This is a genomic window from uncultured Treponema sp., assembly GCF_946187725.1.
Taxonomy (GTDB): Bacteria; Spirochaetota; Spirochaetia; order Treponematales; family Treponemataceae; genus Treponema_D.
In genome coordinates, this window is sequence record NZ_CAMHSK010000018.1 from 1 (window position 1) to 53,005 (window position 53,005).

71 protein-coding genes and 1 tRNA gene (1 of these 72 cut by a window edge) are annotated in these 53,005 nt (G+C 43.5%); 16 read left to right on the plus strand and 56 right to left on the minus strand.

Features of this window, described 5'->3' with window-relative positions; genetic code table 11:
* Positions 1–748: 748 nt before the first annotated feature.
* Positions 749–1,588, plus strand: a complete 840-nt coding sequence (locus Q0Q74_RS08120; RefSeq protein ID WP_294429867.1) for a tyrosine-type recombinase/integrase — start codon at positions 749–751, stop codon at positions 1,586–1,588.
* A 46-nt stretch (positions 1,589–1,634) separates the two neighbouring features.
* Here the strand turns inward: Q0Q74_RS08120 and Q0Q74_RS08125 are convergent, their stop codons facing one another.
* From Q0Q74_RS08125 to Q0Q74_RS08250, 27 genes are all read right to left on the minus strand, one after another.
* Positions 1,635–1,874, minus strand: coding sequence for a hypothetical protein (locus tag Q0Q74_RS08125; RefSeq protein ID WP_294429869.1), 240 nt, complete (start codon positions 1,872–1,874; stop codon positions 1,635–1,637).
* Positions 1,837–2,910, minus strand: a complete 1,074-nt coding sequence (locus Q0Q74_RS08130) for a reverse transcriptase domain-containing protein (protein ID WP_294429871.1) — start codon at positions 2,908–2,910, stop codon at positions 1,837–1,839. Before Q0Q74_RS08130 ends, Q0Q74_RS08125 begins: the two co-directional genes overlap by 38 nt.
* Positions 2,911–3,139: 229 nt before the next feature.
* Positions 3,140–3,682 carry a hypothetical protein gene (locus Q0Q74_RS08135; RefSeq protein WP_294429874.1) on the minus strand — a complete coding sequence of 181 codons (543 nt, stop codon included), beginning with the start codon at positions 3,680–3,682 and terminating at the stop codon, positions 3,140–3,142.
* Between the two features lie 2 nt (positions 3,683–3,684).
* On the minus strand, positions 3,685–3,807 hold the full coding sequence (locus Q0Q74_RS08140; protein ID WP_294429876.1) for a hypothetical protein: 123 nt from the start codon (positions 3,805–3,807) through the stop codon (positions 3,685–3,687).
* 82 nt (positions 3,808–3,889) lie between these two features.
* Positions 3,890–4,861: a hypothetical protein gene (locus Q0Q74_RS08145; RefSeq protein ID WP_294429877.1), complete on the minus strand. Its 972-nt coding sequence runs from the start codon at positions 4,859–4,861 to the stop codon at positions 3,890–3,892.
* 28 nt (positions 4,862–4,889) lie between these two features.
* Positions 4,890–6,572: a terminase TerL endonuclease subunit gene (locus Q0Q74_RS08150; RefSeq protein WP_294429878.1), complete on the minus strand. Its 1,683-nt coding sequence runs from the start codon at positions 6,570–6,572 to the stop codon at positions 4,890–4,892.
* A gap of 63 nt (positions 6,573–6,635) precedes the next feature.
* A complete protein-coding gene (locus tag Q0Q74_RS08155) occupies positions 6,636–6,842 on the minus strand; it encodes a ribbon-helix-helix protein, CopG family (protein WP_184661596.1) in 207 nt (68 codons plus the stop codon).
* A gap of 333 nt (positions 6,843–7,175) precedes the next feature.
* A complete protein-coding gene (locus Q0Q74_RS08160) occupies positions 7,176–7,394 on the minus strand; it encodes a hypothetical protein (protein ID WP_294429879.1) in 219 nt (72 codons plus the stop codon).
* Positions 7,391–7,615 carry a hypothetical protein gene (locus Q0Q74_RS08165; protein ID WP_294429880.1) on the minus strand — a complete coding sequence of 75 codons (225 nt, stop codon included), beginning with the start codon at positions 7,613–7,615 and terminating at the stop codon, positions 7,391–7,393. The genes Q0Q74_RS08160 and Q0Q74_RS08165 overlap by 4 nt, the downstream gene beginning before the upstream one ends.
* A 25-nt stretch (positions 7,616–7,640) precedes the next feature.
* Positions 7,641–7,967 (minus strand): hypothetical protein, encoded by a 327-nt coding sequence (locus tag Q0Q74_RS08170; protein ID WP_294429881.1) that lies wholly within the window; start codon positions 7,965–7,967, stop codon positions 7,641–7,643.
* A gap of 114 nt (positions 7,968–8,081) precedes the next feature.
* Positions 8,082–9,455: a DNA cytosine methyltransferase gene (locus Q0Q74_RS08175; RefSeq protein WP_294429882.1), complete on the minus strand. Its 1,374-nt coding sequence runs from the start codon at positions 9,453–9,455 to the stop codon at positions 8,082–8,084.
* A gap of 13 nt (positions 9,456–9,468) precedes the next feature.
* Entirely contained in the window at positions 9,469–9,735 is a 267-nt protein-coding gene (locus Q0Q74_RS08180) for a hypothetical protein (RefSeq protein ID WP_294429883.1), read from the minus strand.
* Entirely contained in the window at positions 9,732–10,067 is a 336-nt protein-coding gene (locus Q0Q74_RS08185) for a hypothetical protein (protein ID WP_294429884.1), read from the minus strand. Before Q0Q74_RS08185 ends, Q0Q74_RS08180 begins: the two co-directional genes overlap by 4 nt.
* Before the next feature lie 66 nt (positions 10,068–10,133).
* Positions 10,134–10,733, minus strand: coding sequence for a DUF6273 domain-containing protein (locus Q0Q74_RS08190; protein ID WP_294429885.1), 600 nt, complete (start codon positions 10,731–10,733; stop codon positions 10,134–10,136).
* Positions 10,730–11,245 (minus strand): P27 family phage terminase small subunit, encoded by a 516-nt coding sequence (locus tag Q0Q74_RS08195; RefSeq protein WP_294429886.1) that lies wholly within the window; start codon positions 11,243–11,245, stop codon positions 10,730–10,732. The genes Q0Q74_RS08190 and Q0Q74_RS08195 overlap by 4 nt, the downstream gene beginning before the upstream one ends.
* 98 nt (positions 11,246–11,343) lie before the next feature.
* Positions 11,344–11,712: an HNH endonuclease signature motif containing protein gene (locus tag Q0Q74_RS14210; protein WP_367268337.1), complete on the minus strand. Its 369-nt coding sequence runs from the start codon at positions 11,710–11,712 to the stop codon at positions 11,344–11,346.
* Between the two features lie 32 nt (positions 11,713–11,744).
* The gene (locus Q0Q74_RS08200) at positions 11,745–12,083 is read right to left on the minus strand and encodes a DUF4406 domain-containing protein (protein ID WP_294429887.1); all 339 of its coding nucleotides are present in this window, start codon (positions 12,081–12,083) and stop codon (positions 11,745–11,747) included.
* Entirely contained in the window at positions 12,049–12,504 is a 456-nt protein-coding gene (locus Q0Q74_RS08205; RefSeq protein WP_294429888.1) for a hypothetical protein, read from the minus strand. Before Q0Q74_RS08205 ends, Q0Q74_RS08200 begins: the two co-directional genes overlap by 35 nt.
* Before the next feature lie 3 nt (positions 12,505–12,507).
* Entirely contained in the window at positions 12,508–12,930 is a 423-nt protein-coding gene (locus tag Q0Q74_RS08210) for a hypothetical protein (RefSeq protein WP_294429889.1), read from the minus strand.
* 9 nt (positions 12,931–12,939) lie between these two features.
* Entirely contained in the window at positions 12,940–13,833 is an 894-nt protein-coding gene (locus tag Q0Q74_RS08215; RefSeq protein ID WP_294429890.1) for a DUF6291 domain-containing protein, read from the minus strand.
* Between the two features lie 76 nt (positions 13,834–13,909).
* Positions 13,910–14,452 (minus strand): hypothetical protein, encoded by a 543-nt coding sequence (locus tag Q0Q74_RS08220; protein WP_294429891.1) that lies wholly within the window; start codon positions 14,450–14,452, stop codon positions 13,910–13,912.
* Positions 14,453–15,067: a recombinase RecT gene (locus Q0Q74_RS08225; RefSeq protein ID WP_294429892.1), complete on the minus strand. Its 615-nt coding sequence runs from the start codon at positions 15,065–15,067 to the stop codon at positions 14,453–14,455.
* Complete coding sequence (locus tag Q0Q74_RS08230) at positions 15,064–15,411, minus strand: Cas9 inhibitor AcrIIA9 family protein (RefSeq protein WP_294429893.1); 348 nt, start codon at positions 15,409–15,411, stop codon at positions 15,064–15,066. Before Q0Q74_RS08230 ends, Q0Q74_RS08225 begins: the two co-directional genes overlap by 4 nt.
* Positions 15,408–15,776, minus strand: a complete 369-nt coding sequence (locus tag Q0Q74_RS08235) for a hypothetical protein (protein WP_294429894.1) — start codon at positions 15,774–15,776, stop codon at positions 15,408–15,410. Before Q0Q74_RS08235 ends, Q0Q74_RS08230 begins: the two co-directional genes overlap by 4 nt.
* 202 nt (positions 15,777–15,978) lie before the next feature.
* Positions 15,979–16,146 (minus strand): hypothetical protein, encoded by a 168-nt coding sequence (locus tag Q0Q74_RS08240; protein ID WP_294429895.1) that lies wholly within the window; start codon positions 16,144–16,146, stop codon positions 15,979–15,981.
* Positions 16,147–16,176: 30 nt separating this feature from the next.
* A complete protein-coding gene (locus Q0Q74_RS08245; RefSeq protein ID WP_294429896.1) occupies positions 16,177–16,359 on the minus strand; it encodes a hypothetical protein in 183 nt (60 codons plus the stop codon).
* Positions 16,356–16,562, minus strand: a complete 207-nt coding sequence (locus tag Q0Q74_RS08250) for a helix-turn-helix domain-containing protein (protein WP_294429897.1) — start codon at positions 16,560–16,562, stop codon at positions 16,356–16,358. The genes Q0Q74_RS08245 and Q0Q74_RS08250 overlap by 4 nt, the downstream gene beginning before the upstream one ends.
* Before the next feature lie 589 nt (positions 16,563–17,151).
* Here Q0Q74_RS08250 and Q0Q74_RS08255 point away from each other — a divergent pair.
* Positions 17,152–17,505, plus strand: coding sequence for a helix-turn-helix domain-containing protein (locus Q0Q74_RS08255; RefSeq protein ID WP_294429898.1), 354 nt, complete (start codon positions 17,152–17,154; stop codon positions 17,503–17,505).
* Positions 17,506–17,532: 27 nt separating this feature from the next.
* Here Q0Q74_RS08255 and Q0Q74_RS08260 read toward each other — a convergent pair whose 3' ends face one another.
* The 6 genes from Q0Q74_RS08260 to Q0Q74_RS08285 are packed head-to-tail and all read right to left on the minus strand — an operon-like array spanning position 17,533 to position 26,659.
* Complete coding sequence (locus Q0Q74_RS08260) at positions 17,533–18,612, minus strand: hypothetical protein (RefSeq protein ID WP_294429899.1); 1,080 nt, start codon at positions 18,610–18,612, stop codon at positions 17,533–17,535.
* Between the two features lies 1 nt (position 18,613).
* On the minus strand, positions 18,614–22,780 hold the full coding sequence (locus Q0Q74_RS08265; protein ID WP_294429900.1) for a hypothetical protein: 4,167 nt from the start codon (positions 22,778–22,780) through the stop codon (positions 18,614–18,616).
* A gap of 1 nt (position 22,781) precedes the next feature.
* A complete protein-coding gene (locus Q0Q74_RS08270; RefSeq protein ID WP_294429901.1) occupies positions 22,782–23,141 on the minus strand; it encodes an NlpC/P60 family protein in 360 nt (119 codons plus the stop codon).
* Between the two features lie 15 nt (positions 23,142–23,156).
* On the minus strand, positions 23,157–23,615 hold the full coding sequence (locus Q0Q74_RS08275) for a hypothetical protein (protein WP_294429902.1): 459 nt from the start codon (positions 23,613–23,615) through the stop codon (positions 23,157–23,159).
* A complete protein-coding gene (locus Q0Q74_RS08280; protein ID WP_294429903.1) occupies positions 23,616–23,957 on the minus strand; it encodes a hypothetical protein in 342 nt (113 codons plus the stop codon).
* Complete coding sequence (locus tag Q0Q74_RS08285) at positions 23,954–26,659, minus strand: hypothetical protein (protein ID WP_294429904.1); 2,706 nt, start codon at positions 26,657–26,659, stop codon at positions 23,954–23,956. Before Q0Q74_RS08285 ends, Q0Q74_RS08280 begins: the two co-directional genes overlap by 4 nt.
* Positions 26,660–26,706: 47 nt before the next feature.
* On the opposite strand from Q0Q74_RS08285, the gene Q0Q74_RS08290 reads away from it, so the two are divergent.
* Positions 26,707–26,829, plus strand: a complete 123-nt coding sequence (locus Q0Q74_RS08290) for a hypothetical protein (protein WP_294429905.1) — start codon at positions 26,707–26,709, stop codon at positions 26,827–26,829.
* Here the strand turns inward: Q0Q74_RS08290 and Q0Q74_RS08295 are convergent.
* The 13 genes from Q0Q74_RS08295 to Q0Q74_RS08355 all read right to left on the minus strand — a co-directional run bounded on the left by Q0Q74_RS08295 (position 26,826) and on the right by Q0Q74_RS08355 (position 35,257).
* Entirely contained in the window at positions 26,826–27,392 is a 567-nt protein-coding gene (locus Q0Q74_RS08295; RefSeq protein WP_294429906.1) for a Gp15 family bacteriophage protein, read from the minus strand. The two genes, Q0Q74_RS08290 and Q0Q74_RS08295, sit on opposite strands and share 4 nt — an antisense overlap.
* Before the next feature lie 2 nt (positions 27,393–27,394).
* Positions 27,395–28,051 (minus strand): hypothetical protein, encoded by a 657-nt coding sequence (locus Q0Q74_RS08300; RefSeq protein WP_294429907.1) that lies wholly within the window; start codon positions 28,049–28,051, stop codon positions 27,395–27,397.
* Between the two features lie 14 nt (positions 28,052–28,065).
* The gene (locus Q0Q74_RS08305) at positions 28,066–28,575 is read right to left on the minus strand and encodes a hypothetical protein (RefSeq protein ID WP_294429908.1); all 510 of its coding nucleotides are present in this window, start codon (positions 28,573–28,575) and stop codon (positions 28,066–28,068) included.
* A 5-nt stretch (positions 28,576–28,580) separates the two neighbouring features.
* On the minus strand, positions 28,581–29,429 hold the full coding sequence (locus Q0Q74_RS08310) for a site-specific DNA-methyltransferase (RefSeq protein WP_294429909.1): 849 nt from the start codon (positions 29,427–29,429) through the stop codon (positions 28,581–28,583).
* A gap of 58 nt (positions 29,430–29,487) precedes the next feature.
* Positions 29,488–29,910, minus strand: coding sequence for a hypothetical protein (locus Q0Q74_RS08315; RefSeq protein ID WP_294429910.1), 423 nt, complete (start codon positions 29,908–29,910; stop codon positions 29,488–29,490).
* Complete coding sequence (locus Q0Q74_RS08320) at positions 29,910–30,449, minus strand: hypothetical protein (protein WP_294429911.1); 540 nt, start codon at positions 30,447–30,449, stop codon at positions 29,910–29,912. Before Q0Q74_RS08320 ends, Q0Q74_RS08315 begins: the two co-directional genes overlap by 1 nt.
* Positions 30,449–30,643 carry a hypothetical protein gene (locus Q0Q74_RS08325; RefSeq protein WP_294429912.1) on the minus strand — a complete coding sequence of 65 codons (195 nt, stop codon included), beginning with the start codon at positions 30,641–30,643 and terminating at the stop codon, positions 30,449–30,451. Before Q0Q74_RS08325 ends, Q0Q74_RS08320 begins: the two co-directional genes overlap by 1 nt.
* Before the next feature lie 56 nt (positions 30,644–30,699).
* Complete coding sequence (locus Q0Q74_RS08330; RefSeq protein ID WP_294429913.1) at positions 30,700–31,860, minus strand: phage major capsid protein; 1,161 nt, start codon at positions 31,858–31,860, stop codon at positions 30,700–30,702.
* A gap of 11 nt (positions 31,861–31,871) precedes the next feature.
* Entirely contained in the window at positions 31,872–32,555 is a 684-nt protein-coding gene (locus tag Q0Q74_RS08335) for an HK97 family phage prohead protease (protein ID WP_294429914.1), read from the minus strand.
* A 73-nt stretch (positions 32,556–32,628) separates the two neighbouring features.
* Entirely contained in the window at positions 32,629–33,936 is a 1,308-nt protein-coding gene (locus Q0Q74_RS08340) for a phage portal protein (protein ID WP_294429915.1), read from the minus strand.
* A gap of 15 nt (positions 33,937–33,951) precedes the next feature.
* On the minus strand, positions 33,952–34,365 hold the full coding sequence (locus Q0Q74_RS08345; RefSeq protein WP_294429916.1) for a hypothetical protein: 414 nt from the start codon (positions 34,363–34,365) through the stop codon (positions 33,952–33,954).
* 12 nt (positions 34,366–34,377) lie between these two features.
* Positions 34,378–34,863, minus strand: coding sequence for a hypothetical protein (locus Q0Q74_RS08350; protein WP_294429917.1), 486 nt, complete (start codon positions 34,861–34,863; stop codon positions 34,378–34,380).
* A gap of 16 nt (positions 34,864–34,879) precedes the next feature.
* Positions 34,880–35,257 (minus strand): RusA family crossover junction endodeoxyribonuclease, encoded by a 378-nt coding sequence (locus Q0Q74_RS08355; protein ID WP_294429918.1) that lies wholly within the window; start codon positions 35,255–35,257, stop codon positions 34,880–34,882.
* A 36-nt stretch (positions 35,258–35,293) separates the two neighbouring features.
* Between Q0Q74_RS08355 and Q0Q74_RS08360 the strand changes: the two genes are divergently transcribed.
* Positions 35,294–35,503, plus strand: a complete 210-nt coding sequence (locus Q0Q74_RS08360) for a hypothetical protein (RefSeq protein WP_184661692.1) — start codon at positions 35,294–35,296, stop codon at positions 35,501–35,503.
* Positions 35,496–35,750, plus strand: a complete 255-nt coding sequence (locus tag Q0Q74_RS08365) for a hypothetical protein (RefSeq protein ID WP_184661694.1) — start codon at positions 35,496–35,498, stop codon at positions 35,748–35,750. The genes Q0Q74_RS08360 and Q0Q74_RS08365 overlap by 8 nt, the downstream gene beginning before the upstream one ends.
* A 423-nt stretch (positions 35,751–36,173) precedes the next feature.
* Here the strand turns inward: Q0Q74_RS08365 and ppdK are convergent, their stop codons facing one another.
* Positions 36,174–38,861, minus strand: coding sequence for a pyruvate, phosphate dikinase (ppdK, locus tag Q0Q74_RS08370; protein ID WP_294429919.1), 2,688 nt, complete (start codon positions 38,859–38,861; stop codon positions 36,174–36,176).
* Positions 38,862–39,099: 238 nt separating this feature from the next.
* On the opposite strand from ppdK, the gene Q0Q74_RS08375 reads away from it, so the two are divergent.
* From Q0Q74_RS08375 to Q0Q74_RS08385, 3 genes are all read left to right on the plus strand, one after another.
* Positions 39,100–41,715: a homocysteine S-methyltransferase family protein gene (locus Q0Q74_RS08375; RefSeq protein ID WP_294429920.1), complete on the plus strand. Its 2,616-nt coding sequence runs from the start codon at positions 39,100–39,102 to the stop codon at positions 41,713–41,715.
* 73 nt (positions 41,716–41,788) lie between these two features.
* Positions 41,789–42,016 (plus strand): hypothetical protein, encoded by a 228-nt coding sequence (locus tag Q0Q74_RS08380; RefSeq protein ID WP_294429921.1) that lies wholly within the window; start codon positions 41,789–41,791, stop codon positions 42,014–42,016.
* The gene (locus Q0Q74_RS08385) at positions 42,013–42,426 is read left to right on the plus strand and encodes a PIN domain-containing protein (protein WP_294429922.1); all 414 of its coding nucleotides are present in this window, start codon (positions 42,013–42,015) and stop codon (positions 42,424–42,426) included. The genes Q0Q74_RS08380 and Q0Q74_RS08385 overlap by 4 nt, the downstream gene beginning before the upstream one ends.
* Positions 42,427–42,446: 20 nt before the next feature.
* Here the strand turns inward: Q0Q74_RS08385 and Q0Q74_RS08390 are convergent, their stop codons facing one another.
* The 5 genes from Q0Q74_RS08390 to Q0Q74_RS08410 form a co-directional block, all read right to left on the minus strand.
* Positions 42,447–43,205, minus strand: a complete 759-nt coding sequence (locus tag Q0Q74_RS08390) for a hypothetical protein (RefSeq protein WP_294429923.1) — start codon at positions 43,203–43,205, stop codon at positions 42,447–42,449.
* A 78-nt stretch (positions 43,206–43,283) separates the two neighbouring features.
* On the minus strand, positions 43,284–43,820 hold the full coding sequence (locus Q0Q74_RS08395; protein WP_294429924.1) for a PH domain-containing protein: 537 nt from the start codon (positions 43,818–43,820) through the stop codon (positions 43,284–43,286).
* 19 nt (positions 43,821–43,839) lie between these two features.
* The gene (locus tag Q0Q74_RS08400) at positions 43,840–44,100 is read right to left on the minus strand and encodes a hypothetical protein (protein WP_294429925.1); all 261 of its coding nucleotides are present in this window, start codon (positions 44,098–44,100) and stop codon (positions 43,840–43,842) included.
* A 22-nt stretch (positions 44,101–44,122) separates the two neighbouring features.
* Entirely contained in the window at positions 44,123–44,647 is a 525-nt protein-coding gene (locus Q0Q74_RS08405) for a hypothetical protein (RefSeq protein WP_294429926.1), read from the minus strand.
* Between the two features lie 46 nt (positions 44,648–44,693).
* Positions 44,694–44,936: a hypothetical protein gene (locus tag Q0Q74_RS08410; RefSeq protein ID WP_294429927.1), complete on the minus strand. Its 243-nt coding sequence runs from the start codon at positions 44,934–44,936 to the stop codon at positions 44,694–44,696.
* Positions 44,937–44,948: 12 nt separating this feature from the next.
* Between Q0Q74_RS08410 and Q0Q74_RS08415 the strand changes: the two genes are divergently transcribed.
* The 6 genes from Q0Q74_RS08415 (at position 44,949) to Q0Q74_RS08440 (ending at position 47,794) form a co-directional block, all read left to right on the plus strand.
* Positions 44,949–45,350 (plus strand): helix-turn-helix transcriptional regulator, encoded by a 402-nt coding sequence (locus tag Q0Q74_RS08415; RefSeq protein ID WP_294429928.1) that lies wholly within the window; start codon positions 44,949–44,951, stop codon positions 45,348–45,350.
* 222 nt (positions 45,351–45,572) lie between these two features.
* Positions 45,573–45,779, plus strand: coding sequence for a hypothetical protein (locus Q0Q74_RS08420; RefSeq protein ID WP_294429929.1), 207 nt, complete (start codon positions 45,573–45,575; stop codon positions 45,777–45,779).
* Between the two features lie 7 nt (positions 45,780–45,786).
* Positions 45,787–46,158, plus strand: a complete 372-nt coding sequence (locus Q0Q74_RS08425) for a PIN domain-containing protein (protein WP_294429930.1) — start codon at positions 45,787–45,789, stop codon at positions 46,156–46,158.
* Between the two features lie 66 nt (positions 46,159–46,224).
* A complete protein-coding gene (locus tag Q0Q74_RS08430) occupies positions 46,225–46,971 on the plus strand; it encodes a corrinoid protein (RefSeq protein ID WP_294429931.1) in 747 nt (248 codons plus the stop codon).
* A gap of 82 nt (positions 46,972–47,053) precedes the next feature.
* The gene (locus Q0Q74_RS08435; protein WP_294429932.1) at positions 47,054–47,602 is read left to right on the plus strand and encodes a ClbS/DfsB family four-helix bundle protein; all 549 of its coding nucleotides are present in this window, start codon (positions 47,054–47,056) and stop codon (positions 47,600–47,602) included.
* 12 nt (positions 47,603–47,614) lie between these two features.
* Positions 47,615–47,794, plus strand: a complete 180-nt coding sequence (locus Q0Q74_RS08440; RefSeq protein ID WP_294429933.1) for a DUF3795 domain-containing protein — start codon at positions 47,615–47,617, stop codon at positions 47,792–47,794.
* Positions 47,795–47,874: 80 nt separating this feature from the next.
* Here the strand turns inward: Q0Q74_RS08440 and htpG are convergent, their stop codons facing one another.
* On the minus strand, positions 47,875–49,848 hold the full coding sequence (gene htpG / locus Q0Q74_RS08445; RefSeq protein ID WP_294429934.1) for a molecular chaperone HtpG: 1,974 nt from the start codon (positions 49,846–49,848) through the stop codon (positions 47,875–47,877).
* Positions 49,849–49,956: 108 nt separating this feature from the next.
* Here htpG and Q0Q74_RS08450 point away from each other — a divergent pair.
* A tRNA-Ala gene (locus Q0Q74_RS08450) sits at positions 49,957–50,030 on the plus strand.
* Between the two features lie 86 nt (positions 50,031–50,116).
* On the opposite strand, the gene trxA is transcribed toward Q0Q74_RS08450, so the two are convergent.
* From trxA to nadE, 3 genes are all read right to left on the minus strand, one after another.
* Positions 50,117–50,422, minus strand: a complete 306-nt coding sequence (trxA, locus tag Q0Q74_RS08455; RefSeq protein WP_294429935.1) for a thioredoxin — start codon at positions 50,420–50,422, stop codon at positions 50,117–50,119.
* A 134-nt stretch (positions 50,423–50,556) separates the two neighbouring features.
* Positions 50,557–51,090: a LysM peptidoglycan-binding domain-containing protein gene (locus tag Q0Q74_RS08460; protein WP_294429936.1), complete on the minus strand. Its 534-nt coding sequence runs from the start codon at positions 51,088–51,090 to the stop codon at positions 50,557–50,559.
* Positions 51,091–51,156: 66 nt separating this feature from the next.
* The gene (gene nadE / locus Q0Q74_RS08465) at positions 51,157–51,948 is read right to left on the minus strand and encodes an NAD(+) synthase (RefSeq protein WP_294429937.1); all 792 of its coding nucleotides are present in this window, start codon (positions 51,946–51,948) and stop codon (positions 51,157–51,159) included.
* Positions 51,949–52,117: 169 nt separating this feature from the next.
* On the opposite strand from nadE, the gene Q0Q74_RS08470 reads away from it, so the two are divergent.
* On the plus strand, positions 52,118–53,005 hold the 5' portion of the coding sequence (locus Q0Q74_RS08470) for a heavy metal translocating P-type ATPase (protein WP_294429938.1). The gene runs 1,176 nt beyond the window's last position; 888 of the gene's 2,064 nt are visible here — the first part of the coding sequence; its start codon is at positions 52,118–52,120; its stop codon lies off the right edge, out of view.

Here is a 53,005-nt window from a genome sequence, read left to right on the forward strand (position 1 = left end):
GTAGAGCATTTGGTTCGCAATCAAAGGGTGGCCGGTTCGAGTCCGGTCGTCTCCAATCCTTTAAGTCCTTGCCCTGCAATGTTTTGCATCAAGGCGATTGTTCCTCTTCAAGCGGGTCGCTTGCCATTTTTTCAAAGTGTGACATAAAAGTGTGACATAGTTTAATTTTCAATACACTTTCCTTTGTCACTGTAAGGATTCTCTTAATATGGTTAGCCATAAACTCCCGTTCTCTTTGTCAAAACGGAAAAACAGCCGTTTTTATTACGTTCGTTTTAAAAATAGCGAAGGGAAATATCTCTCCGCTGTCTCCACTCAAGAATCAGACTACGACAAAGCCGTTTCTGTTGCCCTTAAATGGTATGCCTCGGGGCAAATTAACGGAAAACAAAAAACGCAGGAAATTAAAGAAAAGTCGTTTCTGCAAAATTTAAGGCACGCTGACATCAGCGATAGCGAAGCCCCGAAAATCTTGGAGCTGTTGAAACAACGAGGTATTTTAAAAAGTTATGTACAATCAGGCTCAAAAAATGATGTAGATTTTGCAGAGTTTTTAAAAACTTATTGGAGCTGGGACAAGTCAGAGTATATTCAGGAAAAATTGAGAACTGAAAAAAGCATCGGAAAGGCTCATTGCAAAACATGCCTGCACTATGTTCAAGATTTTTGGATTCCCTTTTTTAATGGCAAACTCTTAGGCGAAATTACAAGGCAAGATTTGAAAGATTTTTTATCATTCATCCAAAAAATGGGGAAAAGCATATCGGCAAAAAATCAAATATGGCTTGCAGGTGCTCAGGCCTTGCGCTGGGCTTACAATAACGAGATGATTGACCGTGACATAACTGCTGGATTAACTGGCTTTTCCGGAAAAAAACCACAACGGCAAATACTTACGCCAGAACTTGCAAAAGCTGTTTTTGCCGTTGACTGGAATGACAGACGCTTTAAGCTCGCAAACCTGCTTGCAATGTGCACCGGCTTACGCATCGGCGAAATAAGAGCGTTGAGAAAATGTGACCTCGGCGAATCGTGCCTTTATATCCGGCACTCATGGAGCGACATCGAAGGGCTAAAATGCACGAAAAACGGCGAAAACAGAACGGTTTTGCTGCCATTTACGTGGCTGGCTGAAAAACTTCTCGAACTCGCAGAAGCTAATCCTTTTGATAAAAGCATGGAAGCTTTTGTTTTTTTTGCTTCGATTCCCGGCAAGCCGATTGAATCAAGATGCTTTTTATGTGCATTACATTCGGCTCTCGAAAAAGTAGGGATGAGCAAAACAGAAGCCCAAAAATATTGTTTTCACGCATGGCGTCATTTTTATGCTTCATACATGCGTGAAAAAGTCAGTGAAAAGCTCTTGCAAAGCCAAACTGGGCATAAAACACTTGCAATGCTGGAACACTATTCAGATCATAAAATTTCTGGAGATGATGAAAAAATCCAAATGGCACAAAGAGAAGTCTTCGGCGAAATTATTGAAAACAGCAAAATAGAATTCTCTCCAAAACTGCTCTACCAGAATGTAAAGACTGATTTCATGGATAAATCAGATTTGTATGAACATTCACGGCAATTTAGATAAGAGGAACCGCTCTTTCAGTGTATTTCTGACAGGAGCGGTTTATTTTTTATACGGACTCAAGTTCCCCTTGCAGCTCATTGATTCTGTCACGCACTTTCTGTCTCTCTTCCATAAGCTCGTCCAGATCATAGGGGAGCTCGTGCCCTTGCAGTTTTGCCTCATAGCATTTAACGACCTTCCAGTCTCCGATGTCACTTGTCGGAGCGTCAAGCCGTGAAACAAGACAACGAATCTCACTCTCGATTCTTTCACGCTCCATCTGTTTTTCCATTTTGTTTTCGTCCATGTAGGTCTCCTATAATTGATTTATATAAAGCGTCAAGATTTTTGACACTGTTATAGCAGTTATATCTGATGATGTTCCCACGCCAGCTTTTATACTGGTCTTTTATCTGTGAAATTGTCATTTTATTTTGATTTACAAGCCTGGAGAGCTTTTTCAGCTTTCGCCGCTCCCGCACAAATCCTTTTCGGACCGGTCTTTTTATAATCTTTCCGGATTCCGTGAGATTGTAGCGAATCTGCAAAAAAGAAAAACCTTTCTCAAGTTTCACAATCTGCGTTTTCTTTGTATTGATTATAATTCCGAGCTTTTCTGTAATTACTCGATATTCTTTCAGTAATTCTTTCAAAAAGTCCTTGCTTTCGTTAATAATGTAAGTATCGTCCATGTACCGACCATAATATTTGCAGCCTTTGACAATCTTGCAGAAATTATCAAGTTCTGTCGGGTAGAAAATTCCCGCCGTCTGTGAAAGCTGGCTTCCGATTCCAACGCCTTTTTCATTTCCGAAAGCTGTGACAAGATAGCGTGTAAAGTTCACGATTCTTTCATCGTCTATTTTTTCTGCGATTTTCCGACAAAGCTCGTCGTGACAAATATTGTCAAAATACTTTGAGAAATCTATCAGAAGGACATAGCCTTTATTGCCGTGCTTCCTGTAATATTTTTCCAAATGTGCCTGAAGCCGTTTCCTTGTGAACTCTATCCCCTTTCCCTTCTGGCTGGCACCGTTATCATAAATAAGATACCTGAATAAATGCGGATTCAAAATATTGTCACAAAGATTCCTTTGAATCACCCTGTCAGATATATGCAGTGCCTTAATATGTCTTCGTTTTCCCCGCTCGCTCAGCTCAAACTCACTGAACGGCTTCTGCCTGTATGTTCCGTTCAAAAGCTCGTTCCGTGCCTTCGTGATGTTGCGTATTATGTCAGCTTCGTAATACTGCACGCTTGCTTTCCAGTCAGTGCCTTTTTTGCATTTCTGAAAAGAGTCATATAGATTATCCAAATCACAAAGTTTCTCAAAATCTGTCATAAAAAAATCGGAAAGGCGCTTAAAGCAATTCCTGTCGTAACAGACTGCGTCGCCTTTCATATTCACCTTTTACGGCAAGGACTCTGCTTCCTTCGCCATTGTGTGCGGAAATATTTTCCTTTACACACGATTTCAAATCGGGGACGGACAAAATTGTTCGTATTCCCAGCGTTGTTGTAGTTGGCATTGCCATTGTTGTTGACATTGCAGAAATTAGCAGCAGACGCTTTCAAGCAGACCCCTTTTCTTTTCTCCTTTTATTGTCAGACTGTCGCCAGCCCTTTATCAAATCTTCCTCACGGTCTAAAGCGTCCATGAGGTCGGTCGTGAACTTCAAGCTCACATCAAACATCTCCTTTATGTGGTCGATTTCCACATAAAGATTCTGGACTATCCCTATAGCATCGTTCTGTGCCTGTCTTCTTTGCTCCCATTCAAAATCATAGTTGGGGTGAAGCTTGTTCGCCTGTACGATGTAGAAAGTAAGCATGTTGCAGTATTTCTTAATCAGTTTTTTCTCATCGTCCAGATACCAGTCAGGATATTCTGCATTATACGCCCTGTTGGGGTTGACTCCGTACTTCGCGTAAATCTCATTGATAACCTTCAAGTCTTCTTCACTGATGTCTTTTGCAACCTGCTTTATGCTGCGTGGATTCTTCTTGATTCCAAACTCACGGATTAACCACAAGTCAATGTTCTTCCGTATGCGTTTGGCATTCTTGTAGAATTCCATTTTGCTCAGGTCACGAAGCCCGCTCGGCTCACTCATCCTTATTCTCCATCAAGTACGATATAGCTGTACTTGCTTACGATGATTTTATCCTCGCTGACTTTGAAATACTCTGCGAGTATTTTCTTTATGTCTGTTGTGCTTAATACTTTTCCTGTTTGCATATTTTTCTCCTGTCTCAAGAATTTTAGTATGTGCTGAGGTGGCTCACCGCCACCTCAGATTAAAGATACGCTCCGGCTCCGCCTACGCTGCGAGGACGAAGCGGGGACGGACAAAACCGTACGTATTCCCAGCGCCGTAGTAGCTGGCATTGCCACTGTTGCTGACATTGCAGAAATAAGCAGCAGACGCAACATCTTTCAGCCACCACCATGCACTGCGGTTATTCAATGCCTTCGTGCTTGCCGCGAACAACGGGAGCCTTGTTTTTGCACTTCCCGTGTCATAGCCCGATGAACTCCACACTATAGAGCCGTAAGCCTCAACCTCGCTCATAAGAACGGCCTGACAGCTAACCCATGCCCAGTTAGACGAACATCCACCCGCATTGCCGAAACGGTTATATCCGCTTGTGTTTATGCTGTTTGACAACAGTTCCCTTGTGGTTTTTAAGTGGCTTCCGAACTCCGCATACAACTGCTGATTGATTGTCGCTCCGCTTGCCGTTGAGCCTTCACTTACCACCGCACCCAAAACATCAGTGTGCATTTTGGAACCGACATACCCGCCCTCCGTTGTGTTCGTGCCGTTCATTGCGTGCCTTCCAAAATGTTGTAAGCCTTCCTCGCCATTGCCCGGAACCATTACAAGGTGATGATAGTTCACGATGTTTGAATCTCCGTTGCCCATGAGCGTGTCTATTCCCGCAATCGTCACCCAGTCAGAGCCTACAGCTCCTTGATAAGAATCAGGGCAGGTTATCGCCCTGCTCATATGGATTCTGTCACCACAATAAATATCCTCAAAAAGTGAGTATCCGTCAGTGCCGGTGAGACGCTTCCATAATGAGCCGTCCGTGATATAAGCTGAGATGTCCTTACCCAATATTAGCGAGCCGTTCTCAAGCGCATAGCGGGGTATTTTATGCGAGAAAGCAAAAAAATTTTTTAATTCGGCCAGTGAAAATCTTCCGTCATTCCCGTCAGCGTCTGTACCCATAAGGAAAGATGTCTCTAATGGTGTTTTGAGTCCCTTATCAATAAATCTTATGCCCATTTCTTTTCTCCTACACTTACAGTCATTTTTAGAAAATCATGTCTGCTACGGAAAATTCCTGAGCCAGAAACGCTTCATTCTGTGCCACACCGTGGGCCATGATCGAGCTGATAACACCGTCTATGCGCTGGGTGCTTGCCTTGCTCTTTTTCATCGGCTTGTAGTTTCCGTTTACATCGGGCTTTATTTCAACATTATTAATCATCCAGAGCATGACGGGCGAATTGTCAACAAGATGCCCGTCCTTCACGCTCTTTTCATAAGACTGAGTAAGCGGAGAGAGCTTTCTTAAACTCTGCTCAATTTCTATAAGGGCGATGTCCGGCCGTTCATTTTCGATTCCCTGTATGACATCCTTTGCCTGCCATTTGTCGTAGCCGATTCCACGGATTTTGAAACGCAGGGCGTCATCAAGAATGTCACGGATGATGAAAGAGTAATCGATTGTCTGCCCCGGAATCGCGGTGATTATTCCTTTTTCAATCCACTGGAAAAAATTGATGTTTTCCTTTCTGTAGCGTTCATGCGCCGTGCCCTCTGGAATGTAGAAGCGGTGAAAATAGAAGTCCTTTCCGTCTTTTTTGAAAAGTTTTGTGAATGCGCAGAGGTCGTCAACTTGTGCAAGGTCCAAACCGCCAAAACATTCCAAGCCCTCAAAGTCGTCGATATTTGCCGTTAAAGATTTATTCTTCTGCCATGTTTCGATTGCAAGCCATGATTTTTCACCGCCGCCGCCCCAGATTCCGAAAGTCTTTGCTTTCAGCTCCGGGATTTTGTGCGGCGTAAGCTCCGCGTCGTCAATATCCGACTGAATTACAGAAGGATCAATGATGTCGTAAAGGCTTGGATTTGCCTTCTGCCATACGGCCGGATCATGGTAATCATCGCCTTCATCAAGGGCATAAATCACGGAAAAGAAGTCTTCCTGGGTCTGAGTGCCGCTCAGGATTCTCTTTGCCTTCAAGTTCTGCTCAAAACATGGGTTTGCGACTTCCACATCGGCGGTAGTGACGACTACAAGCTGGGCATCCTTTTTGCTCCTCATGCCGTACTGCATTGACATGAACATTTTGTCGCTCTGAAAGTCGTGGTATTCGTCCAGCACGGCAAAGCGAGGGCGCAGGCCGTCAACGGATTTTCCGCCGTCACAGTAAAAGCCCAGCCGTGATTTTTCATTTATGTCCTTGAAGGTGATTGCAAGGGAGCGGCAGTCCAGAATGTCGTCAAGTGCGGGTTCTGCCTTGATGATGTCGCGCACTTCCTTGAATGTTTTTTCTGCCAGCGTGTCGGAGCTGGAAACAAGATAGGCTTCAGATGCCTTGTATTTTAAGAAATTGAATGTCACGAGGGGAAGAAGAAGGCCTGTTGTCTTTCCATTCTTTCGGTTCACTTCGATATATGCCATTCGGAAGCGTTTCCGGTCGGAATCGCCCTTGTATCTCCAGCCCTCCAAGTTCGCAAAGCAGAAAATCTGCCAGGGAAGAAGGGAAATTGTCTTTCCGTTGAGGTCTCCGGGCTTGAGGGATTCTGCGAAAGAAAGCACCATTTCGGCGGCATTTTCGTCAAAATAGAAGGGAAAATCATCCCTTTTCTCGCGTTTTCGGTCGGAAATGAAGCGTTTAACGGCTTTTTTTGTCCAGATTCCGGCAATAATCTTGCCGCTGGCGATGTCTGAGCAGTATTTCTCAAGTATTTCCATGTAGTTTTTCATAGAAATACAGTCATTTTGACAAAAAAATGAGTTGTCAAGAAATATTTGACAACTCAAAGGGAATTATTTCGTTAAATTGTCTGATGAAAACGCAAGGTCCAGAAGGTATCGGCTTGTTGTCTTTCCGCTTTTTGCGACAAGTTCTTTGAGCCGTTCCAATTCTTCTGGCTGACAGCTTACAGAAAAGGAAACACGTTTCAAGCCGGTGGCTTTTCGCCCGCCACCGTGGTAGCCGTAGCCAGAATATTTAGGCTTTTCTGTTTGTTCCATGATTGTTTTTCCTAGATTTTCTTGTGTAATAAATTACAATACCGATTACGACGCCTGCCATTATTGGGAAAAAAATTGACATAAGCACCTCGATGATTTAATATTAAAAGGAAAGGGAAGCTCGCATTTCTGCGAACTCCCCACCGACTTACTTAGATTTCTTGTCTAGCCATTTGGTTATGTAGTACGTGACTACTGCAACAACCAGGGTTAGCAGGAAATCAACCAGCTTATCGGCCAAGTAAAGTAGTACTTCCTTCACTTTGGTCTCCTTATCAGCGCGTCCGCTGATAGTTATAATATAATGCTGATTTTGTTTCTTGTCAATACTTTTTACAAAAAAACTAAATTGCTATTACCATTGTTTTCATTTTCTTTTATCTCCAAAACTAAATCTCCAATTTTAATTTCTTTGGTGTTATTTAACTTGCAGACTTTTCTGACAATGTATGCAAACAGTTCTGATAAATCTTGCTTATCGCTATAATCTTTCTTACTGTAAGCATAAAGTGTGTTTGTGAAATCTGAATAACCTATATAAATCTTTTTCATTGTTCTTTCTCCATTCCTAAGTATTCTTGATAGTAATCAGGGTTGATGTAAAAGCGGGCTTTTCCGTCTTCTGAATAGTCCTGAACATTTTTGTAGCGCCATTTTGGATCTAGGCTCTGCATGAAATTATAGGATTCTGTAAATGTCTCAAAATCAGGTGAATAGTGATATTTGCTTCCCATAATTCCGTCTGCATATTGCACGCAAAATCTCTTGCTCATTGTTTTATTTCATCCTCAAAAAAACCTAATCTTCTAATACAAGTTGATAATCACTATTAGACCAACCTCCGCGACCTTTTATAGCAACAACTTTTTTCTGCATTATACTGTTCCAAAAAGCCTGATCTTCTTTAGAAGGAATTTCACTTCGCCCAAATCTATATTCAAAATGATGTTCACCAAAAAATGGCTCTTTTTCACTTTTGATTCCGATACGGCCCCATTCTGATTTCTGATTTACAATATCAACAAGAACTTCATTTACTGTTGCTTTTGGAGAAACCTCAATAATGTACTCTGATGTTTCATCGCTTCTTGTTTTGCCTTGTCCTACAATTTTAAAACTGTTCATAGTTTCACCACCTTGTAACTGTTTGGAAGCATAGTAACTAAATCATTAAAATAGCCTTCATCTTCTGTCTGCAAGTATGAAAAACGCAACAATTCCAGATGTTTAATCAATTCATCAAACCTGTAATGACTCACTCTTCCTTACTAACTCTTTTAGAATCTGACTGAACATAGCTTTTGCAAAGTTTGGTGGAACGGCATTACCAATCTGTTTAACGACCTCGACTTTCGTCCCAGTAAATTTATAGTCAGCTGGAAATCCTGTTGCTGCGGCAAGTTCTGTTGGCTGTAACATTCTGAATCCGAGTTCGATTCCGTCAGTTACGCCACATACTGCAAAACGATCTTTTGTGGTAATTGTTGGCAAAGGAAGTCCTATCTGATGTGCCACACCATTCCCGTAGTATTCAGTAATAAACGGCTGTACTAAACAATGTTCCTGCTTTGTACAGATTGTCGATAACGGTTTATCAATCGTTCTGTTTCTCTGTTTTGCAGAAGTCTGCCCGATTGCAGAAATAAAAGGTTCTACAATTCCGTATCTGTTGCTTGTATCAAGTGTTGGAACAGGCTCATCGATTTTATGTACACGGTTATCACCACCATTATATCTTGCAAGAAAAGGTCTTATCAGCATGTGGTGAGCTCCACTACATGAAATAGTTGAGAGCGGTTTTTCAAGACTTTCTGCAGTTGAGTTTCCGTAGAGTTTTGCAATAAACGGCTCTGCATAATTACCCCAATACTCACGGATTCCGTATTCAATGCGCCTCAAAGTTGCATCAGCAAGCGGTTTCTTTCTTTCACTGATAAGCTGGCACGGGATAGACCAGTCAATTATCTCGCTTGCCGCTCTCCATTTTGGAAGGAACATATCACCATCTTTAGTATTAGTCATATTTGGCCATAAAATGCGCTTGCCACAATCCTTTCTTACCGCCTGAATAAACAACCTTCTTCTTGATGTAGGTGCCCCATAATCTGCTGCACAGAGTACACGATATGACACTGTATAATTAAGAGACTGCAAGGCTCGAATAAATACCTTAAAAGTCTTTCCTTTTTCCGACTGTATAATTTTGCCATCTGGAGAAAGAGCTCCCCAAGACTGGAACTCAGGAACATTTTCAATAATTACGCGCTTAGGGTGGATTGTCTCAACAAAACGCAATACTTCCCATGCTGGTGCGCGTAATTGTTCGTTACGGGGCTTTCCCCCTCTTGCTACGGAAAAATGCTGACAACCAGGAGAAGCCCAAAGCAGATCTGTATCTTCAGCCGCTTTTAATGTCTCCGGGGCGATTGTCTGAACATCTTCAATACGATGTTCTGCAAATGGATAGTTTGCGGCATGAGTTTCAATCGCTCTTTCCCAGTGATTTATTGCACTAATGTTTACATCAAAGTTGTAATCGTGAGCCGCTTCTATAAGTCCTGTACTTTCTCCGCCTCCACCACAAAACATGTCAATTATATTTAATTTCTTCATCTTTCGCCCTCACTTAATCAAACTGAATCAATGTATCGTCGACGATTACTTTTGATTTACCACTACTATGACTATGTGCGGAATCTGTCATTCTTCCGTTTCCTGTAGCAAAGTATCTAGTTCTGCCTTTATCATGAAAACGATAAATCTTCACACCGTCACACTCGAAAAGAAACTCAATGTTAAAATCAGCTTTTGCATTTTCTGATGGAACATAAGTTCCTTCTTTTTCACAACTGACACAAACCAAGGTTAAAAATACCAATAATAATTTTTTCATTTCTCTATCTCCTTCAAGAATTGCTCTGCTTGTCCGCAAAGTTCGTTCCACAAGTCTGTATGTTCTTGTGGATGTTCTGGGTCATACTCAACCTCATTATTTACAAACTCCGAAAACTTTTTAATGATTTCTTTTGCTTTGGTAAGTTTCTTCTCAGATTTCTTTTTCTGACTTTCAGCTCCCTGCATATAAGCAACAGTCGCAAGGTCTTCGTTATTCTTGACTTCTTCTTTCAGTTCAGCGTTTTCCTTGCAGATACACTCAAACCCCTGTTGCAGTATCGGGTCTTTGAGTGCCATGCTGATTCTGTCTTTCATCTCGTCTTTAGTCATTTTCTTTTATCTCCTGTCTGATGCGGGGCTAAACGCCCCGCAGATTATCCGATGCGCTCCACTCCGTTACGCTGCGAGGACGAAGCGGGCACGGACAAAATTGCCCGTAAACCCAGCGCCGTAGTAGAGGGCATAGCCATTGTCGCCGACACTGCAGAAATCAGCAGCAGACGCTTTATACGATGTGCATAGCCAATACCATTTAGAAAAATCTTCTTCAAAATCAAATGCAATTCGATTCCGGTCTTTCTTGAAATGTGCCAGGCGTTTTTCGCCAAATACTTCATCATAAGAAAGTAAGCCGCAATTTATTCCAGCAATTCCAACTTTCTGCATCGCCTTTAAAAACTCGCCTGACAAATACTGATTAAGCTGAGTTTTCTCAAAATCTTTTGTGTCATTGAGATCTACAGCACTCGCAAAAAGACAATGCTCAAAAACAAGAATAAAATCACCATTTGTTTCTTTTCCAACAATGACAGCCTTATCCGAAACCTTTAATGTGTCGAAGCTCATTTCTGTTTGACCCTTTATTTCTGTCTCTGGGACAGTGAAATCCGGCAGCTTTATTCTGTCTCCAATCTGCACACGAGCTTTATTTTTATTAAAGCCGTCCAAGGTCCAGAGGGTGCGGGTCTCCAAGATTCCATCATCATTTGTTTTCATTTTCTACCTCCAAGTAGTGCGCCGATTGCGCTTTCGTTTTTCTGTATTTCTTGGCCCGTCTTGATCACATTCAGTTCATCGAGCGTGAGTTTTGTTCGGGCGGCAGGGCTGATGTAATATTTACTCCCGAGCTGATCAAACTTATTTGACAGCGCGATGTAAACCTTTTGTGCATTCGTAAAAGTCTCAAAGTCTGCCAGCGGATCTAAATCGCTGTAGAACTTCTGAATTTCACGAAGTTTTTCCAGGATAAGGCAGAGCTGTTCAAGCTGGGGAATGTCGGCCGGAGAAAGGACACGGATTGAAACAAGCATTGCCGTGAGTTTCTTCCAGTAGGCTTTCACATACTTGCTCTTGATTGTCTTCGGGCAAGCAATTTTTGTCTCTTCCGGAAAGATTGCAGTAGACTTTTTTACAAGGGCTGTATCTGCACTCGGTTTATTTTTTTCCCGTGTCGTGTTCAGAGTGCCTTTTAATGCTTTCAGCTCTGTCGGCAGTCTCGGTCTCCCCATTTCTTTTATATAAAACTCCTTAATTTTCAAAAATAATTATGTAATTCTCGCGCGTGAATTGCCGGTGATGGTGAAAGGCTTGTGCCCCCGATGTTTTTTTATCCCCCCTCCCCCTGCTTGCGCTCCCGGAAAAATCCGTTCTCTCGCAAAGTCTTTTGTGAGTGGCAGGACTGACACATCGGCTGCAAGTTATCCTCGTTGTAGAACAGGTCCGGGTTTCCCCTGTGTGGCGTGATGTGATCCGCTATCGTTGCCTTTTCACCGCACACAAAACAGAAAGGAAACTTCTTCAGAAAGTCTTTCCTCAACTGTCTCCAGCGTGCTGAATAATACAGCGCGTGCCATTCACTGCTTTTAGTTCTTTTTCCTGAAAACCCGCCTTTCTTTGCTGTCGTATGCTTCGGGCACCTGGTTCCGTTGCTCACAAGACAGTTACATCCCGGATATGTGCACAGTTTCATTATCATCTTTCAGCCCTCGATACATCTGTTGTCAATGGTCAACTCCTGAGCGGGTGCCCGTACATAACGGGGAAATTCGGTTCTCTTGTGGCCTCATCCTCGTAAATGATTTCTTTCTGGAAGTCTGCCGCATATTGCAATTCCATTCTTGCGCCTTTGGACTGCTGCCAGTCCTTAAGCATGAAGATTGCATCAACGCAATCAATAAGCGCAAAATCAATGTGAAGAAACTGCTCATAAGTCAGAAATGTATATTCTCCGACATCAACCGGGCTTATCACATTGTAATTCTGTGCCAGGAGCCTTGCCTTTGCCTTCGCAAACTTGTCCTTGTAGTTCTTGTCATCCGTAATTTTCCCAGATATGTAGACCGTCATTCTTTCTGCCTCCAAGTTTTTTCAGCCTTGTGTAAAGCTGTTCCGATTTGCTTTGGTAATACAATGCATGTCTTACCCCGTTGTAGATGGCCGAAACATAATTCTTTCTAACGCTCCAGCAGAAATTGTCTTCTCGCCTGGCATAGCGCCTCATTATGTATTCGACAGCCTCTATCGCCTTGTCCTCAAGGTCAGAGTCGTCAAGGAAGAAGCCCTTTTCTTTCCGTTCTTTCTGGATGAACTTCTTCGCAATTACAATCGACTTCTGCCACAAGGCGGCCTGCGCCTTCCTGTCTTTCCTCGCAAGATACGCATATTGCAGGTTTATTAAGATTTCACTGTCATTTTTTGGCTCAGCATAAAACGGCAGCTCGTCTATAAAATCTTGCCATGTAAACTCGAAAAAAAAGAACATTAGCATTTTTCACCTCATGCCAAGAAATCGCTCCACCACATCGGGAGTTTTCTTAAATGTCTTTGCCACCGGCTCTTTTGGCGGTTCTGCATAGGCCTTGATAAAATCATCCTCTGTGAGCACTCTGTTCCGCCCGTTGATGCTTTTGCAGACGGTGCACTCATAACGCCATTCCCAAATGACTTCCGCCATTTCTACGGCATCGCAAAGTAGCTCGACTTTCACCATGTGGAGCGGCTTTAATTCCGCCTGCCAGTTTCCGCCGCCTCTCTTTACCCTTTCCCGGCAATAAGGGCAGAAAGCATAGCGTGTTGCACCTGAAAGCGGTTTTCTGAAAACGACTTTTTCAGCAAGCACATTCGTGCGCCTGTAACCGGCAAGAAGTACATCTTTCGCGCTTTTGGGCTTTTCCGTGTTGTTTATGAACTCCATTCAGTCCCCCTAATCAAATGTTGCGCCACATTCCGAGCAATGCCACTTCATCAGCTTTTCAGACCAGGAAGCGGCTATCCGTCCGCATTTATCGCACTTAAAAAGCCGAGGTTTTTCAGTTTCCGCACCTTTCGGAATCTCCTTGCTGAACTTCTTGAAGTTGTTCGGGCGGTAATTTGCCGGAAGACAGTTCGAGAAAGTTTTTGAGGAAACGAAAGTATCAAAGCTGAATTCCTTGTCGATGTAAGAATCCGCGTTTTTAAGTTCCGCGATGTAGTTGTCAACGGCAGAAATCACATTCTGCGACGGAACCCCTTTTAGTTTTTGAATCGCCAGACGGAAATCACACGACTGGAAGCGGAAAAAGTCACCTTTCTGACATGGAAGACCTGCATTTTTGAATTTCTCAAAGACAATGCGTGAGTAATCTTTCTGAGAATCACTCATTTTCGACAGCGGGGAAGGTGGCGACGGTTGATTTTTCGGCTCATCGCAAGAATTTTCGTTTTTTTCAGAAATCTCGCAGTCTTTAAATTCACCATCACCATCATCATTTAAATTTAAATTCTCATTAGCATTTAAATTTACATTTACATTAGGGTTTTCGTTTTCGGAAACTTCAAAACCCATAGGGTTTTTAGTTTCTAAACCCATAGGGTTTTTGTTTTCTTTCTTCGGCCGTCCGCCTAAACTGCCATATTTGCCGTTTTCCTGCCGTTTAAGGTTTGCATCGAGCTGAGGCTTGATAAGCGTAAACACGATTTTTTCAACCCCGCTCAATTCAATTTCGTTCTGGTTGAGTGCGTATTCGTTAATTGCAAACATAATTTTGCCGTACTGTTCAAGCGGTAAATCTTTCAGAGCTTCGTGAAAAGAGCGGTATGTAACAAAAGAATCGGTCATCGTTTAACAAGTCCTTTTTTTTATTCAGATTTTGCCCCGTAAAATATTCCAGCATTTACAGGGCAAAGTGTTTTTTTTAGAATGTAGGCATTCCGGCCGTGTTCGGCGTTCCAAAAGCCTGAGACATTCCGTTTGCGTCAGCCTGAGACATAGGCGGTGCGGGCTGTTGAACTGGAGCGGGTTTCGCTTCCTGTGGTTGCGCCTTTTCAATTAGTTTTGCGTTTACATACTGGCTTTTTTCGGTTTTCCATTCCTCAATCGGCTTTCCGCTCTGATCATAGCCGTTGACAACTTTCTTTGTTTTTGTATGGCTGAATTCAGCCTTTCCGACCTTGTTGACGAACGGATTGAAATTGCCGCCGATTGTGTCCTGAATGTTTACGCCGAAACAGTCACAGAGGCGTGAATAGCCGTAATCGAAGTTTTCACCCTCAAAAATAGTGTGGCGGTACGGAATCTTGTTCCAAGTCGGCGCATTTACACTAAAGAACACGGCGAGCACATTCTTTCCCTGATACTGCTCATATTTGACATCACAAATCATGATGTCGTATGTTCCGTCCTGACACTCGCAGCTTTTCGTTGCGGGCACATACTGTGCATTTGTGATCCAGCTCATTTATTTTTCCTCCTGAATTGTGTTTGCTGAAAAAATAGGCGCTGTCATTTCTGGGGCGTGTGTTTCCGGAATATTGGCGGATCCAAGGGTCTCGTCGGAAAGGTCTTCCGTGATTTCTTCCTGAGTGTACGGAATGCCGCTCAGCTCGTCCGGGAAGCAAAGGCGGAATCCCTGCGACATGGCGACTTTCTTTATCATTGTTTTAGGCGACTTTGCCCACATTGACTTGCCCGTGCTGTACTCAGAAAGATAAACCTCATGGACGAAAGGAAAGTCAAAATCCTTACGGTGAATCTCAATGACAGCCTTGATGTCGCCGCCTTCTCCCTCGGTCCATACCTTCCAGCCGGAGAGTTTGCCGCTCCGCTCGGCTCGCTTGAGGTAAACCTCGAATCCGACAATGATGTTGAAGTCATTGCCGTATGGAATCGCGTAAATCTCACGCTTGAACGGATTGAGGCAGAAAGCCTTGCAGATTTCAAGAAACTGCGTCCGCTGATTGTCGGGGAGCTTGTTTCCCATGCTCACAAGGTATTCCCCCGCAAGTTTCGTGAAGTCCTGGGCTAAAAGCCCGTTCTCTTTGTTCTCAACTACAGTAATTTCATTGGCGTTCATTTTTCCTCCATAAAGTCAAAAAGCAGTTGCCCGTTATCAATATCATCAGTCGGACCCGGAATCGGCTTCGGCTTCGGTTTTCTTTTGGCTTCAATCTCAGCCTTCGCCTCTGCCCATGTTTTAACATGGGGCTCTTTTTTCTGCCCCGTAAAATATTCCTCAGCCCAGCCCATGATAAGCTCTCCCTCAATCGCTCCGTTCCTGCCCTGAAGGTGTTTCCTTGCCCGAGCCGTCACATAGCTCACGCATCCAGGCAGCTTCTCGGCCCTGAACTTCCCGGCAAATGCCGGGTCTTTCTCAGCCTCTTCTTTCAAGTATGCTTCAAGCGCATCTTTCAAGGTCATGTTTTCCTTCCGGGCTTTAGTTTCTTACGGCACGGTGAGCTTCTGGCAATGAATCCCTTCATTGTGTACTCCTCGCAAAGCCTTTCCGCTTCCTTTCTGGTCAGCGAGCATTTCTTCACGATGAAGAGATTGTATGCGGGCTCAAAAACTGAAAACCTGTAGTAGATTAGATTCTTCTTGTTTTTTGCCGAGCCTGTTTTTCTCTTATGTGGCTTTTTAAGCTCTTCCAGTTCTTCGGCCGTGAAATATTTGAGGCGGCCGTCCCTTGTTCCCCTTATGCCCAGCCGGAGAACCCTTTTCTCTATCGCCGTGCGGGATACGCCCAAAATTTCCATAAGGTCGTTGTATGTATAGCCTGCGCTCATTCTCCCACCTTGACGAGTTTCCCCGACCTGTTTGCATAGTGGTAATATTCCCTGCGGTGCCTTCTGAGCACCATCAGTATTGAATTCTCGTATTTGCGAGCCGCCTCTGGAAAAATCTCGGCGGCCTTGTTCCTCAGCTGGTTGGCATAGAATTCAGCCCCTAGCCCATAAGACCGCCTTTGTAAGTGTCATGGACTCCATACTAGGCTCCTGCAAAGACAGACATGATGATTTGTATGCCGATTAGAATAACCGTACAGCCCAGGCAGATTGTTGCGACAAGAAGCTCGCTCTCACATCCGCCGCCCTTTTCCCAGTAGCCGCGCCTGTTCTTCCTGATTGAAAACTTTTTAGCATCCTTTTTTTTCATCTGTTCCCCTCCTTTGCAGGGCTGAAAAATCTATTCCTTCTTCTTTTCTTTTCCCTTGCCGACCTCGAAGGCCTCGCATTCCTGTCTCTGCCAGCGGATCTTGCAGACCTCACCGTCGTGAATCTGCACGGTTACGCCGACCGTCCCGTATTTGATTCTTGCGGCTTCCCTCTCAAGCCTTGCCGCAAGCCTCAGGTATTCCGCGCCCCTCATGCTTCCGGGCTCTCCTCGGGCACCGTCTGCATCCTGGCTTCCACCCATGCCTCAAGGTCTTTCTTCCTGTAGCGGACGATCTGCCCCTTACGCATCTTCGGGATGTCGAGCCTCCGCACTACCTGCTCCGAGAGCTTGAGGTATTTTGCCGCCTCAGCAGTCGTGAGGATTTCGTCGAAAATCTCGCTTTTCTCTTCTGCCATTTCAGATGTTCCTCCATATAAAAAAAATGGGCTTCGGTCGCTCCGCCGGGGACTGACCGGCTCGGCTTCCTTAGCCCAGTATTTGCTAATCCGTCACTTCGTGCCATGTGCCTCAGTCCTGCCCATGACATCGATGTCTTGAAGGTCCAGCAGTTGAGGGTGATTCCCGAAGCTCCAAATTAACTTCCGTTGAAAACTTCCGTTGCGACGGGTCTCATTTTCCGCTCAATGCTTTTTTGTTGCCTTCCCGAACGGCTCTCTGTACAAGGCTGGGACGGAGTGTTGCCCCCAGCTGAAAGCCGTTCGGGAAGGCGGCTGCTCCAACAGCCACCCCCTACCATTTTTTTTAGTGCTTCCCTTCCCATGTCCCCGGCTGACGGGTACAGAGCCTTGTATTTTCTCTGTTTGGGATAATCAGCCAGGGACTCCCCTTGTGTTCTTTCTGTCAAGAAAGAACACAACTCTATATCGTAGTATATAGAGCGAAAAAATGACGAATGTCATTTGATATTTAAATAATAATGACATTGGTCGTTTCTGTCAACTCTTTTAAATTACATTTGTCATTTTTTTTTACGAAATTAAAAATATGAGCGATTTTACAGACAGAATTGATTCAGAATTGAAAAAGAAGATGCTGAAAAGGCTTGCGCTTTGTGAAGCATTAGGTATTGATACGACTTCTGTCGCAGCTTGGAAGCGACGCGGCACGATTCCGGGCGGTGATGTGTGCCTCAAGATTGCCCGCTATCTGGGGGTGGGCTTTGAGTGGCTCATAACCGGCGAGGAAGAGGGGCAGGAAGGCTCTCTTTCCGAGGAAGAGCAGGAGCTTCTTTCTTCCTGGCGCGAGCTGGCAGAGCACGAGAAAGCGGCGGTCCTTGCAATGATCGGGTCATTTCTTAAGTCAAAAGCCGCCAAAGCTCAGGCTGATAGTGTAGGGTAAACTGACTGTAAGGGCATGGAAAGAATATTAGACCGGAACACCATAACCGGCAAATGTTAGTTGTGGCTGCCGTTCAGTCCATCCGGATCTTCCGCCGTTTACATTTGGCTGTTTGTCTGTGCCGTCATAATTTTCAATGAATAATATGTCGTTGTTTTGTCCGTCCCAGCCCATGATTTTATCAGAATAAGGATCATATACAAATCTCGGGTTTTCACGGCTATTAATTCTGCCTGGAAAAGCCAGCACTCCATCAAATTTAGGTTCCATTATGACAAATCTTGAATCCGGATTTATTATATAAGAGACATTCCCGCTTAGTGTTGCATAAAACCATATAGTTTCGTTATCTGCATAGAGTATGATGGCATAACCGAGGGCTGAATAATCAGGCGTTGAAACTCGCCTTTTGAAACTTCCTGAAATATTTGCATAGTCTGAAAAGGGGTAATTTATTACCGTGTTGGCCAGTGTAATTGTATAATCATGAATTTCTAAATTGTCGTATACGCTAAACTTTGCGGCACCATAACGGATTTTCGAAACACGCGTACCGTTTACATAATCATAAAACTGGCTGACAAAGAAAACCCTGTAACAAGAATATACTTCATCATATATAAATATCATGTCGCCACTCAGCCATAAGCTGGCATCAACTTCACTCCAGACAATATTCACGGCATCAACGGAAACGCCTATACGCCGCTTATTGTTATAGGAATTGCTCATTACAATGAAGTAATAACCTGTCTTGTATTCATAAAAAATATTAGGTTCGCCCCAGTTGCTTATATAGGCAGTGTCAGCAAGAATCATTTCCAGCTGTCCGTTTTCTATTGCATATATCATGTAGCTGTAAGCATACTTTATCAATACAAGGTTTGGTAAGGTTTTAGACAGCCCCCAAACCTTGTCATTAAATCGAAACCTTATATTTCCCATCATTTGAGATTCGATGGTTGTCAAAGGAAAATACTCTGTCTTAAAAGCATTCTTTACAGTAAGATATTGCCTGTTAAAAAGAGGGAAGCAAGTTTTTCTCGGATAAATAGGCCCGTTGCTCCCCTGAAATTTTAATGATATTGTCCTTAAATTATCTGCCATTCTAAGCCCCTACAAACCACATGTCGCCATTCTGAAAATAATGAAAATTTCCGTCTGAGTCTGTCCAGCCGTCATCCAGAATGCTAAAAGCTGTCGTATCAAAATGAAAGATTTTGGCACTTATTCTGCCCTTAAAGTCTCCGTCCTGAATCTGAATGCCACCGTCAGACTTGAGCATGAAGCCTTTTATATTTCCATCCCATATATAGCCCTCACTCTTTATATATCCGTTCAATTTCAGAATAAGATTTTTTGTCATTAACTCATCAATAAATCCCTGATTTGCGATTATAGAGCGGGCAAAAATTTTATTTGCTGCAAGCACATTCATGTATTGAGTTGCGTAGCTGTTCTGTCTTGCGAGAGTTGAATCAAGAATATTAAGGATGTCATTTAACGCGTCCGCGTTATGCTGAATTCCGTTGTCCTGAACCCAGGTATAGGATGCTCCGTTGACTGTCCCCACATATCTGTAAACCTGCGATTTATAGAATGTGCCGCCCCGTACAAGCGTTGACGCTGTATCTGCTCCCGTCCATGTGAAATAATCGTTAAAGGACGGCGAGGAAGGTACGCTTGAACCTATTCCGCGATATTTACCCACATCATTTGCTGTCAGTGTGCACTGAGCAGAAAAAATGACTCCCTTGTAAGTTGTGGTGAGGGTGATTTTTGCAGATGAAAACGGTGAGCCGTAAAGTGATGTGACAGTGACGGTAATAACAGAACCGTCTTTAACCGCCGAAGCAGAAAAAGCACTCGAATCTGATGATGCGAAAACGGTATCAGCTTCAAGCCCCTCTCCATTTTGCATGAGTGCGGCGGTAAATGTCTGTGATTCATTATAGAGTGTAAAATTCTCGCTGTTCATGCAGAATTGAAGCGAAAAGCGGGAAAGCTCTAATGAGATTGTACTTAAATCAAAGGCTTCATTTGCCGCTTTCTGAGCTGCATCTGCAAGGTCTTTTGAAGAGACTGTTATATTATTTAAAAATTCAGCCCTTTCCGTATAAAAAGCTATCCAGGCATTTTGGTAAGCGGATACATCCGAAATGCTAGTATCTGAAGACATCGCATTTGCTGCAAGCCATGCCGGGCGGGCCGTTCCGTTAAGGATTGCCGCACTTGGCTCATCATTATTATTAAGGATTTTAGCTAATGCAGTATATGCCGTTGTCAGTGGATTCAGGTTAGTTACCGTTACATAAGAATTTCCGTTTTCATCGACATAAGAATTTCCGTTTTCGTCAGCATAATCATAATAAGAAGAGGCCATTGCCTTATATTTCAGGTAATCGGCGACAGCTTCCCGCCATTGAACATAAAGCTGAGATTTTTCCATACCGCCGCTTATTATGCCATCGTTTGAAAGATTCGCTATAAGCGATAAAGCATTTGAGGCGTTCTGGCTTGCAGTGTTTGCCGTGGTAACGGCAGCACTTGCGTTCTGGCTTGCAGTGTTTGCCGTGGTAACGGCAGCACTTGCGTTCTGACTTGCGGTGTTTGCCGTAGTAACGGCAGCACTTGCGTTCTGGCTTGCGGTGTTTGCCGTAGTAACGGCAGCACTTGCGTTCTGGCTTGCGGTGTTTGCCGTAGTAACGGCAGCACTTGCGTTCTGACTTGCGGTGTTTGCCGTGGTAACGGCAGCACTTGCGTTTGCCAGAGCCTCTGTAACATCTGCATATTGAGTCGCTTCGCTCGCTGCTTGCCGTGCCCTGAAAGCGTTATCCCCTATGATTTCAGACGGAAGAATCTTTGTCACTGGAGAAGTAAGGTTTGATTTGTATTCAGGAATAACCCCATACTCATAGATTTCATCTGAATAATCTTTAAGCGTGAGTGTCCACCCTTCAGAATCTGATGCAACGCCGGTAATCTTCATCTTGTTCGTGATCCTGTCAAATTCCCCGTATTCGTTCAGGAATCCGAAAGAAAGCACATTTCCGGGCTGAATTTGAGGTCCTTCATCTAAAGAAAGTGGCGTTAAAAAGATGAGGGTGCGAGATTTCCCAGAGCCCGTTACCGGGACAGCAATATTTCTTCTACCTGTCTCGTCCTGTGCCTGTATGATAATTCCATAAGGCGTATCAGGCGGCAGGCTGGATATATAAGGAAGTCCATTTTCATCGACATAAGACATTCCATTTTCATCAACATAGGAAAAATCAAAATCAAAATTTAAAAGGTCACTGACTTCAAGCGAAATTATCTGGCCGTCATTATTTCGATTCACAGAATGAATGACAGCACTTGCAAGGCCCTGCCGGAGCTGTTCAAGCTGCAAAAGCACTGTTGAATAGAGAGGGTAATAATCGCCTTCGTTTCCGACCTTAACAGTAATTTCACGCGGTTGTAATTCCTGCTGTCTCATCCGCCTTTGACAGAATTTATAAACATGCTCTGCTTCTGTCGCATATTCGATTGCAGTTTCCGTACAAGTATCATCCAAATGCTTCTCACCGCCGTCACGCATACAATACATTGTATCTTGCAGCCAGTTCTTTCTATTTGTAAAACTGACTTTTATGCCGTCGGGCTTGCGTTCAAAAGATTTTGAGACAGATACACTTCTTATGCTTTGAGCATTAAGTAGCGCAACAGGAGTCGTTTCTTTCTTATCAATCGCAACGGCATATTTTCCTTCAGCGTTGATGTAAATGTCAGCATTGCATAACAGAAGAAGTTTGGACAGCAATGTTTCTTTTTTAATGCCCTGCGTGATAATTCCGTCGCAATAAAAATAGTTTTCCGCACAATATTCATATAAAGCTCCGAAAGAGTAAGTGTCTATCTCATCAAGAGATATTTTTGAAGGAAGATGCGTGTTGCTTTCAAGGATTTCAAGAATCCAGCTTGCAATATTGCGTGTTGTTGTTTTTGTTTCGCTCCACACTCTGAGAACTTTGTTCCAGGTGCGGGCGATACCAAAGCACATTGCATTTATCTGATCAAGAATATCCTTTGTATTATCATTCGCTATGATTCGCACGCCGATTCGTGTTGTTTTTTCCTTGAATGGAGATTCAAGGGGGACACAAGGGACAAGATCCCCCTGAGCACTTTTCTTATTGTCATAGCAATAAGAATTGATATAAAGCAGATAAGCGTCTTCCTGAGAATTAGAGCTTTCTTTTGCCGTTATTCTTGTCAGTCTTATAGAGAGAGTCTTTCCGTAACATTCTGCATAAGAGAAAGATTTTGTTGCTGTAAATCTGAGCGTATGATCTGAATTGTAAGTAAAAGTGTTGCTGCCACGGTCAAAAGTAAATGCCTCCCATGTCGTGCCGCCGTCATTACTCCATTCTGGTATTATCTCAATGCTTTTTGATTTCCAAGAATTGTCCGTGAACTTTCGGAGACCGTTAAACTGTATGCAGACTTCAACCTTCATTGTATTTTCTGCGCACTGCTTTATGAGCGGTTCGGCTTCACTTCCGCTGTCATGCTTTATTTCATCTCCATAGTATTCACCTATAACTTTTTGACGAAAAAAATTCGTCTGAAAGTCGTGCTCCTGTGCTATTTCAATAATATTTTCACTATCATAGTAAAGAGAAGAAGTGTCAAAAGCCGTAACCGTTTCCTGCGGTTCCGTATCGCTAAAATCCTTAATTTTTTCATTACCGATAGAAAGAGACTGGATAAGCTGCGGCCCCCAGCCTGCGGAAAGAATCAAGTTATAATACTGTTTTTCTCCGTCTGTTCCGCCGATTGTGTAGAAACCTTCATTCAGTTTATAAGGCGTATTGTAGCAGTTGCCCATCAAGTATTGAATCGTATTGCCTAATGCACTGACATTTCCGGCACCTTTAATAAATGGGAATTGTGTCACCTTCTGAGAAAGGTTTTTAGCGTTTTTTTCCGCTTCTTTAGATTTTCGCTCAGCTTCTTTTGAGAGCCTGTAAGATTTAATTCCTGTATAAATGCCATAGGTAAGAATTCCAAGAATTATGTCTTTTGCACTGAGACCGGAATTTCCAGCAGGCAGGATGCGAATATAAATGACATCATCTTCTTGCACATTGTAGTCAGGAGCTATTTTTTTTCCTTCCTTGATTATAACGGCATGTTTAAAATTAAAATCCGGCAGGATGTCGTTAAGTTTTCCCGATTTAATCAGAGTTTTGTGTTTATTTGAAAAGCTGTTATAAATATGAAGGAGTCCCATTTTATACAATCCTGTAATAATTTTTTATTGGTATAGAGCCAATCCGTGATATTCTAACACCCTGCTTCCTTGTTGCATGAAGAAAGGTTGTATCATCAAGGCATAGGCCAACATGAAGCTCATTCCCGCTTACCATCTCAATAAGAGCGTCCGGCTCTGCTTTCTCAATTTTCTTAATGTTCAGGGTAGGAGCGTATTCTTCCGCAAGTTCTGGTGCATGGTTTGTATAGCATACATCATTTAAAATTTTTCCTCTGCGTTTTGCGGCAACAATAACAGCCCCGTAACAGTCAAGGCCGTTCAAGTCGCGTCCGCCATCCTTATAAGGAACGCCAATCATATCAGAAAAATCCGTTTCCATGCTTATACAGTCATTTTAGGCATTTGCGGGGTTGTTATCAGTGTCATAGAAGTAAGGACAGAAAAGCATGTCGAAGCGGTCATCGCGTCCAAGCTGAAACTGAAGCTGCATATCATCGCCATAAGAAACAGAGCCATAAAAATGAACATAGCTTCTTATCCTCTGAACTGTACCGTCTTCCGCGATTACACCCGCGACATCAAGACGATAACGCCAGTTAGCGTTTTCAACAAACTCAATAAGTCCGTTGTCAATACCGGTGATTTTAAGTGAGCCGCCTTTGCCGCTGCGGTCTGGCCTGGTATACTCGAATGAAGATGGGGCATAAAGTTCACCGTCAAGCTCCACAGCTTCATTATTATTTACGAGACGGATTGAGCCCGCTGTTGGATGATAAAACTTGACAAGATAGGGCAGGGAATATTTACCGCCGGAAAAAAGCCTGTCAAAAATCTCTTCTTCTGACATGAACATTTAGTAGGCCTCCTCAATGTTCATGGAAAGAACTCTGAAAAGCTGGTTCGTATCTTGTGGCTCTGGAATTTCCGCGAACCTGTAATTTTTCGTTCCTAGTGCGGTGCATGAGAAAACTCCTGAAAGCCCGCCTAGCTCGTCATTGTACCAGGTCCAGAAAGAAGAAAGCTCTTCCTTTGACATTTGCAGACTGCAAGAGAAAGTCATGACATTGCGGGTGTTTATCTGGTATGAAGTGACGCGTCCGGAAAGATATTCAGTTTTTTTTGTATTGTCCTTTGGCTTTTCACTAAAAGCAAAGAAATTTGAGTTTACATTTGAAGGCCATGTTTCGATTGTCATAATAAAACTTCTCCCTGCGTTTTGAATTGTGCGTAATCCATTGAGTCATTGTATTTCCCCTGCTGCATGGAAGTGTTGACGATTTTATCAATCGTCAAAATCAGTCCTTCAGCGGTAAGGTTTGACTTTGCCCGAACTGCATTTGCTGCGTTGTTTATGACTTTTACATTCATGTTGACAGATGTCTTTTGCATCGCCCCATTATTTAGCTGATTGAACAAAGACTTCTGCTGTTTTGCGTTCAAAATCATTTCGCCCCTGCGTGCATGGATATAAATGTTATCATCTCCCATAGAAGCACCGTTCATGCCTCCTACCACACCGCCACTTGCAAAAGCCGGAGGTTTCGGCTTGCTTGCTATGGCCGTAGCAAGCTGTACCCCGCCGAGGATTCCCATCATGGCGGCAAGAGCAGGCCCCGCAAATGGTCCGCCTTCCGCGAGCGCCCTGACTATTGCAAGAGCCGTCTGAGCCTGCATATTGAGCAGGTTTGCCGTCCATTCCCACATTTGAGCCTTATACTGTTTTTCAGCAGACTCCTTTTCAATTTTTTCCTTCATTTCGGCATATTCTTCTTCGGAAATCTCGCCGGCTTCAAGCTGCTTGTCGAGTTCGGCTATTTTTACGGCCGATTCGTTCTTTGCGTTTTCTACCGCCAAATTGGATATTCCAGTCATAATCTCGGAATACTTGTCAGCGAATTGTGCCGCAGTATCCAATTTGCTTTGAAAAGACTTTGCCCACTCCTGGCCACCTGATTGCCCGATTTTTGCTTCCTGCTCCCTGACTTTCTCGAGAAGTTCTTCCAGTTCTTTGATTTTCTGGTTATATCCCTCCTGTGCGTCAGTGTTGTCGCCAATCAGAGCCTTGTTCTCCTCCAAACGCTGGAGTTGATTTTCAATCTGCTCCGATAGTTTTGGCTCATCTATGGTTTCTACAAATTTTTTAGCTTTGTCCGTCAGCTCGTCAGTTTGCTTGTTGAGTTCTTGAATTGCTTCCTGATCTTTCTCCGACTTCTTTTTCTTTTCGATTGCTTCTGCTATTTCCTCATAGCCTTTTTTGATGTCGTTGAGCCGGGCAAGTGCTACGGAATTGTTTTGCGTCACAACGGAGGTGTCTTCGGCTATCAGTTTCAGATACGCATTTTCCTGAGCAGAAAGAATTTCTTGTTTTTGCGCAAGTTCGTCAACTTCTTTTCCCTCTGCCTGCATAAGAACATATCTTTGCTTGATGGCCTCGATATTCTTCTGGAGCTCGGCGTTGTTTTCGGTGATGATTTCAAGGGCTTTTTGATCATCTTCAGAAACAGAGCCTTTAGAGGCTTTTTTCTTTGCTTCTTCAAGTTGAGCTTGGGCTGATTGTAACTGTTTTGTGACTGAATCGATGTCTCTTTGAAGCCTGTTAGAAGAGCCGTTCCAGCCGTTTTGAAAAGCCGAATTAAGTTTCAAGAATTCTGAGTTTGCGTTTTTATATTTTTTTTCAATTTCGCTGACATTCTTTATTTCAGAATTAGCGTATTCATCAGCGGTAAACTTTGCTTCGTTATATTCGGCTGTTGCATCCGCAATCGAATCTGCGTATTTACTGTAAATTTGAGTCGTTTCTTCTATTCCTGAACTGTTGAGCAGCTCTGCCTGCCGCTGAGATTCCAGTGCTTCCTTATTGATTCTTAGCTGACTCTCAACATTTCGCAATTCTGCCAGGTGTGTTTTATATGCAGAGTTTGACTCTTTCCATTCTTCTTTAAGGTCTTTTGTCCATTTGCTCTGGTCAGAATTTGCAGCTTTTTGAACTCTCTGCATTTCTTCCAAATCTTCTGTCAATTGATTTACCACGCCCTCCAAGTCTGCGACACTTGCCTTTTCATCTTTGAGGGTGGCTGTGATGTTGAGTTTCTTTTTGAATTCTTCGGCTTTTTTTCCTTCGCTCTGTAATTTTTCGATTACAGTTCCGAAAAAGTTATTTAGCACTTTGCCGGCGGAATTTTGCAGGCTCATAAAAGCGGATCCGATAACCTCTTTTAAGTCTCCGAATGTGTTCTTGAACTGCTGCCAGCCGCCTGTAGATTCTGCGACACTTTGAGCAATTCCTGAATATTGTTCCTTAAGGATTTTGACGGCAGCACCGTTTTTAAGCTCATCAGCCGTTAGAGCTTTTACGGCACCACTCATCTGGCTGAGTCTTCCTGCGCTTCCAGAATATGTAGCGTTGAGCTGTTCTACTGCCGTATCAAGCGAGATTGCCTCTGTCGCAGACATGTTCAAAGCCGTTGTCATAATGTCCTGGATCTCGCTTTGAGTCCTTCCGGCGGCGGCCAGCTGTGCCATCATCGGCAGAAGTTCCTCATCGCCTACGGTTGAGATTGACTGCAATTCGCCTGCATACGCCTTAAGCTGCTGTACTGAATATTCTGAAAGATAAGGATTGTTTTTTGCGGCGGCCTCCAGCTGTTTTTCGGCCGTGATTTGGACTCTGGATGCTTCCGTAACATCTGAAATGGCCCCGGAAACCATATTGATTATTCCTGTGGCTACATGAAAAGCACCGCCCAACATTGTGACGGATTTGCTGAGTTTTGTTATTGGATTTTTCTCTACGTCTTTTGCCAGCTTGTTTAAGGAAGATGTTACTTTTGAGATTCCGCTCTCGGCTTCCTTTGTGTCAGCCTTGAATTTCATTGTTACATGCTTATCTTTTGCCATTTATAAATTCCTTTACAATACAGTCATTTTAGGCTTACACTGTAGGCATGATAGGCATTGTTTTATTCTTGCTTTTTATCGTCCTTTTTTCTGTGGCTCAGAAGGGCGCAAAAAATCTTCCAGACGAGCAGGAAGATGAGGATTTTGTCGTGCCTCTGGAAATGCTTTAGCCCTTCTTTTCTAAAAGGCGGTCAAATTCATCAGCCGCTTTTTTTTCTTCGGCTGTGACTTTTTCGGGAAGCTCCCAGCGTTTCCTGTTCATAATCTGCGCCTGCTTCCATTCCGTTTTGTCGTTTTCGTCAAAGCATCGGAAAGCCATTATCTCATTCAGTTTCGTGCCGTGAAGCCCCGAAAGAAGGGCCTTGAACTTCCACCAGTGCAGGCGTGTCTTTTCATCAAGCAAGTCGATTTTGTACTGCTCGTAAAATGCAGCATAAATCAATTCCGCGTCCAGCTCATAATCAAGCACATTTTTATTGTCGTTTTCCTCAAGGATGCGGGGAAGCTCTTTTTTATTGATGAAGAAATCAAGCAGGGCATCAAAACCCGCTTTTCTGTCTTTCGGAATCTGCCATTGATTCTGATAAAGAAAATCAAAATCAGCAAAGCAGGATTCCTGCGAAGCAAGCAGACGGGAAAACATGAGCCAAAATCTGAAATCTGTTTTGATTGGATAAAACACCCCGTCAACCGTTACGGCTTCCGGGGCATTTGCTTTTGCAAGGTCAAGCACTCTTAGTCCGCCCTGTAGTAAGTGTCAGCGGCAAAAGTCGGAGCTTCCGTACCTGTAACGGCGGTATACACATCGCCGTCCTTGGTGTAATAGTCCGTGTAATTTGTTGCCCAATCGTCTGGCTCAGATGCCAAAAGGCTGAAAGTCGGAAGGCCGCCCTCGTGTGGCGTGAAAGTCACTTCGCCGTTTTCGATGGTGATGTAACCTTCTGTCGGAGTGCCGTTTGCGTTGACTGTGACATCAATGACGGTGCCGGTTGTGTTGAAGTCGTTGACGACGATAGTCGAATTCCATTTCTGGGCAAAATACTTTACGGTATCGCCGACCTGCACCTTGTCAAAAAGATAGGCCAGAAGCAATTCTTTCTGAGCGTCTGAACCGACATAGCGGTTTTTGTAGAGCTTGTAGAAAAGCTCAAAATCGGGCTGTCCCTTGTAGGTTGTAACGCCATAAGCGACATTCATCTTGTATGAAATAAGCTCGGTTGTCGGCTGTTCGTCTGCAATATAGTCCCGGTCCTCCGTCTGAGGATTCATGTTGACAGTATTTTCTGTCGCCTTCTTGATCTGAACCCACGCTGGCACGGCTGGCGTGCCGTCGTTGAGGAACGGCCGGATAAGATGCTTTTTGATAAGCGTTGTTGGCTGCTGTTCTGGCATTTTTTACTCCTTAATTAAAGTTCGATTTCGTCTTCGGTTATGACTGTCAGCGAGATTTCCACGGCGGTCATTTGCTTCTCAACCGTTCCTGCATCGGTAAAGAAATTGCGCCGTCCGATTTCTGCCCGTTCGACCGTCCCATTCAAAGACACATCATCAAGCACTGCCCGGCGAAATGCCGCGCCATACCTGCACATCTGGCGGACAAGTACATCCTGGGCATAACCTCGACATAAAAAAGAAACGGTGAAATCGGAGTTTTCTTTGTCTGCTCCTATTTCCGCTTCTTCATCATCCTCGCTGTCGGGAACGATTGCACAGACAATCTTGTCAGTGTAGCGGGACAAATCCACCGCCCCGAAAACGATGTTTTTTTCTTCGATTGCGTTCATCGGCGTATTTTCATCTGCATATTCCGGAAGATAGCCGTTCACGGTCGAAAGAATGAATTGCTTTATGTAATTGAAAATTGCTTCCATATCCTTACAGTCATTTTTGTGCGGATTATCCAAAATTAAATTCAAACTGTTTATAGGAACGCGGTTTTGTTTGCTGCCATAAGTCCAGCTGATGTTCTGGAATAAATAATTTTTCCTTTTTCTGCCTGTTCTATGCGTTCTTTCGCAACACAAAAATAGTAGTTATCTTTCTCAATCCCGATGAAGTTCCTTCCCGTGTTGACACAGGCAACGCCAGTGCTTCCGCTTCCCATCGTGTTGTCAAGCACCGTTTCGCCCTCGTTCGTGTAGGTCTTTATGAGATATTCCAGCAACGGCACGGGTTTCTGTGTTGGGTGTTTGGTTGTTTTTGTTGTGTTCCCGAACAAAGCTCCATTCCAGTTTGAAAACTTTATTATAGAAGTCGGAAAGCGTTCTCCTTTTTCTACATACTCCCATTTTTCGCATTTTGTGCCTTGATAAACGCTACCACCGAATGTCTTTGATTTTGAGTTTTTACGTATTTGCCCAATATTCACCATGTACGTTTTTATATACTCCTCTGAAAGTTTGCGTTTCTGAGGATTGTAAGTCGGAAGTCTTTTATAAAAGACAAGTATTTCTTCATGGCTTCTCAATGGCATTTTATTGGCATTGAAAAATCCGCACTTCATTGTTTTTTCCCAAATAATGTCATAGCGAAATTCTTTTCGGTTAGAGTTAATTAAATCTGTCGCAAACGGCTGTATCGCAAAAAGTAAGATAGCGGCATTGTCTTTGCATACGCGGTGATATAATTTCCAAAGACAATCCATAGGAAGCTCAGTATCCCACTCGCAATCAACCATTCCATAGGGCAAATCGCATAATACCATATCCACGGACTTGTCCGGTATATTCTTCATAAGCTCTAGGCAGTCGCCATGTATAAGGTCAATCATTACACACCCCTCCCAAAAAAAAAATCTAACTCCCCTTGTAAGGTAAATAGTCATTTTTTTAGCTCCAATATTTGGCGAGTTCCCTGTCAATCATCCTGTCAATGCTGGCTTCGTATTCAGAGCCCTCAATGTAGTTGTTACCCTTTTGCACGAACCCGCGAGGACGGAGCCGTCCGTTTTCCGTGCCGTAGCTTAATGCCATGACTTTGGGAAAAATATTTTCTCCCTTTATTCCTTTTGGGAAGACATTCATTTCCGAGCCGTCTTTCTTGACTTTGTAGCGGTAAGAGCGCAAAAGCTCTCCGCTTCGCCGTTTTGTCGTTGCCCTGATTTCTTTTTTTACGACGTCAACGGTGCCGCGCCCGATTATTCCGAGCGTTTGGCGCGAGATTGTCACAAGGCTTTTTGAAGTGCCCGAAAGGGCGGCCTGTGCCCTGCTGATGTCGAGCTCAACGGAAAGAAATTGCCCTGTCTTTGCCATCAGTAATCAACCTTTGCAAGTTTGTATTTGCCTATGTTCGGCTCTAGGAAACGGTCAGGCTTGAAAGACTGGAATGTCCGGCTTGCCGAATCAAGATAGCTCGTGCTCGTGACGGAAACATTACCGCCTGCACTTTCCCAAAGTAAAGACGCAATCTGCAAGGCTGCCGTAACAATCGGAGCGGGAACAGTGCTGAAACCCGCCGTATAATTGACGGTGTATTTTACGCCGTCAAGGAATTTAGAATCATCGTCGAATGCAATGTAATTTGTGTTTTTTATCACACGGATTTGTGAGAGATCCACTGTTTCCCCATCCTGTGTGACTGAGGTAATCTCCGTGACTGGCTTTGCCTCAAGCGGGAAAAAGTGGGAGTTAACACCACGCGTCGAAGTCTCATAATTCTGTGATTCCGGGCTGTAGCCTAGATAATCCTCAATGATTTTTTCAGCAGAGTCACAATAATTCTGCAAAAGCGATTCATCAGAAGGAAATTTGTCAGAGAATTTTTTCAAGTCTTCGGGTGTGATATATGCCATTATTTACTCTCTTCTGCGTTGCCGTTTTTGATGAGAAGGTCTGCAAGTTTAGCATTAAGCTCGTAAACACTTCCCGCAAGGAATGTGCCTTCCGGGCGGCAAATAAGATTTTTAATTTTTACCCTTTTTTTGCCTGGAGTTTCAGAAGAAGAAACGGCTTCTCCTGTTCCTTTTAAATTCTGTTTAGTTGGCATTATATTCTCCTGTATCAAGGCAGAGTGTCAGCATGTGGCACTCTGCCTTTTTTTAGTTACTCACCAGTTCCGACTTTGATTCGTGCGAATGCTTCCGCGAGAACCGGCGCACCGTCAGCGTATGCGATGCCCTTGAAGCCGACCTGATTTTTAAGAGCGAAAAGCTCATAAAGGTTTTTAACTTCAAGCCCTTCGACATAAGCCCACCAGTAATAGCTGAAATCACCGAGAACAGCAATGTAGCTTCCTGATGTTTTTACAGAAGGAGCGTAAGCCGATTCGATAACCGGGAGACCGAGCAGACGGTCCGGCTCGCCCTCTGTAAGACCTGGCCGCCAGATATACTGGTCGTCTTTGTCTTTGAGCAAGAGACAGTCGGTGAGGATTGTCGTTGACATTACCCAGCGGGCACGGCGACGATAAGCAGGTTTCAAGCTCATCTTTGTCTTGATGAGGTCGTCAGCTGTAAGTGCTGCGCCTGCTGTTGTGACGTCGCGGGTAGTTGGCACACCGTTTGCCGAAGCCGTGAAAACACCGAGCGGCTGGCCTGAGCCTGTGCCGACTGTAATTCCGTTTTCAAAAGCGGCAATGAGTTTCTCAGTGATTTTCTCACGGACAATTCTCTCAATCGGGAGGGCTGAGACCTTGACGAGTTTGTCAGAAATCTTGATCAGCTTGACGAGAGTGTTTGGTGAGAGCTCACGCAACGAATATGCGAGGGTTGCATCAGCGGAAATGTCACTTGCAGGGACTTCTGCGGTCCAGGAAGCATCACTTGCATCTGCTGACTCATACGGTGCTCCGAGAGATTTTGCCTCAGTGAGAGGGAACTTACGGACAAGGCTGTAGAGTGGAGATTCATCCTCTACGCTCTTGATGATTTCGGCGACATATTCCTGTGGGGAAAGTGCGCCGCCGCCGGAACCGACCGAAATGTCACGCTTCTCGCCTTTAAGGTAAGCGCGGAATTCCTTCATCTTTTCGGAGATTTCACCGCGGGTTTCGCCCTCGTCTTTTGGCAGTTCAGTTGAAAAACCGTTGAGCATTGCCTCACGCTCTTCTGCGGCAATTTCAAGAGAGAGCTTTCGGACTTCTGCCTCTTTGTCGGCAAAAATCTTTGACTCTTCATCAGAAAAAGCGCGGTTTTCTTTTTGTGCAAGCTCGTGCATTGCACGGAGCTCAGCTACAAGTTTTGCACGCTGTTCTTTTTTGTTCATTTTTCAATCCTTCAGTTAGATTCAAATTCAAGCAGCGCAAGCTCACGCTCACGCTCATCCGATTCAAGTTTACGGCGTTTTTCGGTTTCCTCAGCTTTAAGTCGCTCCGCTTCAAGCCCTGCGATAACTCCCTCGCACCAGCTTCGGGCTGAGATTTCCGTGCCGTCGTTTGCAGGTGACGAAACGGCAGAAACATCGTAAACCTTCTCAAAATCCGTGATTGTACGGATATAGATTCTTTTTCCTGTTGCTTCGTCTTTGATTGATTCCATCCGCTCCCCGCGCACGACAAAACCGAAGCTCATTTTTGTCGTGTAGCCGCCTTTGATTTCCTCAAAAAGCGAACGTCCTTCACCAGTGCCGCCAAGGTTGGCTTTGATGAAAAGGCCGTGCCCGTCTGGCCTTACTTCGAGAGTCTTGTTTGAGATTCGGGCATAAACCCGCCCGACATGGTTGTACTGGAAAATGACGTCAGAAAGATCGCACTTGTCAAAAGCCCTTGAATCAATCTGCTCTTTGAAAATATAAGAATCTTCTTCCCAGAGGATATAAGGCTCGTTGAATGTTGCCGCATATCCTTCGACGATTCTTTCCTCACTGTCAGGCGTCCCCATTTCACGACACTCAAGTTTCATTGAGCGATACTGCCGCCCCTGAAGAAGTTTCTTTGAGATTTTTTCAAGTTCTTCATCCATTTTTCTTTTCTCCTAAGAATACAGTCATTTTTATTTTTTCAGCCCAATAAAATATTATGATTTTTCTTCCATATTATTCTTCTTGTTTAGGATTAGAAAAATCATTGTTTTCATCGGGATTTCCTTCTTTTGGCTCCTGATTGTCGGGATTGTCTGAATCTGAGCTCGTGCCGTTTCCGTCAATCGGTGCCATGTTGACCTGCATATAATGCTTTTCTGCGAAAGGCTCATCAACCCTCGGCAAATTCTCCATCGCATAAATCTGGTTGAGCGTGTAAATGCCGTTTGTAAGGCCCTTGATGTAATTGTTGAAGCGGGTGTTTGCATCAGCACGAAGAATTGTGTTCGGATCAAATTCTGCATAGCAGTCATCCTGCATCCAGGAAGGGATAAGCTGAGAAAAATACTGATTCAGAAGGACAAGCCAAGGCGTAAGGGTGTGCTGCAGGAAGAAAGTATTGAACTGCTCCATGTTCGTGAACTTCGCGGAGTCTTTGCCCAGCATGAACAGAGGAACCCTGTAGATTTTTGCGATTTCCTTCTCAGAAAAAGCCCTTAACTCCACAAGCTGGCTGTCAGTATTCCCCCCCAGCTGGAGCGGTTGTGCCGTAAGGCCTTTATTTAAAATAACCGGCTTGTTTGCGTTTTCCTTGCCGCCGTAGCTTTTTAAGAACCGTTCTGCAAGCTCATCACTGTTTTCCTTGGTCCAGTTCGTCACTTCTTTGGGTACGGTAAGGATCATTTTTGAATGTATTCCGCCGTCAAAGTAGGTCGCCGTGTATTCGTCAAGCTCCAGCCCTGTCTTTGCTGAATGTGTGGCATATTCAATCGGCGAAAATCCTTTAAGCCTGTTGTAACGGATGGCCGGAATGTGAAGGATTGTGTCACGGTTGTATTTATATGTGCCGGTGCTTGTGTGGTAAAGGTAATAGATTTCTCCTTCCGGTGTTTTTTTGATGTCAACGCTTGAAGGGTCAAGCGTATAAAGTGCAGTTGGATTATAGTTTCTGTCACGCTCAACGAAGATAAAAGCGTTTCCTTTCAAGAGAAGGTGAAGGAGTATTTTCTTTTTGAAAATAAAAGGCGTGTCGTCTGGATTCGGGCGGCGGGTCAAAAGACGGTAAAGCGACAAATCAAGGGCACGCTCCCGGCTGCCGTTTACATTCCTGTAGACATTAAAGGACAGTGAGGCGACTGCATCAGAAATGATGTAAACACAGCTCGCAAGCGTTGTGTTTGCGAGCATTTCCCCGACTGTCATGTAAGGCGAAAAATAGAAAATATCTCCGCCGTCATAATGAGACAGCGGGATTGAATCTGTATCATTTTTAACCGTCGTATTTGACGGAGTTTTGCGGATTTCAAAGCCAAATAGTTTCATACTTTTACAGTCATTTTATTTACAAAGCGTGATAATTCTTGCACTTGCAGGTTTTCCAATCTTCACGCAGACGGAATCAGCGATTGAGTTGAAGACAATCTTTCCGTCTTCCACTACAACCCAGTGCCCGTGCTCTTTTTCCTTTTCATCGAAATAAACATACCTCACGGGCGTGGGTTCTTTAATCCTGCTGATGTCCTTGATTTCTTTTTTTTCGACATGCCACTTTTTCCCCGTGAAGAAGTGGAGCAAAGCCGAAGCATTAAGGACGGTGCACTCTTCATCGAGCAGTCCTTTATCCATTGCCGTTGAAATGTGCTTGATCATCTCCCCCTCAGATTCCGGGATAATTCCCATGCAATAGAGATAGCACATAGCAAGGCAGCCATATTTTCCAATCATCAAGGCCCGTGTTTGTGGCTTTTTCATTTTTTCACCTCTCTATTTATAGATTTGTCGGATTCTGACTAACCCCTCAATTATTTCCCTGGTCCAGTTGTTCATTCGCTGTTTAAATTCTTTCGTCTGGAATTCAGGCTTTACATGCAGGCTATATACCAAGGCACATATTTTTTCCTGCTTTATTTCGATATATGCGGAATTCAGATTTAAATGATTAAACGTCACCCAATCCACAACTTCATCGTAAACTCTCTCAAGAATGAATTTCGTGAAATACCCATTGTATTGATTTGTTGCAGGCGTGATTTTCGATTCCAGCGACATTATATAAATATGCGCCCACTCCACTTGCTGCCTTATGATGTTCCTTTCTTTTTCTCCATTGCCGATTCTCAGGCGGCTTGAACTGAAAGAAAAAAAGCCATTTCTTACTTCATGAATGAAAATGACAATGACTACAAAAACAAAGCAAAGCACGAGCCACGAGTTTTTGTCAGTCAAGATTTTTCCGATTGCTTCCCACATGCTTTTACAGTCATTTTTATTTGTAGTCTGTGATTCTTATGATGCACGATGGATCATCTTTTTTGTAAAGGTTTTCAACTGTAATTTTTCGACAAAAATGCCATGTGTCGTCTTCGATGATGTTTGAATCTATGAGCGTATCGAGAATAGAACTTGTGGCATTATCACCGTCTCTGCGCCTGAAATCTCCATGAGTGAGGGTAATTTCTATATGAAGTTCCTGATTCAGCGGTTTTTCTAATTTTTGCGATTTTCTTTGAAAAATAAGCGAAAAAAGGGCCATTTCGTGCCATTTCTGATAGTTTTTTGAGGGAATTGTCTTTTTATTTGGCAGCGTTTGGCGGTTGTTTTTTTTCGCCGGAACCTCGCCCCGCAATGTGAAAATATAATTCATATACTTACAGTCAGCTTTAAAAATGACTGTAAAGGCATGTTGAAAAAAAGATTGCTGCTAAAACTTACCAGCGTAAAAAATCAGCTTACTTATTGGAGCTGCTTTTTAATTTCCTATATCGTCATAAAAAACAAAGTCGATTTCTACGGAATTGCGCTTGCCTTGTGCGGTGTCATTCTCAGCTACTTTGCCGTCTCTGAGGTGCAGAAGCATCTGGAAGCAAAAAAAGGAGATAAAAGTGAATGAAAAAATCAAATCATTTTTTGAAAAGGTCGGCTTGTGTCTGTCTGCTCTTTTTCTTTTCGTGCTCGGCCTGCTTGTCAGAAACTGTTTTCAAAATAAAGGAAAGCGAGTTGAACCGGATTCAGCAGGAAACGGGAAACTTGACGAAAATCGTGAGCGAGCAGAACAGTCAGCTCTTACAATTACAGAAATTATCCAGCGAGTTAAGGAACGAGGCGGAGAGCGAGAGGAAGAAAGCCCAGCTTTATAAAGACATTGCAATCGGGGCTTGCGCTTCTTCAATAATCCTCGGCGGAGCCTTATTTTTGTCTCATAAATAAAAGTGTCACATAAAAGTGTCACATAAAACGCATATTTTATATAGCGTCACATATAGCGGAATAACGCTAAAATCACAAGCAAAAATAAAAAGTCTCTTGCAATTCTTTATATTTCAATGATATACTAATGCTAAACAGTGTTGTATAATACTATATAAGTGACTAGCTAAAAGATTCGCAATCAAAGGGTGGACGGTTCGAGTCCGTTCGTCTCCACAAATCCCGTTCAGTCAGAGCGGGATTTTGTTTTTTAAATGTATTTCACTGAATAGGCATAAAAAAAGCACTTCCCGCATGGAGAAGTGCTTTTCATTTTTAATTGCTTAACGGGTTTCTAGAAACCACATGGCAATTTATTTGTTAGCTTTGATAACTGCCTGAGCACCAGCCAAACGAGCGGCAGGTACGCGGAACGGTGAACAAGAAACGTAGTTCAAGCCGAGTTTGTAGCAGAGCTCGATAGAAGCTGGGTCACCACCGTGCTCACCACAGATACCGAGGTGGAGGTCAGCCTTAACTGCACGTCCCTTCTCTTCTGCGAGGCCAATCATAACGCCTACGCCGTCTTCGTCCAAAGTCTTGAATGGATCCTGGAGGAGAACCTTCTGATCCAAGTAAGAATCGATGAACTTAGAGTAGTCGTCGCGGCTGAAGCCGAATGTTGTCTGAGTAAGGTCGTTTGTACCGAATGAGAAGAAGTCAGCGTACTCAGCAATCTGGTTAGCTGTAGCAGCAGCGCGTGGGAACTCAATCATAGAACCAATCTGGAACTTGAGTGATGTTCCGAGCTCTTTGTTAACGTTAGCGATAACAGCCTCTGCCTGAGCGCGAATCTGTTTGAGCTCAGCGAATGTTGTTACGTTTGGAATCATGATGCGAACGTCATGTTTGAGACCTTCTTTCTCAGCCTGTGCTGTAGCACGAGCGATAGCCTCAACCTGTGTCTCGTAAATCTCTGGATATGTGATAGCGAGACGGCAACCACGATGTCCGAGCATTGGGTTGTGCTCATTGAGCTCTGCGTATTTTTTGTTGATTACTTCAACTGCTACGCCGAGTTTTTTAGCGAGAGCAGAAGCAAGCTCTGGAGTCTCAGCCTGTACGAACTCGTTGAGTGGTGGGTCGAGAAGACGGATTGTAACAGCACGACCTTCCATTGTTTTGATGATTCCGTAGAAGTCTTTCTGCTGAAGTGGGAGAATTGCTGCGAGGTTAGCCTTGCGCTCTTCTGTTGTGTCAGAAATGATCATCTTCTGGAATGATGTAAGTTTTGGCTCTTCGAAGAACATGTGCTCTGTACGGCAAAGACCGATACCAGCTGCACCGAAGCGGAATGCCTGTGGAGCTTCGTTCTGCTCTGCGTTAGCGAGAACATCGAATCCCTTAACAGTTTTTCCAGATGGAGTTGTGCGAACTGAAGCATTGCGAACTTCGTCTGCCCAAGAGAGGAATGTCTCAAGATCGCCAGAAACTGAAGCTGGAGTTACTGGGATAACTTCGCCGTATACTTTACCTGTTGAACCATCGATAGAAATGTAGTCACCCTTCTTGAATGCTTTTCCACCGATTGTAACTGTGTCTTTTCCTGTGAATACAACATCTGAACAACCACAAACACATGGTGTACCCATACCACGAGCAACAACGGCTGCGTGTGAAGTGCGTCCACCAGTTGAAGTCAAGATACCCTGAGCAACGTACATTCCGGCGATGTCGTCTGGAGATGTCTCTTTGCGAACGAGGATAACTTTTTTACCTGCTTTGTCTTCTGCAACAGCTTCGTCAGCAGTGAATACGATTTCACCACAACCAGCTCCTGGAGAAGCGTTGAGTGCAGATGCAAGTGGTTTTGCAGATTTGAGAGCTTTAGCCTCAAACTGTGGGTGCAAGAGCTGATCAAGCTGATCCGGTTTAACGCGGAGAAGAGCCTGCTCTTTTGTGATCATGCCTTCTGCAACCATGTCTACAGCCATCTTAACAGCTGCTGGACCTGTTCGTTTACCATTGCGGCACTGAAGCATGAAGAGTTTTCCTTCCTGAACTGTGAACTCCATGTCCTGCATATCGTGATAGTGTGCCTCGAGGCGGTCACGGATTGTAGAGATTTCCTTGAAGATTTCTGGCTGCTGCTTCTCAAGAGCAGAGATATCCATTGGGGTGCGGATACCAGCAACAACGTCTTCACCCTGAGCGTTGATGAGGTACTCAGCCATGAAGTGGTTCTCACCAGTTGATGGGTCGCGAGAGAATGCAACACCAGTTCCTGATGTGTCACCCATGTTACCAAATACCATTGCCATAACTGTTACAGCAGTTCCTTTGATAACATTCTCGTCGATGTTGTTGAGCTTGCGGTAGATGATAGCACGCTCGTTCATCCAAGAGCCGAATACAGCGCCGATTGCGCCCCACATCTGAACCTGTGGATCCTGAGGGAAGTCTTCGCCCTTCTCTTTTTTGTACATTGCTTTGTACTTTGTAACGATTTCCTGAAGCTCTTCTGTTGTGAGCTCAGTATCTTCTTTGATACCACGGTGAGATTTAACCTCAGCGATGATCTCTTCGAATTTGTCGTGATCAACGCCCATAGCAACATTACCGTACATCTGGATGAAGCGGCGGTAAGCGTCCCATGCGAAACGAGGGTTATTTGTTTTGTTAGCAAGGCCAACAACTGATTTATCGTTAAGACCGAGGTTGAGGATTGTATCCATCATACCTGGCATAGATTCAGCAGCACCTGAGCGAACAGAAACCAACAATGGATCATTCTCATCGCCGAGTTTTTTGCCGAATGATGTTTCGAGCTTGTTGAGGTACTCTGCAACTTCCTTATCAAGACCTGCAGGGTATTTTTTGCCCAATTTGTAGTATTCCTGACAAACGTCGATAGAAATTGTGAATCCAGGTGGAACAGGCAAGCTCAAAGGAGCCTTAGCCATCTGAGCAAGGTTAGCACCCTTGCCACCAAGAATTGGACGCATTGACTCATCGCCCTCTGCGTCGCCGTTACCGAAGAAGTAAACGTACTTTGTAGCCATTGATTTCTCCATTTAGAATATAAAAATAATTAGATTATAATAAGAAGATAGTAGCTTTTATAGAAATTATAGTCAATTATCTATTAAGTATTTTTAATAAAAAATGTGTACGGAATAGTACAAATTAACTGGAATTAGCACGATTCTGCAACGAAATTTTCATGCGCGAATCTCCGGGCTACGGGCTATTTTTGCCTATCATTGAACTAGCCTTGTTTTTTCTATAAAATAAGTTTCTATGAATAAGAGCAAGAAACCAACTTTCCGTGAATTTTTGAAATCTCAGGTTGAGGCGGGTCTTCCCGTATTTTTTGACGGTGGAATCGGTACGATGATTCAGAAGACCGGCTACACTGATTACGACATTCCAGAAGACATTTCGATTGAAAAACCTGAGATTATCGCGGATATTCACAAACAGTATCTTGCAGCGGGTGCAAATGTCCTTACGGCGAACACTTTCGGTGCGCTTCCGTTAAAGCTGATTTCAGCAAAGTATTCGTGTAAAGAGTATATAGAGGCAAGCCTTGCGATTCAAAAAAAATGTATTGAAGAGGTCGAGGCAGAAGGAAACAAACGACCGCATTTCACTTCATGGGATACGAGCCAGATTGGTCGCTTGCTCGAACCGATGGGCGATTTGACTTTTGACGAAGCCTACGAGACTTACAAAGAGGCCGCAATCATTGCCGAAAAAGCCGGTGCAGAAGTTGCGATTATCGAAACGATGGCAGACTTGCGTGAAATCAAGGCCGCAGTTCTTGCCACAAAAGAAAATACTGATTTACCGATTTTTGCCAGCGTGACTTTCCAACCGAATTTGCGAACTTTGACAGGTGCTGATATCCGCACTTGTGTGGTTTATCTTGAATCTCTTGGAGTTGATTTAATCGGATTTAACTGTGGCGGCGCGCTTTCAGAAGATGATAAGATTGTCGCTGAGATGATGCGTTACGCACACCTTCCAGTTTGTGTCGAGCCGAACGCAGGCTTGCCGACTGTTATCAATGGAAAGGCTGTATTCCTTGTCGGGGCAGAAGAATTTGCAGAGCATCACCTCAAATACCGGGAACTTGGAGTTTCTGTCTTCGGCGGATGCTGCGGAACGACACCAGAGCATATTTCGGCAATGGTCAAAGCGATTGAAGCCCTTTCTCCGCAGAAACGACAGCCCTGTGAATTTGAAAACGCATGTTTTATCTGCTCATACAATTCGAGCGTTCAGATTGGCGGCGGGGCAGGCCCTCAGATTATCGGCGAGCGAATCAACCCGACCGGCAAAAAAAAGGTCAAAGAGGCTCTGCTTGCACACAACATGAATTTCGTGCTTGGTGAGGCAGAAAGTCAGATTAACGCCGGCGCACAGATTCTCGATGTAAATGTCGGTCTTCCAGGAATTGATGAAGCGCAGACCATGGTTGATGCGGTCAAAACGATTCAGGGCGCATTCAATACACCGCTTCAGATTGATTCGAGCGAGGCACCTGTTCTTGAAAAGGCACTCCGCTATTACAACGGAAAAGCCCTGATAAACTCAACGAACGGCCGCCAAGATGTAATGGACAAGGTTCTTCCGCTGGTAAAAAAATACGGTGGGGCTGTGGTCGCACTTTGTATCGATGAGGCAGGAATCGCACCAACGGCAGAAGGCCGAGTCGCAGTAGCAGAAAAAATCATCAATGAAGCAGCAAAATACGGAATTCCAATTCGTGACATCGTGATTGATACGCTCACGCTCACGGTTTCAAGCCAGCAGAAAGAAGCTCTGGAAACCGTCCGGGCAATTCAGATTTTAAAAGAAAAATACGGCGAGCAGGGCTTGCAGTTCGTGCTGGGAGTTTCAAATATCTCATTCGGAATCCCGCGGCGAGACATCATCAATTCCCGATTCTTTGCCATGGCACTTTACGCCGGATTGAGCGCATGTATCATCAATCCGCTCATGCAGCCAATGATGGAAACTTACTACGGCTACCGTGCCCTGGCAGGATTTGACGAAAACTGCCTTGACTACATCGAAAAATACAACGACACATCGGCCCCGGTTTATGGATTGACCGCTGAGCAAGTGGCTCTGGCAAAAGGGAACGCACCAGGGATAGGAGCACCGCCGTCAGGCGTTCCGAACGCAGAGAGGAATGGAGCGAACAGCGGAAGTGCGGATAGCCCGGCCCGTAAGGGGGTGCCCAAATTACCTGAAAACCTGACTGACTCGGAAAGCTCGCTCATCAACATAATCTGCAAGGGCTTCAAAGACTCGTCGCCGGATGCCACAAAACGCCTGCTCGAAGAAGGAAAGGCTCCGGTCGAAATCATTGACCGCTGCATCGTGCCCGCCCTCGACATCGTGGGAAAGGACTTTGAGGTCGGAAAGAAATTTTTGCCACAGCTTTTGCTCTCGGCTGACACGGTAAGCAACAGTTTTGCGGTCATCAAAGCCCACCTCGAAGCAAGCGGCGTGGCCCAGGAATCGAAAGGCTCAATAGTAATCTGCACAGTCTTCGGCGACATCCACGACATCGGAAAAAACATCGTCAAAGCCATGCTCGAAAACTACGGCTACACCGTAATCGACTTGGGAAAAAACGTCCCGGCAGAGAAAGTTGTGGAAACCGTGCTGGAGAAGGACATTCAGCTCGTAGGATTGAGCGCGCTCATGACAACGACGGTCGCCAATATGGAAGATACAATCAAACTTTTGCGGGAAAAACTCGGTGCAGTGGGAAAATCGTGCAAGATTATGGTCGGGGGAGCGGTTCTCACGGCGGATTATGCCTCGCAGATTGGGGCGGATTACTACGCAAAGGACGCGATGGTGAGTGTGGCGATTGCGAAAGAGGTGTTTGGGAAGTAAGGGGGGGATGAATCTTTCAAAATATATAGCGAAATGAAAACCTCTATGTTATAATTATTGCGAGGAGGTCGCTATGCCAGATGCAGCTTTTGCAGATTTTGAAAGGCAAATCGAATTTTTACCGGTTTTTCAGTTGAAATACTTACGAAATAAGATTGATTTTCTATTATCTCATCCGTCAAAAAGTAAGGCTTCCCAAAACACACTGCCAGATATTACATCCCGCCTTTTTGGTGTTGCGAAATTTGACGGGGACTACAACGAAGTCTTAGCAGAAGCAATCGAGGAAAAATATCAATGAAAGTGTATTTCGACACAGATATAATTCTTGATGTTGCAACTGCTCGTGAACCTTTTTGTTTTCCAGCTTCACAGTTGCTTGCGCTTGCAGAAACACAAAAAATTGAAGGTTTTACTTCCGCAACAATTTTTATAAATGTCTTTTATATTCTCAGAAAACTAATCGGAAGAGAAAAAGCAATTCTCTTTTTGCAAGACTTAGAGAAAATCCTAACAGTTCTTCCGACAAGCAAGGAAATTGTTCATAGTGCTTTATACTCAGACTTCACTGATTTTGAAGACGCGACACAACATTTTACAGCCCTGCAAATTCCTGTGGATTATATTGTAACACGAAATCTTTCAGATTATTCGTTCTCAAAAATTCTTGTAAAAACTCCGTCTGAGTTTCTTGAAGTCTTTGGGAAGTAGGAGGGAATACGGCAGACTTTTTACCTTCCGCCGTATCTTCCGCTTGCCCTCATTAAATCTCTTGCAAGTTTTTCTTCTTTCCTGTAGCGAGCTGAGACATAATCAAGCGTGAATAGAGTGCCGAAGGTATAGTTTTCTCCTGCGTAAATTGGAGTAGAATCCGTAATTTTAACATTCATTTTGCAGATATCGCCGTTCTTGTTCTTGAAGCCGAAAGTGTAAGAACCTCTGTACTCCTCATTTTCTTCTTTGCAAGTCGAATAACCGTATTTTGTAAGGCACTTTTTCTGAATGTCACGGAAAAAAGCATTCCTGTTTTCATCTACATATTTTTTAGCTTCTTCAATGCCCTTTTCTGTTGCTATTCTTTTCATCTCATTAGTGTCAATGCTTGTATTTATCTTGATTCTGTAATGAGCAAGTTTATCGTATTCATCACTGGCGATTTGAACGAATGAAACATTGTAACCTTCAAATTTTCCCTTTGGCTTTTCATATCCGTATGCCGAAAGATACGAGCTGTATTCAGAAAGCATCCCGCCATCCTCTCCGTCGCCAGCTTTCCAGCCTTTTGACTTTAGCATTTTCACAGTTTTTGAGATGCCGGCGTTAAGCTTAAAGTCAGAAACGGTCAAATCAGTTTTTGAGTTTGTTTCATGCTGTGAAATGTTGTTTTCAGCCCTCGTTTCGCTAGTTTCTTCTTCGTCATAAAGATAAAAGGAGATTGCAATTAAAGCTATAAAAACTATTCCCACAATTTTCAGGATTTTCTTTATCATACTCTTTTCTTTATATTTAAATAAAAATCCCGCAAAGCCAACAAGAAATAAACTTCAAAATTGCTCTGCGGGGTAGAACTACATATTTCCAAGAATTTTTGCTTTTTGTGTGGCAAATTCCTCGTCAGTTAAAATGCCTTTCTCTTTAAGGGCGGCAAGTTTTTCCAATTTGCCCACAACATCGTCGCTATCAGATTTCGATTCTGCTGGTTGTATAGATGTATTTTTCAATTCTTTGATGGCGGAATTAACTGCATCGACAAATGGTTTTACTGTATTTTTCTGGCAATTATCAATTAACATCTTGGCCCCGCCGTGCCAAATTTCAATTGAACCGAAAAATAATCCTGTCTTATATGAAATTGAATTAACACTTTCCAATGCCATTTCACTTTGCTTTACACCAAACAAGAATCCATAATCAATAAACAGTATTCTTTTTTGTGTACAAACGATCAGCCATGTTGTCCCATCCACAATACCAGATGTCAAATACTTGATGTTTTCGTCATCTTCCAAAATTTCAGGCAAATGACTTACTTCTTTTGAAGTTCCAAATAAATCAACATCTCCCAAAGCATTTATTTCTTCTTGAATACTTTCTAATGTGCGCATATCACTTACCTTGTTTTTCTCATAATTTTTTTTTCAGTTCATTCCAATTTGAAGCCTCATCGATAGAGTAATCTTCTTCGCATTTTTCGCACTCGATGCGGTTTGCTAATGATTCTTGACAAATATCATCTATATTTTTTGCGCTAAAGTCTTTAATTATCTTATTGAAGGAACCATCTTGATTATCCTGTTCAAATTCTGCAATCTGTTCTCCATAAGTTTTTATGCAAATGCGGTTCTTATGACCACAGTTTGGGCACGTTCCATATAATGTAATCATTTTCTCGTTCTCCTATGGCTATTTATTTTCTATGGAAAATTGCTGACCCAAGTTTTAGTTTTTCTTTATCAAATTCAAATTTTCCCTCATCGTACTTATATCCTCCTCCATCGTCATAGTTGACCTCAAGGATGCCATTTTTTAGCGACCATTTTCCTCTGTGTTCACTATAATCAACTGCATAAAAAGCAAAGGTTCCGTCTTTTAAAAGAAGAGTGTCGTTTTTAGTTGTTCTTGTTTTTGGATTTCTGGAGTAATATGAGCCGTTTTTCTTAAAAATTATAATTTGTTCAGCAAAAGTTTCTGTATTTTTATCAACAATAACTTTGCCACTTCCGCCATGCGCGCCATCAAACACAAGAACCCAAGTTCCTGCCAATGAAGGACTGCTTGGCAAGACAAGCATCACGACAAAAAGCAGGACAAGGACACAGACAGCATAATTTGCATAACTTGAAAACTTGCCAATTACAGGGATTTTTTTTGCAATATTGTTGAAAGGAAGCTTGTTAATAGTTTCGCTAATTTTTGAATTTTTATTTTCCATAAAGATTTATCCTTGCATAGTTCATAATTTATTGAGAATTTGAAATTTAATTTTTTTTCTTTCTTGCCTTCAAAAGTGTTATCAGAAATAAAAGTGTTTGAATAAGAAGGGAAAAAGGTACTGGAACTGCAAACGCAATGATAGTGCTAATGATGCTTGAAATAATAAAACCAAACCAGCCAAACATTGTAAATGCAAGGCTAGCCTCCAAGAAGGCCACCACAATAAAATAAATCATCATTTTTCTTTTTCTCCAGCACAAAATATTATGTTTTTTCAATGCTAACATAATATTTTACATTTGAAAATAATAACACCAAATTTTATGCCTGTCAAACTTTCAATCACCAAATTTTACTATTATGATGTTATGGGATTTGGTGAAAATTTACACAATGAGCTTGTTTTTCAGGACATTCAGATAAAAGAACTTGCGGCACGGACAGGAATCAAAAAAAGTACGCTCGACAAATATCTTTCGGGTAACAAATCCCAGCCAAGCGTGGAAAATGCCGTAAAAATCGCCGAAACGCTCGGTGTCACGGTGGAATATCTTGTAAAAGGCGTGGAAATCTCCGAGGAAAACTTAAAGCCTGTTTTGAACGCAGAGTACAGAATGTTGGTCGAGCAATATGACAAGCTCTCTGAGTTTAACCGGCAGACTGTTCAAGATTTAACCCAATCCTTGTTGAAGCGGCAGTAGGGATGGGGCTGGAAGTCTTCGGAATTATCTATAGGGAATCTCTAAAAATTGCAATTTTTAGAGATAACTTTGAAAATGCGATGTTTTAATTCCTGCTATTTTCAGGAATTAAAACTCGTCGGGAACTTCGGAAAATCGACGAAGGCGAGTTTTTCGAAGTTCCCTATATTTTTCCATTTTCTTGTGTTATACTGACTGCATCACATACGAAGAAGGTTTTTTATGTACGCTTTAGCAGAGCGAGCGCAGATTATGGAATTAGTCCAAACTCTGCCCGACGAGCAAATCCACTATGTGCTGAACATTATTCAGTCTTTGCCACAAAAGGCTGCCACTCCGCGTTGCAGTCTTAGAGGACGCTTTGCAAACTACGCCAACCCTTCGTTGAGAGCAAAAGAAAAAGAAGCGTGGGCAATAGCCGCAGAGTAAAAGCATAGTGTTCGCTGACGCAAATATCCCCATCCGCTACGTCATCAACAATGATGAAATCATGGCTGCAAAAGCTGATGAAGCCGTCAACTCCGGGTTGCTTTTTGTCCTGCCCGAAGTTTTTGCCGAAGTCGTTTATGTGCTGACAAAAGTCTACGGTATTGAACGCTTCGATGTAGCAGACTCAATGATAGAATTGCTTGATTTTGTTTCTATAACCGCCACCGAAATTATGAAAACAGCATTTCAAAACTATCGGGAAATAAACCTTGACTTCGTCGACTGCATTCTTGCAATTTCAGATAATCAGCAAATTCTTTCATTTGATAAGAAACTGAATAACTTTATCGCACGAAAAAAAGCAGAAAACACGCTTTAAATTCGACTCGTTCCTGCGTTAGGGATTGGCGGGGCGGCGACAGCCGTTGCGGAACGAAGTGAAGCAATGAAGCGAACAGCGGAACCCCAGAAAGCCCGACCCGAAGGGAGCGATAGCGATCGAAGGGGAACGCCCTCTAATTCTCCATCTCTCCCCGAAAATCTCACGGAATCGGAAAGCTCGCTCATCAACATAATCTGCAAGGGATTCAAGGACTCGTCGCCGGATGCCACAAAACGCCTGCTCGAAGAAGGAAAGGCTCCGGTCGAAATCATTGACCGCTGCATCGTGCCCGCCCTCGACATCGTGGGAAAGGACTTTGAGGTCGGAAAGAAATTTTTGCCACAGCTTTTGCTCTCGGCTGACACGGTAAGCAACAGTTTTGCGGTCATCAAAGCCCACCTCGAAGCAAGCGGCGTGGCCCAGGAATCGAAAGGCTCAATAGTAATCTGCACAGTCTTCGGCGACATCCACGACATCGGAAAAAACATCGTCAAAGCCATGCTCGAAAACTACGGCTACACGGTAATCGATTTGGGGAAAAACGTCCCGGCAGAAAAGGTCGTGGAAACCGTGCTCGGAAAAGACATCCAGCTTGTGGGACTAAGCGCCCTCATGACAACGACTGTGGCCAACATGGAAGACACAATCAAACTTCTGCGGGAAAAACTCGGCGCGGTGGGAAAGACCTGCAAGATTATGGTAGGCGGAGCCGTCCTCACGGCGGATTACGCGAGCCAGATCGGAGCGGATTATTACGCCAAGGACGCAATGGTGTCTGTGTCGATTGCGAAAGAGGTGTTTGGGAAGTGATTCGAATACTCTTCCTTCCAATTCATAATTTTTTGTTGGCAGACTAGGTTTTAGGTTGTAAAGTAAAACTTAGGGGGAAAATATGCCACGAGCAAGAAACAAAGACGATTTGATGAAATTCGCTTCCGAAAACTATGCAAAACTGATGGAAATGATTTCAAAAATGTCAGACTCACAGTTGAACACGCCCTTTGATTTTTCAGACGACGCAAGCAAAAAAGAAGCTCACTGGGCACGCGACAAAAATGTGCGTGATGTTCTGATTCATCTGTATGAATGGCACTGTCTCATGCTTCAATTTCTGAAAAATAATGAAAATGTTAGCGACAAGAAATCCGCCGTTTCATTTTTGCCTCCGGATTATTCGTGGAAGACTTACGGCGCAATGAATTTGATGTTCTGGAACAAACACCAGAATACAAGTCTCGAAAGTGCAAAAGAAATGCTTGCTGAATCCCACCAGAAAGTGATGGCCCTTGCAGAAAAATATACGAACGAAGAACTTTTCACAAAAGGTCATTTCTCGTGGACTGGAAATGTTGACCTCGGCTCATATTTCGTGAGCACTACATCAAGTCACTATGACTGGGCAATCAAAAAGATAAAAGCGCACTGCAAAAAAGTAGCATAAAGGGCAATTTATATGAAAGATTTTATCGCATATTGCGGACTGGACTGCGAATCCCTTTGTCCGATACGGCAGTGTGCATTAAGCAAGAAACTCGAAACCTGCGGAAAATGCAGCGAGATAGAATCCTGCGAAAAAGTTGGGGCGATTATAAGGAACAGTCCTTCTGCACGAGAGAATTTGAAAAGCAACTAGCGATTCAGCAAAATCGTGGCGTGAGAGGAAATTTGTGAAAAAAAAGCACTGCCCCAAAGACAGTGCTTCAATTTACTTTACTATTTACTCAGCAATTTGTTCATCGCCTTAACGAACTCCATCGGATCCTTAAGCTCGGCTCCGCTCACAAGCAATGCCTGGTCGAACAGAACTTCACTTACATCTGCGATGTAGCTTTCGTCTGAAGAAGATTCCAGCGTTTTTACAATTGCATGGTCGCCGTTGATTTCGAGAATCGGCTTGATTCCGGGACCGGCCTGACCCATTGCACGCATCATACGCTCCATCTGGATTCCGGGATCGTTCTCGTCCACAACGATACAGCTCGGTGAGTCAGAAAGTCGTTTTGAAAGCACGACATCCTTAACACGGTCGCCCAATGCTTTCTTGATTTTCTCCTGAACAGGCTTGAAGGCTTCTTCCTTCTTTTTAGCTTCGTCCTTGTCAACACCAAGCTCGTCGTCGCTGCCTGCGCGGTTTACGGCCTTGAGGTCGAAGTCCTTGTATTTCATGAGTGACGGAATTACGATGTCGTCGATTTCGTCTGCCATAATCAGGACTTCAAAGCCCTTCTTCTTGTATGCTTCGAGGAGTGGTGAGGCGCGCAAGTTTTTCTCGTCTGTACCTGTAATATAGTAGATTGCTTTCTGTTCAGGTTTCATGCGCTGAACATAGTCAGCAAAGCTTGTCCAGTTGTCATCGCCGGTTCCGGCTGCGTCAGTACTCTTGAATCGGACGATTTCACTGATTTCCTCGCGGTTTGCATAGTCTGAGTACAAGCCTTCCTTCATCGGGCGGTTGAAATTCTTGACGAATGTGTTCCACTTTGTGATTGCGGCTTTTTCCTCGTCGCTTCGCTTGCTTTCCTCAGTTTTCTTTGCCTTGTCAGCGGCCTCTCCCATTTTCTTGAACTCGCTGAGCAATTTCTTTACGCTGGCGCTCTTGATTGTCTCAAGAATTCGGTTCTGCTGCAAAATCTCACGGCTTACGTTGAGAGGCAAGTCTTCTGAGTCGATGATACCGCGTACGAATCGCAAATAAGCTGGCAAAAGTTCGCGGTCGTCGTCAGTGATGAAAACTCGCTTTACATAAAGCTTGACTCCGCTCTGGTAGTCAGCCTGATACATGTCGAAAGGAGCGTTCTGTGGAACATAGAAAAGTGTTGTGTATTCCTGAGTTCCTTCTGCGTGAGTGTGTACATAGTGAAGCGGTTCCTGACCGTCGTGGCTGATAGTCTTGTAGAAGTTGTCGTAATCTTCCTTTTTGAGCTCGCTCTTGCTTCGTTTCCAGAGGGCTGAAGCAGAGTTTACCTGGTCAACCTTGTCCTCGCTTCCAGTAATGTTTCCTTTGTCGTCGTATTTGTTCTGTGTGTAGTGAAGGTAAATCGGGAAAGCGATGTGGTCGCTGTATCGTTTGATAAGCTCTTCAATCTTCCATCGTGAAGCGTACTCTTTTGAATCATCGTTCAAGAGCATTTCGATTGCAGAACCACAGGTCTCAGCCTTATCAAAGCCATATTTTTTAGCCTCGTCACTGTCTGCCTTGATTTCTTCGATTGTGTAGCTGTTTGTACCGTCGCTTGACCATTTATAGATTTTGTCGCTGGCCGCCTTTCGTGTGTAAACATTGATTCTTTTTGCAGCCATGAAAGCAGAGTAGAAACCGACACCGAACTGACCGATAAGGTTTGATTCTCCGGCATTCTTATCCTCTGCGATTTTTTCGATGAAAGCCTTTGTTCCTGAGCGGGCGATTGTACCGAGGTTGTTGTTCAAATCTTCCTCGCTCATACCGATACCAGAATCCTGAACAGTCAAAATCTTGTTCGGATCATCAAAAGTGATGTCGATTCTAGGCTCGCTCTTAACGCCTTTGTAAGCCTCGTCCGAAACTTTGAGATAGTTGAGCTTGTCCAAAGCGTCCGAAGCATTAGAAACGATTTCGCGAAGGAAAATATCCTTGTTTGAATACATTGAATGAATGATAAGTTTAAGAAGCTGATTTACTTCTGTTTGAAACTGGTACTCTGCCATTTTTTGTGATAACTCCTATGACAAAATAGAATCTTTTCTATAAAGATAATAAAATTACATGCAATCGGCTAGAATTTTTTTTAAAATTCCTTCATACTATTTTCATTCGGGGGCGTAGCTCACCTGGCTAGAGCGTTTGAATGGCATTCAAAAGGTAGTCGGTTCAAGTCCGATCGTCTCCAACGATATCGGTTCAGAGCCTTTGGCAGCTCCGCACCGCTCGTCTCCATAAAAAAAGACCTTCCGCTATGTGAAGGTCTTTTTTGTTTTACTTGAAAAGTGCCTCTAGTGTTTCTTTTGGTACAAAGCCCATTGATGTTTTGCTTGGCTCGCCGTTCTTGAACAAAATTACTGTCGGAATGCTCACGATTCCGTATTTCTGTGCCAAATCCGGCTCATCATCAACATTTACCTTTCCGACCTTGATTGTGTCGTTTTCATTCGCAATCTGCTCGATTGTGGGAGCGAGCATTTTACAGGGGCCACACCAGCTTGCCCAAAAGTCTACGAGCACTGGCTTATCTGATTTGAGAACTTCTGCCTCAAAATTTGATTCTGTGAGTGTAATTTCCATAGTTTGCTCCTTGTTGTATGTCGTTAACATAAAGATAACCCAAAAAATGAAAATCGCAAAGAAAAATCCCCGCAATTCGCAAAAAAAATTTTGGAATTACGGGGATTTTATGATTTTAACTCAAAAGTGAATTATTAGTTTGCTGCTGGAGCAGGAGCTGCTTCTGGTTCAAGAGGGAACTCTTCCTTTCCAAGCTGCTCAGAAATTTCAATAAGATGCGGACGAATGTCCTCTGCAGCAGGTGTTGCTTTCTGTCTGTAAACTTCTGCCAAATCTTTGAAATACGGCTTGAGCTTGAGTGCTACAGCTTTATCATTGATGTTTGCATCGAAATTAGGAATTGTGAGTTTCATTCCCGGTGTGATAAGTTCTGGATCACTTACAACATTGCGTGAAGCAAGCATAATGAGCGGGAAGTAATATCCGTTTTCATCTTTACCAGCATAGAATGTTTTTGTGATTGATGTGAGTGTATCACCTTTTTTAACCTGATAAACTTCTGCACCTTCAAGAACAAGTGCGTCTGCGTAAGTTGTGTAGACTTTATCAAATGATTTATTGATTTCTGCCTGTTTTTTTGCAGAATCATCCATAGTGCTGGTTGATGCACAAGAAATCATTCCGATTGTGGCAATAGCTGCCATCAAAGCAATTACGATTTTTTTCATTATAAAAATCCTCCTGATTATATCATAAATTATAACACAAAATTATTGCATTTCAAATTAATTTGATTAAATCTCAAAAAAAAGCGGTAAATCAGGTCGATAACATGGCAGGTCAATAATCTTTACCTTAAAGAGATTTGCCTTGTATTTTGCAATGATTTTTTCTGCATTTTCGCCCTTGATGTTCTTGCGTGCAATCTCGTTGACTTCATGATATGTAAATCCGAGATTGTCTTCGTCCGTTTTGCCGCACATTCCGTCTGATGGGGCTTTATGTGTTAAAGATGACGGCAAGCCAAGATAATCACCGATTGCAACAACTTCTTCTGTGGTAAGTTTATTTATCGGTGCAAAATCACCAGCGGCATCTCCGTAGAAGGTTGAATATCCAACCAAATCTTCACTCAGGTTGCATGTATTCACCACGCGGCAATTTCCGATTTGTGCGCCAATTCCGTACAAAGTGACCATTCGTAATCGTGCAGGCGTATTGGTCTTAAATACCGGTGTAAAACTGTCATTAGTGGCAGCCTCAGTTACGCCCGCGTCAAAAAATGCTGATTGAACTCCTTCATAAGCCTTTGCAATATTCACTGTATAATTTTTGATTCCGAGATGATTAACCAGCGTTCGCGAATCAGAAATGTCCTTCTGCTCACCGTTCGGCATCATAACTCCGATTACACGGTCTTTGCCAAGTGCCTTAACCAAAAGTGCCGATGTTACGCTTGAATCTTTACCGCCAGAAACACCAATAACAACTTTTGTTTCTTCGTTTCCGTTTTCGCTAATCCATTTCTGAATCCATTCAACAACTTCAGCAGTGATTTTTTCAACATCAAACTTATATTCGCTCATATTTTTGCCCCTTTAACGAAAACAACTGTTTCCATTACCCGATTTAATTTAATGATGTGAAAAAGAAAAATCAACGACTAAAGTAAATTCAAAAAACGCCTTGACAATCGGGAAGACTAGTCCTATTATTAACATATGAACACTTGTTCAAATGTTAAGAGGTAAAGCTATGGAACACGAACATATTCATTGCGGCTGCGGTTGCTGCGGTCACGAACATCATCATGAGCACGAAGAGCATGACTGTCACGAAGATCATTGCCACGAAAATCATGAAGAAGAAAATCCGCTCAAAAAAATCCTTCTGGCAGGTATTTTCTTTGCGGCAGCACTTTTAATTGAACATCTTCCGATTTTTTCATCAGAGTCAGCACTTGTTCAATCATTGTCAAAAAATTTTAATTATTCTGGTGACATTACACGCATTATTTTTGGGCTTCTCTATCTTATCTCTTACTTGATTTGCGGGCGTGATGTCATAAAAGGCGCAATTCGGAATATCCACAACGGAAATATCTTTGGTGAACAGTTTTTAATGACAGTTGCTTCAGTAGGAGCAATTTTTGTCGGTGAATATGCTGAAGCTGTTGCAGTAATGCTTTTCTATAATATTGGTGAATTCATTCAGGATTATGCAGTTGACCGCTCCCGCGAATCAATTTCCGCACTCATGGACATTCGGCCGGACAGAGCAACAGTGCTCCGCGATGGTAAGGCGATTGTTGTTTCTCCAGAAAAAGTTGCAATCGGCGAGACAATTGAAGTAAAAGCAGGGGAGAGGATTCCGCTCGATGGCAATATAATAGAAGGAAAATCATTCGCTGACACTTCGGCACTTACAGGTGAAAGCGTTCCCCGTGAAGTTTCCGAAGAATTCAACAAGGAAGTTTTGGCAGGTTTTGTAAATCAGACAGGCCTTTTAAGAATCCGCGTCACAAAATCTTATGGTGAAAGTGCCGTCAGCCGAATCCTCAAGCTGACCGAAAAAGCAAGTGAAGTTAAGGCAAAATCAGAAAAATTCATCGGTCGTTTTGCAAAAGTTTACACTCCGATTGTT

Coding starts and splice junctions, on each gene's coding strand:
- Q0Q74_RS08245 (WP_294429896.1), bottom strand. CDS start 16,359: ATGAGGGGCGCGGAATACCTGAGGCTTGCGGCAAGGCTTGAGAGGGAA.
- Q0Q74_RS08130 (WP_294429871.1), bottom strand. CDS start 2,910: ATGACAGATTTTGAGAAACTTTGTGATTTGGATAATCTATATGACTCT.
- ppdK (WP_294429919.1), bottom strand. CDS start 38,861: ATGGCTACAAAGTACGTTTACTTCTTCGGTAACGGCGACGCAGAGGGC.
- Q0Q74_RS08265 (WP_294429900.1), bottom strand. CDS start 22,780: ATGGGACTCCTTCATATTTATAACAGCTTTTCAAATAAACACAAAACT.
- Q0Q74_RS08400 (WP_294429925.1), bottom strand. CDS start 44,100: ATGATTACATTATATGGAACGTGCCCAAACTGTGGTCATAAGAACCGC.
- Q0Q74_RS08410 (WP_294429927.1), bottom strand. CDS start 44,936: ATGTTAGCATTGAAAAAACATAATATTTTGTGCTGGAGAAAAAGAAAA.
- Q0Q74_RS08210 (WP_294429889.1), bottom strand. CDS start 12,930: ATGGAGTTCATAAACAACACGGAAAAGCCCAAAAGCGCGAAAGATGTA.
- Q0Q74_RS08205 (WP_294429888.1), bottom strand. CDS start 12,504: ATGCTAATGTTCTTTTTTTTCGAGTTTACATGGCAAGATTTTATAGAC.
- Q0Q74_RS08185 (WP_294429884.1), bottom strand. CDS start 10,067: ATGACTAAAGACGAGATGAAAGACAGAATCAGCATGGCACTCAAAGAC.
- Q0Q74_RS08375 (WP_294429920.1), top strand. CDS start 39,100: ATGAATAAGAGCAAGAAACCAACTTTCCGTGAATTTTTGAAATCTCAG.
- Q0Q74_RS08320 (WP_294429911.1), bottom strand. CDS start 30,449: ATGGCATATATCACACCCGAAGACTTGAAAAAATTCTCTGACAAATTT.
- Q0Q74_RS08430 (WP_294429931.1), top strand. CDS start 46,225: ATGAAGCGAACAGCGGAACCCCAGAAAGCCCGACCCGAAGGGAGCGAT.
- Q0Q74_RS08200 (WP_294429887.1), bottom strand. CDS start 12,083: ATGACGGTCTACATATCTGGGAAAATTACGGATGACAAGAACTACAAG.
- Q0Q74_RS08155 (WP_184661596.1), bottom strand. CDS start 6,842: ATGGAACAAACAGAAAAGCCTAAATATTCTGGCTACGGCTACCACGGT.
- Q0Q74_RS08300 (WP_294429907.1), bottom strand. CDS start 28,051: ATGCCAGAACAGCAGCCAACAACGCTTATCAAAAAGCATCTTATCCGG.
- Q0Q74_RS08170 (WP_294429881.1), bottom strand. CDS start 7,967: ATGAACAGTTTTAAAATTGTAGGACAAGGCAAAACAAGAAGCGATGAA.
- Q0Q74_RS08390 (WP_294429923.1), bottom strand. CDS start 43,205: ATGATAAAGAAAATCCTGAAAATTGTGGGAATAGTTTTTATAGCTTTA.
- Q0Q74_RS08140 (WP_294429876.1), bottom strand. CDS start 3,807: ATGCAAACAGGAAAAGTATTAAGCACAACAGACATAAAGAAAATACTC.
- Q0Q74_RS08360 (WP_184661692.1), top strand. CDS start 35,294: ATGTTGAAAAAAAGATTGCTGCTAAAACTTACCAGCGTAAAAAATCAG.
- Q0Q74_RS08150 (WP_294429878.1), bottom strand. CDS start 6,572: ATGAAAAACTACATGGAAATACTTGAGAAATACTGCTCAGACATCGCC.
- Q0Q74_RS08240 (WP_294429895.1), bottom strand. CDS start 16,146: ATGAAAAAAAAGGATGCTAAAAAGTTTTCAATCAGGAAGAACAGGCGC.
- trxA (WP_294429935.1), bottom strand. CDS start 50,422: ATGGAAATTACACTCACAGAATCAAATTTTGAGGCAGAAGTTCTCAAA.
- Q0Q74_RS08290 (WP_294429905.1), top strand. CDS start 26,707: ATGATAGGCATTGTTTTATTCTTGCTTTTTATCGTCCTTTTTTCTGTG.
- Q0Q74_RS08335 (WP_294429914.1), bottom strand. CDS start 32,555: ATGGATGAAGAACTTGAAAAAATCTCAAAGAAACTTCTTCAGGGGCGG.
- Q0Q74_RS08330 (WP_294429913.1), bottom strand. CDS start 31,860: ATGAACAAAAAAGAACAGCGTGCAAAACTTGTAGCTGAGCTCCGTGCA.
- Q0Q74_RS08310 (WP_294429909.1), bottom strand. CDS start 29,429: ATGATTGACCTTATACATGGCGACTGCCTAGAGCTTATGAAGAATATA.
- Q0Q74_RS08215 (WP_294429890.1), bottom strand. CDS start 13,833: ATGACCGATTCTTTTGTTACATACCGCTCTTTTCACGAAGCTCTGAAA.
- Q0Q74_RS08270 (WP_294429901.1), bottom strand. CDS start 23,141: ATGGAAACGGATTTTTCTGATATGATTGGCGTTCCTTATAAGGATGGC.
- Q0Q74_RS08395 (WP_294429924.1), bottom strand. CDS start 43,820: ATGCGCACATTAGAAAGTATTCAAGAAGAAATAAATGCTTTGGGAGAT.
- Q0Q74_RS08315 (WP_294429910.1), bottom strand. CDS start 29,910: ATGGCAAAGACAGGGCAATTTCTTTCCGTTGAGCTCGACATCAGCAGG.
- Q0Q74_RS08120 (WP_294429867.1), top strand. CDS start 749: ATGGGGAAAAGCATATCGGCAAAAAATCAAATATGGCTTGCAGGTGCT.
- Q0Q74_RS08385 (WP_294429922.1), top strand. CDS start 42,013: ATGAAAGTGTATTTCGACACAGATATAATTCTTGATGTTGCAACTGCT.
- Q0Q74_RS08435 (WP_294429932.1), top strand. CDS start 47,054: ATGCCACGAGCAAGAAACAAAGACGATTTGATGAAATTCGCTTCCGAA.
- Q0Q74_RS08440 (WP_294429933.1), top strand. CDS start 47,615: ATGAAAGATTTTATCGCATATTGCGGACTGGACTGCGAATCCCTTTGT.
- Q0Q74_RS08460 (WP_294429936.1), bottom strand. CDS start 51,090: ATGAAAAAAATCGTAATTGCTTTGATGGCAGCTATTGCCACAATCGGA.
- Q0Q74_RS08260 (WP_294429899.1), bottom strand. CDS start 18,612: ATGGCAGATAATTTAAGGACAATATCATTAAAATTTCAGGGGAGCAAC.
- Q0Q74_RS08225 (WP_294429892.1), bottom strand. CDS start 15,067: ATGAACGCCAATGAAATTACTGTAGTTGAGAACAAAGAGAACGGGCTT.
- Q0Q74_RS08180 (WP_294429883.1), bottom strand. CDS start 9,735: ATGAAAAAATTATTATTGGTATTTTTAACCTTGGTTTGTGTCAGTTGT.
- Q0Q74_RS08235 (WP_294429894.1), bottom strand. CDS start 15,776: ATGAGCGCAGGCTATACATACAACGACCTTATGGAAATTTTGGGCGTA.
- Q0Q74_RS08405 (WP_294429926.1), bottom strand. CDS start 44,647: ATGGAAAATAAAAATTCAAAAATTAGCGAAACTATTAACAAGCTTCCT.
- Q0Q74_RS14210 (WP_367268337.1), bottom strand. CDS start 11,712: ATGATAATGAAACTGTGCACATATCCGGGATGTAACTGTCTTGTGAGC.
- Q0Q74_RS08160 (WP_294429879.1), bottom strand. CDS start 7,394: ATGAAAAAGATTTATATAGGTTATTCAGATTTCACAAACACACTTTAT.
- Q0Q74_RS08355 (WP_294429918.1), bottom strand. CDS start 35,257: ATGAATTATATTTTCACATTGCGGGGCGAGGTTCCGGCGAAAAAAAAC.
- Q0Q74_RS08345 (WP_294429916.1), bottom strand. CDS start 34,365: ATGAAAAAGCCACAAACACGGGCCTTGATGATTGGAAAATATGGCTGC.
- Q0Q74_RS08145 (WP_294429877.1), bottom strand. CDS start 4,861: ATGGGCATAAGATTTATTGATAAGGGACTCAAAACACCATTAGAGACA.
- Q0Q74_RS08175 (WP_294429882.1), bottom strand. CDS start 9,455: ATGAAGAAATTAAATATAATTGACATGTTTTGTGGTGGAGGCGGAGAA.
- Q0Q74_RS08190 (WP_294429885.1), bottom strand. CDS start 10,733: ATGAAAACAAATGATGATGGAATCTTGGAGACCCGCACCCTCTGGACC.
- Q0Q74_RS08325 (WP_294429912.1), bottom strand. CDS start 30,643: ATGCCAACTAAACAGAATTTAAAAGGAACAGGAGAAGCCGTTTCTTCT.
- htpG (WP_294429934.1), bottom strand. CDS start 49,848: ATGGCAGAGTACCAGTTTCAAACAGAAGTAAATCAGCTTCTTAAACTT.
- Q0Q74_RS08135 (WP_294429874.1), bottom strand. CDS start 3,682: ATGAGTGAGCCGAGCGGGCTTCGTGACCTGAGCAAAATGGAATTCTAC.
- Q0Q74_RS08165 (WP_294429880.1), bottom strand. CDS start 7,615: ATGAGCAAGAGATTTTGCGTGCAATATGCAGACGGAATTATGGGAAGC.
- Q0Q74_RS08420 (WP_294429929.1), top strand. CDS start 45,573: ATGTACGCTTTAGCAGAGCGAGCGCAGATTATGGAATTAGTCCAAACT.
- Q0Q74_RS08195 (WP_294429886.1), bottom strand. CDS start 11,245: ATGGGGAGACCGAGACTGCCGACAGAGCTGAAAGCATTAAAAGGCACT.
- Q0Q74_RS08250 (WP_294429897.1), bottom strand. CDS start 16,562: ATGGCAGAAGAGAAAAGCGAGATTTTCGACGAAATCCTCACGACTGCT.
- Q0Q74_RS08125 (WP_294429869.1), bottom strand. CDS start 1,874: ATGGACGAAAACAAAATGGAAAAACAGATGGAGCGTGAAAGAATCGAG.
- Q0Q74_RS08280 (WP_294429903.1), bottom strand. CDS start 23,957: ATGACAATCGAAACATGGCCTTCAAATGTAAACTCAAATTTCTTTGCT.
- Q0Q74_RS08350 (WP_294429917.1), bottom strand. CDS start 34,863: ATGTGGGAAGCAATCGGAAAAATCTTGACTGACAAAAACTCGTGGCTC.
- Q0Q74_RS08275 (WP_294429902.1), bottom strand. CDS start 23,615: ATGTTCATGTCAGAAGAAGAGATTTTTGACAGGCTTTTTTCCGGCGGT.
- Q0Q74_RS08380 (WP_294429921.1), top strand. CDS start 41,789: ATGCCAGATGCAGCTTTTGCAGATTTTGAAAGGCAAATCGAATTTTTA.
- Q0Q74_RS08220 (WP_294429891.1), bottom strand. CDS start 14,452: ATGAGCTGGATCACAAATGCACAGTATGTGCCCGCAACGAAAAGCTGC.
- Q0Q74_RS08285 (WP_294429904.1), bottom strand. CDS start 26,659: ATGGCAAAAGATAAGCATGTAACAATGAAATTCAAGGCTGACACAAAG.
- Q0Q74_RS08230 (WP_294429893.1), bottom strand. CDS start 15,411: ATGACCTTGAAAGATGCGCTTGAAGCATACTTGAAAGAAGAGGCTGAG.
- Q0Q74_RS08340 (WP_294429915.1), bottom strand. CDS start 33,936: ATGAAACTATTTGGCTTTGAAATCCGCAAAACTCCGTCAAATACGACG.
- Q0Q74_RS08255 (WP_294429898.1), top strand. CDS start 17,152: ATGAGCGATTTTACAGACAGAATTGATTCAGAATTGAAAAAGAAGATG.
- nadE (WP_294429937.1), bottom strand. CDS start 51,948: ATGAGCGAATATAAGTTTGATGTTGAAAAAATCACTGCTGAAGTTGTT.